47 protein-coding genes and 2 tRNA genes (2 of these 49 cut by a window edge) are annotated in these 57,671 nt (G+C 70.9%); 38 read left to right on the forward strand and 11 right to left on the reverse strand.

Annotated features, from left to right (window positions below; genetic code table 11):
- The 3 genes from AOQ37_RS34490 to galE form a co-directional block, all read left to right on the forward strand.
- A protein-coding gene (locus tag AOQ37_RS34490; protein ID WP_062650481.1) for a glycosyltransferase family 2 protein crosses the window boundary here: on the forward strand, positions 1–1,238 show its 3' portion. The gene continues 472 nt to the left of window position 1, outside the view; the window shows 1,238 of its 1,710 coding nt (coding positions 473–1,710); its start codon lies beyond the left edge, outside the window; it ends in the stop codon at positions 1,236–1,238.
- Between the two features lie 9 nt (positions 1,239–1,247).
- The gene (locus tag AOQ37_RS34495) at positions 1,248–2,531 is read left to right on the forward strand and encodes a nucleotide sugar dehydrogenase (protein ID WP_062650482.1); all 1,284 of its coding nucleotides are present in this window, start codon (positions 1,248–1,250) and stop codon (positions 2,529–2,531) included.
- Positions 2,532–2,603: 72 nt separating this feature from the next.
- Entirely contained in the window at positions 2,604–3,572 is a 969-nt protein-coding gene (gene galE / locus AOQ37_RS34500) for a UDP-glucose 4-epimerase GalE (RefSeq protein WP_062650484.1), read from the forward strand.
- A 263-nt stretch (positions 3,573–3,835) separates the two neighbouring features.
- Here galE and AOQ37_RS34505 read toward each other — a convergent pair whose 3' ends face one another.
- The 5 genes from AOQ37_RS34505 to AOQ37_RS34525 all read right to left on the reverse strand — a co-directional run bounded on the left by AOQ37_RS34505 (position 3,836) and on the right by AOQ37_RS34525 (position 11,220).
- The gene (locus AOQ37_RS34505; protein ID WP_062650486.1) at positions 3,836–5,980 is read right to left on the reverse strand and encodes a glycosyltransferase; all 2,145 of its coding nucleotides are present in this window, start codon (positions 5,978–5,980) and stop codon (positions 3,836–3,838) included.
- Positions 5,977–7,221 (reverse strand): glycosyltransferase, encoded by a 1,245-nt coding sequence (locus tag AOQ37_RS34510; RefSeq protein WP_199825135.1) that lies wholly within the window; start codon positions 7,219–7,221, stop codon positions 5,977–5,979. The genes AOQ37_RS34505 and AOQ37_RS34510 overlap by 4 nt, the downstream gene beginning before the upstream one ends.
- Before the next feature lie 200 nt (positions 7,222–7,421).
- Entirely contained in the window at positions 7,422–8,525 is a 1,104-nt protein-coding gene (gene wecB / locus AOQ37_RS34515; protein ID WP_062650490.1) for a non-hydrolyzing UDP-N-acetylglucosamine 2-epimerase, read from the reverse strand.
- A gap of 253 nt (positions 8,526–8,778) precedes the next feature.
- Entirely contained in the window at positions 8,779–9,381 is a 603-nt protein-coding gene (locus AOQ37_RS34520; protein WP_062650492.1) for an acyltransferase, read from the reverse strand.
- Positions 9,382–9,477: 96 nt separating this feature from the next.
- A complete protein-coding gene (locus AOQ37_RS34525; protein WP_062650494.1) occupies positions 9,478–11,220 on the reverse strand; it encodes a D-glucuronyl C5-epimerase family protein in 1,743 nt (580 codons plus the stop codon).
- A gap of 438 nt (positions 11,221–11,658) precedes the next feature.
- Between AOQ37_RS34525 and rplU the strand changes: the two genes are divergently transcribed.
- The 8 genes from rplU (at position 11,659) to AOQ37_RS34565 (ending at position 20,915) form a co-directional block, all read left to right on the forward strand.
- On the forward strand, positions 11,659–11,979 hold the full coding sequence (gene rplU, locus AOQ37_RS34530) for a 50S ribosomal protein L21 (protein WP_007381993.1): 321 nt from the start codon (positions 11,659–11,661) through the stop codon (positions 11,977–11,979).
- Positions 11,980–11,993: 14 nt separating this feature from the next.
- The gene (rpmA, locus tag AOQ37_RS34535) at positions 11,994–12,248 is read left to right on the forward strand and encodes a 50S ribosomal protein L27 (RefSeq protein ID WP_007381992.1); all 255 of its coding nucleotides are present in this window, start codon (positions 11,994–11,996) and stop codon (positions 12,246–12,248) included.
- A 128-nt stretch (positions 12,249–12,376) separates the two neighbouring features.
- The gene (gene obgE, locus AOQ37_RS34540) at positions 12,377–13,813 is read left to right on the forward strand and encodes a GTPase ObgE (RefSeq protein ID WP_062650496.1); all 1,437 of its coding nucleotides are present in this window, start codon (positions 12,377–12,379) and stop codon (positions 13,811–13,813) included.
- A gap of 31 nt (positions 13,814–13,844) precedes the next feature.
- On the forward strand, positions 13,845–14,309 hold the full coding sequence (locus tag AOQ37_RS34545) for an alkaline phosphatase D family protein (protein ID WP_374701568.1): 465 nt from the start codon (positions 13,845–13,847) through the stop codon (positions 14,307–14,309).
- Positions 14,310–14,311: 2 nt separating this feature from the next.
- Entirely contained in the window at positions 14,312–15,511 is a 1,200-nt protein-coding gene (locus AOQ37_RS34550) for a hypothetical protein (RefSeq protein ID WP_062650500.1), read from the forward strand.
- Positions 15,512–15,759: 248 nt separating this feature from the next.
- Positions 15,760–17,259: a bifunctional cytidylyltransferase/SDR family oxidoreductase gene (locus AOQ37_RS34555; protein ID WP_062650502.1), complete on the forward strand. Its 1,500-nt coding sequence runs from the start codon at positions 15,760–15,762 to the stop codon at positions 17,257–17,259.
- A 157-nt stretch (positions 17,260–17,416) separates the two neighbouring features.
- On the forward strand, positions 17,417–19,516 hold the full coding sequence (locus tag AOQ37_RS34560) for a CDP-glycerol glycerophosphotransferase family protein (RefSeq protein WP_234437104.1): 2,100 nt from the start codon (positions 17,417–17,419) through the stop codon (positions 19,514–19,516).
- Between the two features lie 175 nt (positions 19,517–19,691).
- Positions 19,692–20,915 carry a glycosyltransferase family 2 protein gene (locus AOQ37_RS34565; protein WP_199825129.1) on the forward strand — a complete coding sequence of 408 codons (1,224 nt, stop codon included), beginning with the start codon at positions 19,692–19,694 and terminating at the stop codon, positions 20,913–20,915.
- A 117-nt stretch (positions 20,916–21,032) separates the two neighbouring features.
- Here AOQ37_RS34565 and AOQ37_RS34570 read toward each other — a convergent pair whose 3' ends face one another.
- On the reverse strand, positions 21,033–22,433 hold the full coding sequence (locus AOQ37_RS34570; protein WP_062650507.1) for a polysaccharide pyruvyl transferase family protein: 1,401 nt from the start codon (positions 22,431–22,433) through the stop codon (positions 21,033–21,035).
- 237 nt (positions 22,434–22,670) lie between these two features.
- Between AOQ37_RS34570 and proB the strand changes: the two genes are divergently transcribed.
- From proB to AOQ37_RS34595, 5 genes are all read left to right on the forward strand, one after another.
- Positions 22,671–23,777 carry a glutamate 5-kinase gene (gene proB / locus AOQ37_RS34575; RefSeq protein ID WP_062650509.1) on the forward strand — a complete coding sequence of 369 codons (1,107 nt, stop codon included), beginning with the start codon at positions 22,671–22,673 and terminating at the stop codon, positions 23,775–23,777.
- A 217-nt stretch (positions 23,778–23,994) separates the two neighbouring features.
- Entirely contained in the window at positions 23,995–24,495 is a 501-nt protein-coding gene (locus AOQ37_RS34580; RefSeq protein WP_062650599.1) for a DUF8830 family protein, read from the forward strand.
- Positions 24,496–24,590: 95 nt separating this feature from the next.
- Entirely contained in the window at positions 24,591–25,877 is a 1,287-nt protein-coding gene (locus tag AOQ37_RS34585) for a glutamate-5-semialdehyde dehydrogenase (RefSeq protein ID WP_062650511.1), read from the forward strand.
- A 95-nt stretch (positions 25,878–25,972) separates the two neighbouring features.
- Complete coding sequence (locus tag AOQ37_RS34590; RefSeq protein ID WP_062650512.1) at positions 25,973–26,548, forward strand: SCO2584 family spore wall biosynthesis protein; 576 nt, start codon at positions 25,973–25,975, stop codon at positions 26,546–26,548.
- Positions 26,549–26,614: 66 nt separating this feature from the next.
- Positions 26,615–27,685, forward strand: coding sequence for an SCO2583 family membrane protein (locus AOQ37_RS34595; protein WP_062650514.1), 1,071 nt, complete (start codon positions 26,615–26,617; stop codon positions 27,683–27,685).
- 61 nt (positions 27,686–27,746) lie between these two features.
- Here AOQ37_RS34595 and AOQ37_RS34600 read toward each other — a convergent pair whose 3' ends face one another.
- Positions 27,747–28,916, reverse strand: coding sequence for a M48 family metallopeptidase (locus tag AOQ37_RS34600; RefSeq protein ID WP_062650516.1), 1,170 nt, complete (start codon positions 28,914–28,916; stop codon positions 27,747–27,749).
- Positions 28,917–29,071: 155 nt separating this feature from the next.
- On the opposite strand from AOQ37_RS34600, the gene AOQ37_RS40965 reads away from it, so the two are divergent.
- The 7 genes from AOQ37_RS40965 (at position 29,072) to AOQ37_RS34625 (ending at position 33,503) form a co-directional block, all read left to right on the forward strand.
- The gene (locus tag AOQ37_RS40965) at positions 29,072–29,227 is read left to right on the forward strand and encodes a hypothetical protein (protein ID WP_199825130.1); all 156 of its coding nucleotides are present in this window, start codon (positions 29,072–29,074) and stop codon (positions 29,225–29,227) included.
- A 107-nt stretch (positions 29,228–29,334) separates the two neighbouring features.
- Positions 29,335–29,499 (forward strand): hypothetical protein, encoded by a 165-nt coding sequence (locus AOQ37_RS40970; RefSeq protein ID WP_199825131.1) that lies wholly within the window; start codon positions 29,335–29,337, stop codon positions 29,497–29,499.
- A 97-nt stretch (positions 29,500–29,596) separates the two neighbouring features.
- A complete protein-coding gene (gene nadD, locus AOQ37_RS34605) occupies positions 29,597–30,223 on the forward strand; it encodes a nicotinate-nucleotide adenylyltransferase (RefSeq protein WP_062650518.1) in 627 nt (208 codons plus the stop codon).
- 16 nt (positions 30,224–30,239) lie between these two features.
- Positions 30,240–32,093, forward strand: a complete 1,854-nt coding sequence (locus AOQ37_RS34610; protein ID WP_062650520.1) for an LCP family protein — start codon at positions 30,240–30,242, stop codon at positions 32,091–32,093.
- A gap of 121 nt (positions 32,094–32,214) precedes the next feature.
- Positions 32,215–32,667 carry a ribosome silencing factor gene (gene rsfS / locus AOQ37_RS34615; protein ID WP_062650522.1) on the forward strand — a complete coding sequence of 151 codons (453 nt, stop codon included), beginning with the start codon at positions 32,215–32,217 and terminating at the stop codon, positions 32,665–32,667.
- On the forward strand, positions 32,664–33,338 hold the full coding sequence (locus tag AOQ37_RS34620) for a histidine phosphatase family protein (protein ID WP_062650524.1): 675 nt from the start codon (positions 32,664–32,666) through the stop codon (positions 33,336–33,338). Before rsfS ends, AOQ37_RS34620 begins: the two co-directional genes overlap by 4 nt.
- Positions 33,339–33,430: 92 nt before the next feature.
- Positions 33,431–33,503, forward strand: a tRNA-Ala gene (locus AOQ37_RS34625).
- Positions 33,504–33,593: 90 nt separating this feature from the next.
- Here AOQ37_RS34625 and AOQ37_RS34630 read toward each other — a convergent pair.
- The gene (locus AOQ37_RS34630; protein ID WP_445407667.1) at positions 33,594–34,577 is read right to left on the reverse strand and encodes a helix-turn-helix transcriptional regulator; all 984 of its coding nucleotides are present in this window, start codon (positions 34,575–34,577) and stop codon (positions 33,594–33,596) included.
- Between the two features lie 94 nt (positions 34,578–34,671).
- On the opposite strand from AOQ37_RS34630, the gene AOQ37_RS34635 reads away from it, so the two are divergent.
- The 4 genes from AOQ37_RS34635 to AOQ37_RS34645 all read left to right on the forward strand — a co-directional run bounded on the left by AOQ37_RS34635 (position 34,672) and on the right by AOQ37_RS34645 (position 36,858).
- A complete protein-coding gene (locus AOQ37_RS34635) occupies positions 34,672–36,174 on the forward strand; it encodes an MFS transporter (RefSeq protein ID WP_234437105.1) in 1,503 nt (500 codons plus the stop codon).
- A gap of 69 nt (positions 36,175–36,243) precedes the next feature.
- Positions 36,244–36,417 (forward strand): hypothetical protein, encoded by a 174-nt coding sequence (locus AOQ37_RS40155; RefSeq protein ID WP_107085374.1) that lies wholly within the window; start codon positions 36,244–36,246, stop codon positions 36,415–36,417.
- 3 nt (positions 36,418–36,420) lie between these two features.
- Positions 36,421–36,654, forward strand: a complete 234-nt coding sequence (locus AOQ37_RS34640; RefSeq protein ID WP_003976229.1) for a hypothetical protein — start codon at positions 36,421–36,423, stop codon at positions 36,652–36,654.
- A 131-nt stretch (positions 36,655–36,785) separates the two neighbouring features.
- Positions 36,786–36,858, forward strand: a tRNA-Ala gene (locus AOQ37_RS34645).
- Positions 36,859–37,045: 187 nt separating this feature from the next.
- Here the strand turns inward: AOQ37_RS34645 and AOQ37_RS34650 are convergent.
- Positions 37,046–38,656: an NADH-quinone oxidoreductase subunit NuoF family protein gene (locus AOQ37_RS34650; protein WP_062650525.1), complete on the reverse strand. Its 1,611-nt coding sequence runs from the start codon at positions 38,654–38,656 to the stop codon at positions 37,046–37,048.
- Positions 38,653–39,966, reverse strand: coding sequence for a ferric reductase-like transmembrane domain-containing protein (locus AOQ37_RS34655; protein ID WP_199825132.1), 1,314 nt, complete (start codon positions 39,964–39,966; stop codon positions 38,653–38,655). The genes AOQ37_RS34650 and AOQ37_RS34655 overlap by 4 nt, the downstream gene beginning before the upstream one ends.
- 428 nt (positions 39,967–40,394) lie before the next feature.
- Here AOQ37_RS34655 and leuS point away from each other — a divergent pair, with 428 nt between their 5' ends.
- The 8 genes from leuS (at position 40,395) to AOQ37_RS34695 (ending at position 51,664) form a co-directional block, all read left to right on the forward strand.
- Positions 40,395–43,277, forward strand: a complete 2,883-nt coding sequence (gene leuS / locus AOQ37_RS34660) for a leucine--tRNA ligase (RefSeq protein WP_062650529.1) — start codon at positions 40,395–40,397, stop codon at positions 43,275–43,277.
- A gap of 276 nt (positions 43,278–43,553) precedes the next feature.
- Positions 43,554–44,294, forward strand: a complete 741-nt coding sequence (locus tag AOQ37_RS34665) for a hypothetical protein (protein WP_062650531.1) — start codon at positions 43,554–43,556, stop codon at positions 44,292–44,294.
- Between the two features lie 191 nt (positions 44,295–44,485).
- A complete protein-coding gene (locus tag AOQ37_RS34670) occupies positions 44,486–45,331 on the forward strand; it encodes a DegV family protein (protein ID WP_062650533.1) in 846 nt (281 codons plus the stop codon).
- Positions 45,332–45,438: 107 nt separating this feature from the next.
- Complete coding sequence (locus AOQ37_RS38145; protein WP_107085375.1) at positions 45,439–46,554, forward strand: ComEA family DNA-binding protein; 1,116 nt, start codon at positions 45,439–45,441, stop codon at positions 46,552–46,554.
- A gap of 134 nt (positions 46,555–46,688) precedes the next feature.
- A complete protein-coding gene (locus AOQ37_RS34680) occupies positions 46,689–49,469 on the forward strand; it encodes a ComEC/Rec2 family competence protein (protein WP_062650535.1) in 2,781 nt (926 codons plus the stop codon).
- Between the two features lie 73 nt (positions 49,470–49,542).
- Entirely contained in the window at positions 49,543–49,788 is a 246-nt protein-coding gene (locus AOQ37_RS34685; RefSeq protein WP_062650537.1) for a hypothetical protein, read from the forward strand.
- 354 nt (positions 49,789–50,142) lie between these two features.
- Positions 50,143–51,132, forward strand: a complete 990-nt coding sequence (holA, locus tag AOQ37_RS34690) for a DNA polymerase III subunit delta (protein ID WP_199825133.1) — start codon at positions 50,143–50,145, stop codon at positions 51,130–51,132.
- Positions 51,133–51,268: 136 nt separating this feature from the next.
- Positions 51,269–51,664: a nuclear transport factor 2 family protein gene (locus AOQ37_RS34695; RefSeq protein ID WP_062650607.1), complete on the forward strand. Its 396-nt coding sequence runs from the start codon at positions 51,269–51,271 to the stop codon at positions 51,662–51,664.
- Positions 51,665–52,117: 453 nt separating this feature from the next.
- On the opposite strand, the gene rpsT is transcribed toward AOQ37_RS34695, so the two are convergent.
- Positions 52,118–52,384, reverse strand: coding sequence for a 30S ribosomal protein S20 (gene rpsT / locus AOQ37_RS34700; protein WP_020127768.1), 267 nt, complete (start codon positions 52,382–52,384; stop codon positions 52,118–52,120).
- Between the two features lie 224 nt (positions 52,385–52,608).
- Here rpsT and lepA point away from each other — a divergent pair, with 224 nt between their 5' ends.
- The 3 genes from lepA to AOQ37_RS34715 form a co-directional block, all read left to right on the forward strand.
- Entirely contained in the window at positions 52,609–54,477 is a 1,869-nt protein-coding gene (gene lepA, locus AOQ37_RS34705) for a translation elongation factor 4 (protein ID WP_062650541.1), read from the forward strand.
- 250 nt (positions 54,478–54,727) lie between these two features.
- Positions 54,728–56,602, forward strand: a complete 1,875-nt coding sequence (locus tag AOQ37_RS34710; RefSeq protein ID WP_062650543.1) for an AMP-dependent synthetase/ligase — start codon at positions 54,728–54,730, stop codon at positions 56,600–56,602.
- Positions 56,603–56,827: 225 nt separating this feature from the next.
- A protein-coding gene (locus AOQ37_RS34715; RefSeq protein ID WP_063781217.1) for a SpoIIE family protein phosphatase crosses the window boundary here: on the forward strand, positions 56,828–57,671 show its beginning. 1,337 nt of this gene lie beyond the right edge of the window; the window shows 844 of its 2,181 coding nt (coding positions 1–844); its start codon is at positions 56,828–56,830; its stop codon lies beyond the right edge, outside the window.

Raw genomic sequence — 57,671 nt, forward strand, 5'->3', positions numbered from 1 at the left:
ACACCAAGCTGTTCCGCCGGGAACTGGTCGAGAAGTACAAGCTGCGCTTCCCCGAGCACCTGCCCGTGGGCAGCGACCAGCCGTTCACCATCGAGGCGTGCGTGCGCGCGAAGAAGATCTCGGTGGTGGCCGACTACACCTGCTACTACGCGGTCAAGCGCGGCGACGCCAGCAACATCACCTACCGCGCCGACCATCTGGCGCGGCTGCGGGCCGCCGCCGAGATCATGGACTTCACGGCCGGTCTCGTCGAGGCGGGCCCCGACCGGGACGCGCTGCTGCGCCGGCACTTCACCTGGGAGCTCGCCAAGCTCGTCCAGGACGACTTCCCCGGCCTGGACCGCGAGCTCCAGCGGCAGATCTGCGCGGGCATCGCGCGACTCGCCGACGTCTACTTCACCGACGGCATCCGCGACGCGATGGACGTCAAGCGCCGGGTGCGCATCGCCCTGGCGCGGGCCGGCGCGATCGACGAGCTGGCCGAGGCGATCAGCTCGGAGAAGGAGCACGGGGCGCCGCCGTTCGTCCTCGAGGGCGAGCGTGCCTACGCCCGGTACGCCGGATTCCGCGACCCGCGCATCGGCCTGCCCGACCGGGTCTACGAGCTGGTCGGGGAGTCGGTGCCGGGCCGTCTCGCCCAGGGCACCGAACTGCTGGCCTCCGCCTGGGAGCAGCAGGGCGAGGCGCTCACGTACACGCTGTCCGTGCGGGTGCCGGTGCTCGGCGACGTCGACGGCGCCGTGCTGCGGCTCGCCGACAAGGCCATGCCCAAGTCGGCCGACAAGCCCGGCGCGCGCCGGCTGAAGGCCGACCACGTCCTGCCGGCCGCGGTGGGCGAATTCACGCGGGAGCCCGCCGAGGACGGCGCGGCCACCGTGCTGCACGCCCGGGTCCCGCTGGCCCACCTCACCGCGAAGCGGGGCGTGCGGGTATACCTGGACGTGGCCGGTTCGACGTACGAGATTCCCGTACGGGGCAAGGACCTGCCCATGCCGCTGGCGCGCCAGTGGGGCCGGGAGGGGGACCCCTACCGGGCGTCGGCCGTGGTGAACGACAAGGGCCGGGTCGTGATCGACACGGCCCAGATGTACCCGCCGAAGATCGCGGTGCTCCGCCAGGGGCTGGGGAGATTCGGGCGGAAACTGAAGTCCGGGGCCGGCCGTCTGAAGCGGGCCGTCGGCGCCAAGAAGTCCAAGCCGGGCGGTTCCAAGAAGCCGACCGGTTCCAAAAGGAAGTAGCGCCTCTCCATGAACATCTGTGTAGTAGCACTCGGCAAGATCGGCCTGCCGCTGGCCGTGCAGTTCGCCTCCAAGGGCCACCGGGTCATCGGCGCGGACGTCAACGAGAAGGTCGTCGAGCTGGTCAACGCCGGCGTCGAGCCGTTCCCGGGCGAGCACGACCTCGACGTCAAGCTGAAGCAGGCCGTCGACGCCGGGCTGCTGAGCGCGACCACGGACACCGCGTCCGCCGTCGCCGAGTCCGAGGCCGTGGTCGTCGTCGTCCCGCTGTTCGTGGACGCCGAGGGCACCCCGGACTTCGGCTGGATGGACTCCGCGACGAAGGCGATCGCCCAGGGCCTCAAGCCCGGCACGCTGGTCAGCTACGAGACCACGCTGCCGGTCGGCACCACCCGCACCCGCTGGGCGCCGATGCTGGCCGAGGGCTCGGGGCTGACCGCGGGCGATGACTTCCACCTGGTGTTCTCCCCGGAGCGCGTGCTGACCGGCCGGGTCTTCGCCGACCTGCGCCGCTACCCCAAGCTGGTCGGTGGCATCGACGAGGCGTCGAGCGCCCGCGGTGTGGAGTTCTACGAGCAGGTCCTGGACTTCGACGAGCGCGCCGACCTGCCGCGGCCGAACGGCGTGTGGGACCTGGGCACCGCCGAGGCCTCCGAGCTGGCCAAGCTCGCCGAGACGACCTACCGGGACGTCAACATCGGCCTGGCGAACCAGTTCGCGCGCTTCGCCGACAGCAACGGCATCGACGTCAAGAAGGTCATCGAGGCCTGCAACTCGCAGCCCTACAGCCACATCCACCAGCCGGGCATCGCCGTCGGCGGTCACTGCATCCCGATCTACCCGCGGATGTACCTGTGGAACGACCCGGCGGCGACCGTCGTGCGCTCCGCCCGTGAGGCGAACGCCGCGATGCCCGAGTACGCCGTCGACCTGCTGGCCGCCGCCTACGGCGATCTGACCGGCGTGGGTGTGCTGGTGCTGGGTGCCGCCTATCGCGGTGGCGTGAAGGAGACCGCCTTCTCCGGCGTCTTCCCGACCGTCGAGGCCCTCAAGGCGCGCGGCGCGGTGCCGTTCGTCTCGGACCCGATGTACACGGACGAGGAGCTTCTCGCCCACGGTCTCACCCCGCACACGGGCGAGAAGGTCACCGCGGCGATCCTCCAGGCCGACCACGCGGAGTACCGCACGCTGACCCCGGCCGACCTGCCGGACGTCACCGTCCTGGTCGACGGTCGCCGTACGACGGACCCGGAGGCCTGGAAGGGCGTCCGCCGCGTCGTCATCGGCGGCTGACGCCCGTACGCGAACAACCTCGTGGCCCCGTCCCGTGTCCGGGACGGGGCCCTGGTGCAGGAAGGTTTTCTCATGTCCTGGCTGATCACGGGCGGCGCCGGTTTCATCGGCTCGCACGTCGTGAAGGCGATGACCGACGCCGGTGAGCGGGTCGTCGTCCTCGACGACCTGAGCACGGGCCGGCCCGAGCGGCTCCCGGACGGTGTGGTGCTGGAGGTCGGCACGGTCCTCGACGGCGTCGTCGTCGAGCGGGTGCTGCGCGAGCACGGCGTCACCGGCATCGTGCACATCGCGGGCAAGAAGCAGGTGGGCGAGTCCGTGGACCGGCCGCTGTACTACTACCGCGAGAACGTCGAGGGCATGCGGGTCCTGCTGGACGCGGCCGTCGCCGCGGGCGTCGGCCGGTTCCTGTTCTCCTCGTCCGCCGCCGTGTACGGCATGCCCGACGTCGACCTCGTCACCGAGAAGACGCCGTGCGTGCCGATCAACCCCTACGGCGAGACCAAGCTCGCCGGCGAGTGGCTGGTCGGGGCGGTCGGCGCCCGGCACGGGATGGCCACCGCCTCGCTGCGCTACTTCAACGTGGCGGGCGCGGCCACGCCCGAGCTGGGTGACGACGGCGTCTACAACCTCGTCCCGATGGTCTTCGAGCGGCTCGAGGCGGGCGAGGCGCCGCGGATCTTCGGTGACGACTACCCGACGCCCGACGGGACCTGCGTCCGTGACTACATCCACGTCGAGGACATCGCCGCCGCGCATGTCGCGGCCGCCCGCCGGCTGGCCGCCGACCCCGAGGCCCGGCTGGTGCTCAACATCGGCCGAGGCGAGGGCGTCTCGGTCGCCGAGATGATCGACGTCATCCAGGAGGTCACCGGCCGCGCGGAGATCGCACCCGACGTGTCCGGCCGCCGTGCTGGCGACCCGGCCCGGGTCGTGGCCTCCGCCGACCTGATCCACCAGGAGCTCGGCTGGACCGCGCGGCGCGGCGTGCGGGAGATGGTGGAGTCGGCGTGGGCCGGATGGCGGCTGCGGCACCCGTAGCGCGCGGGGCCGTACGCACGGCCGCACGAACGCCCCGGTGTGTGTCCGGCGGATGACCCGCTGGATGTCGGGCCGACTGCCGGGCCGACTGTCGGGCTGGCTGTCCGGCCGGCTGCCGGGCTGGCTGACCGGCCGACCGACCGGCCGGATGTGAGTGCCGGATGTGATGAGTGAGGGCCCCCGGGATGATCCCGGGGGCCCTCACTCATGTCCGTGTCGCTCGCGCGCCGGCTGGTGCGCCGGCCTTCGCGTCGGCTCGCGGGTCAGCTCTCGTCGAGCAGCAGCTTCTCGAAGTGCTTCTGCACCACGGGCCAGTCCCACACGGCCAGGGCGTGCTCGGTGGCGAGCTTGCCCGCCGCGCGCCAGGACTCCTCGGTGGCCGTGATCTTCAGGATCCGCTCGGCCGCCTCGGCGGGGGAGGCCACCACCCAGCCCTCCGGGTAGAGGGTGCGGGCACTGTTGGGCTTGCCCGCGTAGAACGGCCAGTCGCGGGCGACGGGAACGGCGCCGCTGGCCGCGCCCTCCATCAGACCGACGTGGCAGCCCTCGCGCACGGAGGAGCTGATGATCGTACCGATCTCGACCAGCTTCGACGGGACGTCGTCCGTCGGGCCGAGCCGGACCACCGCGCCGGACTCCTCCAGCGGGGCCAGCAGCTCCTCGAACTCGGCCAGGTAGTCCTTGGTGGCCTGGCTGGTCTTCGGGTCCATGTCGCCGCCGACCAGGAGCAGCCGGTAGCGCTCGTCGTGCCTGCGGACCCGCTCCAGGACGTCCAGGGCCCACTTCGGGTCCTTGGCGACCTGGCTGATGCCGATCAGACCGAGGTTGAAGCGGGCCTCGGCCGGCTTCGCGCGGTTGAAGCCCGAGAGGTCCATGGCGTTGTCGATGAGGTGGAAGCGCGGGGCCTGCTCACCGCGCAGCGTCGGCACGAGCGAGGCCGTCAGGTCCTTCACGTGCGGGGCGACGAAGACCATGTCGTCGATCCGGGAGAAGTCCGTCATGTGCGGCCAGCGGGTGAACGCCTCGTAGCTGTGCAGGCGCACGATGATCCGGGTGTCGCCCGGGTCGATCGTGGTGAGCATGCCGGCCGGACCGGCCGCCCACTCCAGGAACACGGTGTCGGCCCAGTCGAGGTGCGGGCGCATCAGGCGCTCCACCTCTTCCTGGTAGTCGCTCGTGTCCCCGGCCAGCCGGTCCTTGAGCATGCGCGGGGCCGCCCAGGAGATCCGCTTCAGGTGCTTGTTCGCCGCCAGGTCGAGGAAGCGCAGTTCGACACCGGGGTGACCGGCGAAGTGCTCCTTGATCAGGTGCAGGAAGTTGTCGTTGGCGCTCGTCGTCACCAGCAGCCGCAGCGGGCGGTCGGTGGGGGCGGGCGCGGCGGGCACCTTGCGGCCGCGGGGGCGGCTCACCGCCTGGAACGCCTTGGAGCGGTGCAGCGGGGCGACGAATCCCTCGGCGTCCTTCGCCAGCGGCGACGACAGCTGGTCGATGTGCAGCACCCGGTGGAAGTGCAGGAACAGGGCGCGGTTGAGCGCCTCGGCCGCATCGTCGGTCCTGCCCTTGGCGAAGAGCGCGTCGGCGTTCGCGAGCTGGGCCGCGACCGCCTTGCCCAGGAAGCGGGGGCTGATGCCCTTCTTCAGCTCCTGCATGACGCCCTCGTTGTAGAGGTCCGCCCGCAGTTGGAGGTCGGGGATCTTCGAGGCGGCGTCCGCGAGGGTGAGGGCGGCACCGCTGGTACGACCCGCCCACTGCATGCCCTCGGCGACGTACCGCGAGGTCGCGGCGCGCACTCTTATGGGCATGCCGGGCGCGGTCACGGCCGAGCGCCACAGCCGGGCGCCGACACCGGAACGCATCACGGGACGCGGGGTCGCGGTGCGCACCAGCTGCGCGGGCAGCCGGTCCACCGAGCGCTTCACATCACGGGCGACGGAGCTCAGCGGCGGCAGGACGGTGGAGTGCCGGGCCGTGGTGCCGCCCTGCGCCTTCAGTTCCTCCACGGCCTTCAGCGCGGGCGCCAGCCCGAACCTGGCCGCGGCGGTGCGGTTGTACTCGGCGAGCCGCCACACCGTGTACACGGCGGCGACGTCCAGGGCGACGAGCACGTCGGCCTTGCGGCCGTGCGAGCGCAGCCAGGAGTCGCTGCGCACCTGCGTCCAGTTGCGCAGGCCGCGCGGGGCCTTGCCGAGCCGGCGGCGCACCGCCTGGCTGCGGTGCTTCAGGGTGCGCGGCAGCTGGTGCACACCGGCCAGTTCGACCTGGGCGAGCTCCTCCGGGACGCCCTCGGCCTCCAGGTGGAACATGCCCGCCAGGTGCACGCGCGCGCCCTGGGCGTTGAACTTGCGCACCGTGTCGGCCAGTACGCCGAGATTCGGCCGGACGGACGCCACGAGCAGGACTTCGGTCACTTGGCGAGCTCCTCGACAAGGTTCTTGACGGCGACGGACATCAGCGCCTCACGAGTGAACTGGTCGGCGTGGGCCATCGCGTCGGCATGCTCCTCGTCGGTGGTCTCCACCGCCATGTGGGCAGCCTTGATGAAGGACTCGGTCAGGCCCGCCTCGTCGAGGCCGGGGGCGCCGGTCCACAGCGGGTGGCCCCTGAGCACGTTCGAGGCGTCGTGCTCGACGGCGTGCGCCGACACGATCGGCAGGCCGGTCGCCATGTACTCGTACACCTTGCCGGAGGTGACGAAGCGGCCGCCGATGAGGATCAGCACCATGGCGTCCCAGCCGGCGTAGATCGAGGAGACCTCGGCCTTGGCGGCGGGACCGCCGAAGACGACGTTGTCGGCCTCGGCCTCCTTGAACACCTCGGCGTGCCGGTTCGCACCGCGCGTGGCGCCGTTGCCGAGGTGACCGCGCAGCTCGAAGCGCGCGTTCGCCAGCAGCGGCTCCTTGGCGCGGGCCGCGCGCCAGGCGTTCAGCACCGTCTCCAGGTGCGGGACGGTGAAGTTGACCGTGCCGAGGTAGCCGAAGACGAGACCCGCCTCGGCGTCCGGGTTGTGCGCCCGGCCCGGCGAGCTGTCCGCGTCGTAGCCGTTGCGGACGACGTGCACCCGGTCGGCGAAGTCGGGGTAGCGCCGGCGGTAGTGCTCGGCGATGGGGTCGTTGACGACCCACAGCGACACCGCGTGGTCCAGGATCTTCTGCTCCCAGCGGCCCTCGGCGGAGTCGCGGGCGAAGGCCTCGACGCCGTCGATGACGTCGATGGACCAGCCGTCGCGGAAGTCCACCGCGTACGGCACCTTCGCGTCCTCCCACAGCTTCCAGGCCGCGGCGAGGTTGACGTACGGCACGCAGCTGGCCAGCAGCAGGTCCGCCGGGTGCTCCCGGTGGATGCGCAGCACGGCCTGCTCGAGGTCCTCGCGCCACTCGCCGAAGTTCGGCTCCGGGAAGTTCTCGGTCTGGCGCTTGCGGAGCTTGGCGACCCAGCCGTTGGGGTCGAGGGCACGCGCCTCGTCGAAGAGGCGGATGTCCGTCTCGAGATCCTCGCGCGCCAGCGGCAGCTCGACGATCTTCACCCTGGGGTCGACCTGGTCCAGCAGGGAGAGGTCGATGCCCGAGTCGAGTTCCCAGGACTCGCGGGCGATGTTCACGACCGTGACGTCCCAGCCGACCTTCACGAACTGGTTGGCGGTCTCGCGCATCCGGTACGTGGAGCTCTTGGCGGCCGGGGGGAACCCGATGGCGAGATAGATGACGTGCGGTCGCTTGCCTTCCGCAGGCGGCCCGGACGGGGGAGACGATGACATAGCGGTTGACGCTAGCACGCTGACATGCACGGACTGTGGGTCACATGTGGCCGTCCGCGTGCGGACGGCCACGTTCCCCCGTTCCGATCCACATGTCAGGCGGGCCGGCTGCCCCCCTTCCATTCCTCCATGAGACGGACGACGTTGTGCGCCGCGCGGCCGTCGCCGTACGGGAAGCCGGGGTCGTCGGTCGGCACGGCACGGGTCACGGTCTCGGCCCATTCCTGGGGCGACAGCGTGTGCGGGTCGGGTACAAGGACGTTCCAGCCGGTGTCGACGGTTTCCACCCACTCGGTCTCCGGGCGGATCGTCGTGCAGATGCGCTCCAGGAGGAACGCCTCCTTCTGGAGACCGCCGGAGTCCGTCACCACCCCCACGGAGGCCAGCACGGCGGCGACCAGGCTCGCGTACGGCAGCGGGCGGCCGACGTGCAGGTTGCCCTGGGACAGCTCGATGCCGTGCTCGTGGGCGCGGGCGACGAGCCGCGGGTGGGCGGCGAGCGCCACCGGCACCGGCAGCTTGGCGAGCGAGTCGACGATCGCGGCGAGCCGCTCGGGGTCGTCGGTGTTGTCCGGGCGGTGCAGGGTCGCCAGCAGGAAGGGCTGCGCCGGGTCGATGCCCTCGGGCAGCTCCGGCGCCGGGAACTCACCGGCGCGGACCTGGTCGCGGATGCGCAGGCAGATGTCGACCATCACGTCGCCGGCCAGCCGGGCGCGGTCGGCGAGGCCCTCGTTCGCGAGGTGGCGCATGGCCTCCTCGGTCGGCGCGAGGAGCAGGTCGGCGCTGTGGTCGGTGAGGACACGGTTGTGCTCCTCCGGCATCCGCCGGTTGAAGGAGCGCAGGCCCGCCTCCAGGTGCGCCACGGGCAGGTGCATCTTCACGGCCGACAGCGCGCCGGCGATGGTGGAGTTGGTGTCGCCGTAGACGAGCACCCAGTCGGGCTGCTCACGGTCGAGGACCGGGTCGAGCGCGGAGAGGACGGCGCCGGTCTGCACGCCGTGGCTGCCGGAGCCGACCCCGAGGTGGACATCGGGGTCCGGGATGCCGAGTCCGGAGAAGAAGACGTCCGAGAGGTCGGCGTCGTAGTGCTGCCCGGTGTGCACGATGACGTGCTCGTGCTCGGTTTCCGCGAAGGCGGCCGCGATGGGGGCGAGCTTCACCAACTGGGGACGGGCGCCGACGATGCTGATGACTTTCACAAAGCACTCTTCTTCTGGGGGCGGGCATGTGGGGAGGGCGAGCAGAGGAAATGGTAGGCAAAGGGTTGGACGCGCCGGATCCGCTGTGGGTTGCCCTGTCGGGGCAGCGTGTCCGGCCGCGTCCGGTCCCTGTCCGTCCAAGCCGTGGTCAGAACACGGCTTTCGGGTTTCGGTCCGCTCGCATAACGATTTCGTGAACCTTGGGTTTACGGGTACGTAAATCGGGTCAACGCGGACGGGTCGTCGCGGGTCGCTAGGCGGTGCGCTCGACCAGCGTTCCGTCCTTCTCGTCGTAGCGGGAGCCGGTCTCCGGGCACTCCCACACCCCCGGCTCCCCGTCCCGCTCGACCAGCCGGACGCCGGCCCGTCCGACCCAGCCGACCCGGCGGGCCGGGACGCCGACGACCAGCGCGAAGTCCGGCACGTCCTTGGTGACGACGGCGCCGGCGGCGACCATCGCCCAGCGGCCGATGGTCAGCGGCGCGACACACACCGCGCGCGCCCCGATGGAGGCCCCGTCGGCGATGCGCACGCCGACGGCCTCCCAGTCACCGCCGCGCTTCTGCTTGCCCTCCGGGTCCACGGAACGCGGGTTGTGGTCGTTGGTGAGGACGACGGCGGGGCCGATGAAGACGCCGTCGCCGAGCTCGGCCGGCTCGTAGACGAGCGCGTAGTTCTGGAGCTTGCAGTTGTCGCCCATGCGGACACCGGAACCGACGTACGCCCCGCGGCCGACCACGCAGCCCTCGCCGAGCCGCGCGCCCTCCCGGATCTGGGCGAGGTCCCACACACTGCTCCCGGCGCCGATCTCGGCATCCGCGTCGACCTGGGCGCTGGGCTGGACCCTGTAGTTCACTTCTCCGCCTTCCGGTGTCTGGCTACGCCTGGCGAGCATACGGGCAGGGGCCGCGCCTCCGACGAGGACGGCCCCTGCCCGCGCGAGCGCGTTCGCTCAGTGTCCGTCGGTGGTGACCTGGTTGGCCGGGATCCAGTACCCGGCGAGCTCCTCCGAGGTGATCCGCACCATCGACCGCCCGTTCACGATCGCCCTGCGGTCGAACTGGAGGGTCTTCGGCGCGGAGTACTTCAGGGTCCTGAGCGTGCCGGCCACGCCGTTGGTGCCGAAGTCGACGGCCTCGGCGGTGGCGTTCGCGGCGATCGTGAGCGTGCGGGGCACCTTGTAGGTGACGGTGACGTGCTCACCGCGCAGGAACGCCTTCGGGTAGGCCTCCCCGATCCAGTAGCCCTTGTACGCTCCGGCGCTGATCCGGTACCAGACGCCCGCGCCCTGGATGCGTCGGCGCATGTCGATCGGCGCCTGGGTGGCGCGGGCGAAGACGACCTTCTTCGAGCTGAGGATCTTGTCGGCCTTGGCCTTGACCCAGCTGCCGTCGGCCTTGGTGTCCAGCTTGTACAGGGTGTGGGTGCCGGCGGCGATGGCGATCACCGAGCCGGTCTTCACGCCCGGCGGGACGTCCTCGATCAGCATGTCCAGCTGGTGGGCGAAGACCGAGCTGTCGGTCTGCCAGTTGAGCTGCTGCCAGAGCGTGATGTGGTGGTGGTGGTAGGTGTTCGCCGGGATCCGGTGCGTCTGGCAGTAGTAGGAGAACCAGCGCGGGTTGCGCAGCAGCGTGAAGTACCGGGCGATCGTGGTGCAGGCGCCGTCGTACAGCTGGGCGGCGAGCTCGTTCCCGGTCAGCCGGTGGTAGTCCCAGAGGCCGAACATCGCGAAGATCATGCCGTTGTACGTGTAGTCGCCCGTGCCGGCCGCCTTGAACGGGTACTCCTGGATCCAGAGGTAGCCCGCCCTGTCCTTGTTCACCACCCACGGGTTGGCGTTGTCGGCGCGCAGCAGCGAGGCGAAGGCGCCGTCGGCGGCCGTGCGGTACAGGGCCCGCTCGTCCGCGCTGAGCCCGTCCTCCAGGCCGGCGAGCTGGGCGAAGAGGCTGATCGCCTCGCCCTGGGCCATGCCGGAGTACCAGGGTGCCTTGTAGACGACACCGCTGTGCTCGGCGTGGGTGAAGTCGAAGGGGTACGGGAAGTACCAGGCGCCGCGGGTCTCGACGCGCTTGGCGATCAGCCGGTCGGCCTGGGCCTTGGCGCGCTGGAGGAACACCGCCTTGCGGGTCGGGTCGGTCTCGACGCGGTAGCTGGTGATGCAGCCGAGGCCGAACTGGATCTGCCCCACGGGGTGGTCGTACGACTTCCCGTCGGCCGTGTACTTCATGTACACACCGTCGGCGTTCAGGTGGTAGTCGCCCGAGGAGAGGTTGACGTTGGCCCAGGTGGTGGCGCGGTTGCGCCACGGCTTCATGGCCTCCGGCAGATCGGGGACGATCTGGTAGCCGGCCTTCTGGAACTCGAACGGCAGGGTGGTCGGGACGTCCGTCTCGGTCGGCGTGCCACCGGTGTACGGGATGCGCGTGCCGGCGCTCGGCTCGCTGACGCTGCCGCCTTCCAGCGGGTCCGGCAGCGGCGGCACGGGTATGGACTCCGTGCCCGTGCCGGGAGGCAGGCTCAGCGCGATCGACCGCGGCATGTTGGCGAACGGGTCGGTCGGCGTGGGCGACTCGAAGACCCCGGTCGCCATCGCCGTGACGGCTCCGCCACCTACGACCGCCACCCCCGCGGCGCCGCCCCCGGCCAGCCGGATGAACCGTCTCCGGCCGATTTCGGCACGCCTCTTTCCAGCCATAACTCTGGTCCCCCCCAAGGGTGTTGATCGGCCATGATCAACAGATGATCTTGTTTGGCAGTGAATGTGGATCGTATGTGAAACCCGGAGGTTTTCGTGATGGTCGTGAGAAGTTCAGCCGAAGGGGAGTCGAGGTGCGCCGGAGAGGGATCGGGGCATAGCGGTGTGTTGTGGGACCTTCGGCAAAGGGGTGCGAGGGTTCTGTGATGCAACCGTGATCCCTGAGGGGTGTCGATGGCGGGCGCCCGGCCCGGTTTGACCCCTCAAGCCGGGCCCCGTAGCCTTGACCCTCGGCGTGTCGGCTGACACGCCACATCCCCGTAAACCCTCTTCCTCCCGGGTGCCGGTTACCTCGGTGGTCGGGAGAGGCCGTCCGTGTTCGTTCCCGGACGGCTGGACTGCGGGGATGCCGTCCCAGAGCGAGAGAGTGAGATCCGCGTGTACGCCATCGTGCGCAGCGGTGGCCGCCAGCACAAGGTTGCTGTCGGTGACATCGTTGAGGTTGACAAGATTTCCACTGCCAAGGTTGGCGACACGGTCGAGCTCTCGACCCTGCTCGTTGTCGACGGCGACGCTGTGACCAGCGACCCGTGGGTGCTGGCCGGCATCAAGGTCCAGGCCGAGGTCGTGGACCACCACAAGGGTGTGAAGATCGACATCCTTCGCTACAAGAACAAGACCGGCTACCGCCGTCGTCAGGGCCACCGCCAGCAGTACACGGCGATCAAGGTCACTGAGATCCCCGCGGCTGCGAAGTAAGGGACTGAGGAGACATGGCACACAAGAAGGGCGCATCGTCCACCCGGAACGGTCGCGACTCCAATGCCCAGCGGCTCGGCGTGAAGCGCTTCGGCGGTCAGGTCGTCAACGCGGGTGAGATCCTGGTCCGCCAGCGCGGCACCCACTTCCACCCCGGTGCGGGCGTCGGCCGTGGCGGCGACGACACGCTGTTCGCGCTGAACGCCGGTGCGGTGGAGTTCGGTACCCACCGTGGCCGCAAGGTCGTGAACATCGTTCCGGTCGCCTGACCCGTCAGGTAACCGATCGGAAGCTTTCGCGAGGCGGACCTCACTTCCCGTGCGGGAAGGCGGGTCCGCCTTTCGCGTGTTAGGCAGTAAGAAACCCGTACGTTTTTCGCAGTGCTGGAGGCACCCACATGACCACCTTCGTGGACCGCGTCGAACTCCATGTCGCCGCGGGTAACGGAGGCCACGGCTGTGCCTCCGTCCACCGTGAGAAGTTCAAGCCGCTCGGTGGCCCCGACGGGGGCAACGGCGGCCGTGGCGGCGACGTGATCCTGGTCGTCGACCAGTCGGTCACCACGCTCCTCGACTACCACCACAAGCCCCACCGCAACGCCACCAACGGCAAGCCCGGCGAGGGCGGCAACCGCTCGGGCAAGGACGGCCAGGACCTGATCCTGCCGGTCCCGGACGGCACCGTCGTCCAGGACAAGGCCGGCAACGTGCTGGCGGACCTGGTCGGCAACGGCACCTCGTACATCGCCGCCCAGGGCGGCCGCGGCGGCCTCGGCAACGCGGCGCTGTCCTCGGCCCGCCGCAAGGCGCCCGGCTTCGCGCTGCTCGGCGTGCCCGGTGACCTCCAGGACATCGTCCTGGAGCTGAAGACGGTCGCCGACGTGGCTCTCGTCGGCTACCCGAGCGCGGGCAAGTCCTCGCTGATCTCCGTGCTGTCCGCCGCCAAGCCGAAGATCGCGGACTACCCCTTCACGACCCTGGTCCCGAACCTGGGCGTGGTGACGGCCGGCTCCACGGTCTACACGATCGCCGACGTGCCGGGCCTCATCCCGGGCGCCAGCCAGGGCAAGGGCCTGGGGCTGGAGTTCCTGCGCCACGTCGAGCGGTGCAGCGTCCTGGTGCACGTGCTGGACACGGCGACCCTGGAGTCCGAGCGCGACCCGCTCTCCGACCTCGACATCATCGAGGAGGAGCTCAAGCAGTACGGCGGCCTCGGCAACCGGCCGCGGCTCGTGGTCCTGAACAAGATCGACGTACCGGACGGCAAGGACCTCGCCGAGATGGTCCGCCCGGACCTGGAGGCGCGCGGCTACCGCGTCTTCGAGGTGTCCGCGGTCGCCCACCTCGGTCTGAAGGAGCTGTCCTTCGCCCTCGCCGAGATGGTGGGCGCGGCGCGCGCGGCCAAGCCGAAGGAGGAGGCGACCCGGATCGTCATCCGCCCGAAGGCGGTCGACGACACCGGCTTCACCGTCACGCTGGAGGAGGACGGTCTCTTCCGCGTCCGGGGCGAGAAGCCCGAGCGCTGGGTGCGCCAGACCGACTTCAACAACGACGAGGCCGTCGGCTACCTCGCCGACCGGCTCAACCGCCTCGGTGTGGAGGACGCGTTGATGAAGGCGGGCGCCCGCGGCGGCGACGGCGTCGCCATCGGCCCCGAGGACAACGCGGTCGTCTTCGACTGGGAGCCGTCGGTGACGGCCGGCGCCGAGATGCTCGGCCGACGCGGCGAGGACCACCGCTTCGAGGAGCCGCGTCCCGCGACCCAGCGCCGCCGGGACAAGCAGGCCGAACGCGACGAGGCGACCCAGGAGTTCGAGGGCTTCGAGCCCTTCTAGCCCCTCCGGGCCCCGTTCCTCGAGACCCGTGGTGGCCGGCCTTCCGCAGGCCGGCCACCACGGGTCTCTCGTTGTCTCCCCGGCGGAGACCGAACTGCCGGCCGGTCCCGGCAAGCAGGGGTACCACGACGCCCGGGACGGTCACCAGGCCGAACGCAACGCCCTCCTGGAGGAGTTCGCCTCGGTCCGCAACCCGGTGGTGCTCGGCGGCGACCGGCACATGACCACGATCAGCGACCTGAGGAAGGACTTTGCCGACCCCGGCTCCGCCGTCGTCGGCGCCGAGTTCGTCGGCACCTCGATCTCCGGCAACGGCGACCGGGACCAGGCCGCCTTCCACGCCCGGTGGGACCCGATGAGGGCCGGCAACCCGCACGTGAGGCTGATCGTGGGTGTGAGGACCCTGCCGGGAAAGGCGCTGACCGCAGCCCGGGACTCATCCGCGCCTCAGGGTCCTCTCAGCGTCCCCCAAGGAACCTCTCTTACCGTCCCTTGACCATGGAGACGGACTGTACGCATCCCACGGACTGTACGAGTGACGGCGCCTCGACCCCCGCGGGACCCATCCCGCTGCCCACCGGCACCCGGCTGCTGCACATAGGGCCGCACAAGACCGGGACCACCTCGATCCAGGGCGCCCTCTTCGCGGCGAAGGAGAAGCTGCCGGCGTACGGCGTCGCGTACCCGGCGCAGAGCAGACACCCCATGCAGGCCGTGCTCGCGGCCTGCTCCCGCCCCGGGATGATCGGCGACACCACCCCCACCGAACGGCACTGGACGCGGCTCGTGGACCAGGTGCGCGCCGCCGGCCGCCACACCGCCGTGGTCAGCAGCGAGTTCTTCGCCGACGCCCCGGACGACGCGACCGCCGAGCGGATCGTCGGGCAGCTCGGCGGGGAGCCGGTGCACGTGCTGGTCACGCTGCGCCCGCTGGTGAGGGTCCTGCCCTCGCAGTGGCAGCAGTACGTGCAGAACGGCCTGCGCATGGGCTACGAGGACTGGCTGGAGCACATGCTCCGCAAGGCCCCCTACGAGAAGCCCACCCCCAGCTTCTGGCGCCGGCACCGGCACGACCGTCTGGTGGAGCGGTGGGTGCGGGTGGTCGGGTCCGACCGGGTCACCGTCGTCGTGGTGGACGACCGGGACCGGGGTGGGCTGATGCGTACCTTCGAGAGACTGCTCGGGCTCCCTGCGAATCTCCTTCAACCCGTTCCGGACACCGCGAATCGCTCTCTCACCCTCGCCGAGACCGAAATGCTGCGCACCCTCAACAAGGAATTCCGCGGTAATGGCCTCCCCGACGAGCTCTATTCCCAGCTGGTTCGTAACGGCGCGGTCATGCATATGAAGAACACGTGCAGTCCCACGTCACACGACGTGAGGATCCGCACACCCGAGTGGGCGGTCCGGGCGGCCACCGCCATCGGCGCCGGGACGGCCGTGCGGATCGGCGCGGCGGGGGTGCGGGTGATCGGTGACCCGGCCCTGCTGTCCGCCGAGCCGGAGCCCGCCGGCCGGCCGGAGCCGGAGCGGGCCCTGATCGCGCCCGAGGTGGCCGCTCAGGCCCTGTACGGGGCGCTCGCCGCGGTGGCCGCGGGGCCCGGCGGGGCCTTGGCACGCCCGGTGCACCGGACCTCGTCGAAGGAACTCGTACGGGTTCTCGGGCATCGCTGTCTCGAGCGGCTGCGACGGCACTGACGTTCTCCGGCACGTCCTTGTACGTGTCACTCGGTCACTCTCGGCAATGAGATACTCGTTGTGCAGTAACTCACAGGATTTCCAGGGACCATCCATGGGAAGCCGCGAGCGTGTCCGGCCAATCGTCGGCGACGCAAGGTGAATGCCGGGTTGCGTACACATTTGCAGCGAACGGCGCTCACCTTGCATCGCGGTAACCGCAAGTGGGACCATTTCCCCGTTCCCTGTCGCCCCAAGGTAGGTCTTCTGTGTCCCAGCACATAGCCAAGCCCCGAACCACCGCAGTGATCCTGGCCGGTGGCACCGGCCAGCGGGTGGGTCTGTCGATCCCCAAGCAGCTGCTGAAGATCGCCGGCAAGGCAGTCATCGAGCACACCCTGACCACCTTCGAGAAGGCCGACTCGATCGACGAGATCATCGTGCTGATGGCGCCGGGCTATGTGCCGGACATCGAGAAGATCGTGTCCAAGGCCGGTTTCAAGAAGGTCCGGAAGATCATCGAGGGCGGCTCCACCCGGAACGAGACCACCGAGCGCGCCATCGCGGCCCTGGGCGAGGGGCTGGCCGACGGCGAGGACCTCAACGTCCTCTTCCACGACGCCGTGCGTCCCCTGCTCTCGCAGCGGGTCATCGACGACTGCGTCACGGCGCTCGAGCGCTACCAGGCGGTCGACGTCGCCATCCCGTCCGCGGACACCATCATCGTCACGCGCACCCACGGCGACGACGGCGAGTTCATCACCGAGATCCCGGACCGCTCCCGGCTGCGCCGGGGTCAGACCCCGCAGGCGTTCAAGCTGTCCACCATCCGCCGGGCCTACGAGGTGGCGGCGGGCGACCCGAACTTCCAGGCCACCGACGACTGCACCGTCGTGCTGCGCTACCTGCCCGACGTGCCGATCCACGTCGTGGCGGGCGACGAGTACAACATGAAGGTGACCCAGCCGGTCGACGTCTTCATCGCCGACAAGCTCTTCCAGCTGGCCTCCTCGGCCGCCCCCGAGCAGATGGGCGAGGAGGTCTACCGCGAGCTCCTCACCGGCAAGACCGTGGTCGTCTTCGGCGGTTCGTACGGCATCGGCAAGGACATCGCCGAACTCGCCGAGTCCTACGGGGCCACGGTCTACGCGCTGGGCCGCTCCACCACCGGCACGCACGTGGAGAACCCGGAGGAGGTCGACGACGCCCTGTCCAAGGCGTACAGCGAGACCGGGCGCATCGACCACGTCGTCAACACCGCGGGAGTCCTGCGCATCGGCAAGCTGGCCGAGACGGACAACGCGACCATCGAGGAAGCGCTGAAAGTCAACTACCTGGCGCCGGTGCAGATCGCCCGTTCGGCGTACAAGTACCTGGCGGAGACCAAGGGTCAGCTGCTGCTGTACACCTCCAGCAGTTACACCCGGGGACGCGCCGAGTACAGCCTGTACTCCTCGACCAAGGCGGCCATGGTGAATCTCACCCAGGCCCTCTCCGACGAGTGGGCCGGTGACGGTATCCGGGTGAATTGCGTCAACCCGGAGCGCACGGCCACGCCCATGCGCACCAAGGCCTTCGGGCAGGAGCCGTCGGGCAGTCTGCTCTCCTCCGAGGCCGTCGCCCGCACCTCGCTCGACGTGCTGCTCTCCGAGCTCACCGGGCATGTCATCGACGTCCGCCAGCAGGACCCGACGGCGGCCGCGGGCCGGGCGTCGGGCTTCGAGCAGGCCCTGGCCGGAGTGCTCGACCGACAGGATGGCATGGCATAATCCGTCGTAAATAGCCATCGAATTTTCAGGCCTCTGTGGCTCCCTGTTTACGGAGAATTCACAGGGGCCTGAATCCGTAAAACTCCCGAAACCTTCACAAAGGATTTTCCGGACTTTTAGTACCTATGACCGGCCCCCTCCCAGAGCAGGTTTCTCCGTGATATCCACCGCTATTCGCGTAGCCCGGGTGGGCAGCGCGGCCGAATTGGCCGCGGCGGTCCTCATGACGCTGGGCTACCCCGGCCTCATGGCGGCCGCGCTCGTCCCGAGCGCCCCCGCCTTCGCCGCCGCGGCCGCCGTGACCTACCTGGCGGACCTCTACCTCCACCGCAAAGGCAGTCGTCTCATCGCCCTCCTGGGCAAGGTGCGGGCCGGTCTGTCCACCCGGTTCCTGGTCCGCGAGCTGCTGCTGATCCTGCTGCTGGCGAGACTCGACCTCTCGCAGGAGCCGGTCTTCTACGCGGCGATCGCGTGCTTCACGGTGTTCTTCGGTCTCCAGGCCCCGCACGGCGCGCTGGTCACCCTGATCGGCAAGCGCCGTCAGATGCCGGTCGTGACCAGGAACGTCGACCTGGCCTCCAGGCTGCGCATACCGGACGCCCCGCCGCGCCGGCTGCTGAGCCGCGCCACCGTGAAGATGCTCCACCTCGACCTCGCGGCCGTCGTGGGACTCCTCGTCTGCGCGATCACCGACTCCGAGACCGCGGGCTTCGTCGGTATCGGCGTCACCCTGGTCCTGAGCGCGCTGTACGTGCTGGCGCTGGTGCCGTACCTGCGGGCGAAGCGGCTGCCGCCGAAGGCCGACAAGGTCCTCGGCACGGTCAGCGCCTGGCTGCGCGAGTACCGGCCGCAGACGGTGCTGTACTTCTCGGGCTCCGACGACTCCGCCTACCAGGTCAACATGTGGCTGGAGACCATGGAGCAGATGGAGTCGCGGCCCCTGGTCATCCTGCGTGAGCGCACCGTCCTGGAGAAGATGGCGCCCACGTCGGTCCCTGTCGTCTGCGTGCCCGGGGGGGTGCACCTGATGAACATGGACCTGTCCATGGTGCGGGTCGCGTTGTACTGCGCGAACGTCGGCAAGAACATCCACCTGCTGCGGGTGCCGACCATGAAGCACGTCTTCATCGGCCACGGCGACAGCGACAAGCTCGCCAGCGTCAACCCGTTCAGCAAGGTCTACGACGAGGTGTGGACCGCCGGCCGCGCGGGCCGCGACCGCTACGCCATCGCCGACGTCGGTATCCGCGACGAGGACATCGTGGAGGTCGGCCGCCCGCAGCTGGCGCCGATCAGGACGTGGCAGGGCGCGCCCGAGGGGCGCATCCCCACCGTGCTGTACGCGCCCACCTGGGAGGGCTGGGACGACAACCCGGGCAACACCTCGCTCCTGCTGGCCGGCGAGAACATCGTCAAGAAGCTGGTCGCGGCCGAACCCCCGGTCCGCGTCCTGTACAAGCCGCACCCCTTCACCGGCACCCGCAGCGCCAAGGCGGGCGCCGCGCACCGGCGGATCACGGCCCTGATCAAGAAGGCCGCCGCCCAGCGCGCGGGCGACCCCCGCTTCACCGCCGACCCGGCGGCCGAGGCCGAGGCCAAGGCGCAACTGACCCGTCTGAAGGCCCGGCTGGACGGTCTCTCCCTCGCGTTCGACGAGCGCGCCGACGAAGCCGTGACGAGCCGTGACGGCATCGTCGACCTCCGCAAGCACGAGGAGGCCGCCCGGCTGCGCGCCGAGTGGAACGAGGCCTACTGGCGCTCCTTCCCCTCCTTCGAGCACCGGGTGATCACCGGCGCCGAACCCCGTCTGTACGACTGCTTCAACGCCTCCGAGGCGATGGTCTCGGACATCTCCAGCGTGGTCTCCGACTTCATCGCGAGCGGCAAACCGTATGCGGTCGCGGACTCCGCGGAGCTGGGCGCCGAGGAGTTCAGGCGGCAGAACACCGCCGTGCGCGCGGCGGTCATCCTCGGCAACGACGCCGCCGAGCTGGACCAGCTGCTGGACGCCGTCCGCGACCCGGCCGCCGATCCGCTGGCCAAGGACCGCAAGGAACTCAAGGAGTACCTGCTCGGACCGGACGAGCCCACCTCGCTCGAACAGTTCGACTCCGCGATCACCGATCTCGCGCTGAAGGCCGAGGCCCGCAACGTCGGCCAGGAGTCCCACGCGGTCACGATGGACGACGCGGTCGGTGCCGCGCCGGACGACGCGACGGAACTGCCCAAGGATTCCAGGGGTGTCACGGCCGGCTGACGCCCGTGTTTCCTGAGGCCGGGTCCCCGGAGAGTTCTCTCCGGGGACCCGGCCTTTCGTGTGTTCTGTGATGTGGGACACGTGCCGAAACCCAGGCAACCCGCCCCGTTCATCCATCGTCTACCGGGTATCCAAAGTGTTCATGTGAGGTACCGGTGCGTGATGAGAGGGACAAGTGACCGCGCAGCCTGACGTCACGGTGGTCATCGGGGCGTACGAAGCGATGCCGTACCTGGTCGATTGCCTGGCATCGGTCGAGGCGCAGACCCTGGACGCGGCACGCTTCGAGGTCGTCGCCGTGGACGACGGCTCCCGGGACGGCACCGGGGAGTACCTGGAGGAGTTCGCCGCCCGCGTGCCCATGGCCGTCACCGTGGTCCGCCAGGAGAACTCCGGAGGCCCCAGCGGCCCGCGCAACGTCGGCCTCTCCAAGGCCGCCGGGCGCTATGTCTTCTTCCTCGACGCCGACGACCGGCTCGGCGCCGAGGCTCTGGAGCGCATGGTCGCCATGGCCGACCGCAACGGCACGGACGTCGTCCTCGGCCGGGTCGAGGGCATCAACCGCAAGCCGCCGAGGTCGATGTGGGGCGAGACCCTCGACCGCACGGACGTCTACTCCTCCAACATCAAGTTCACCCTCAGCGCCCAGAAGCTGTTCCGCCGGGAGTTCTTGGAGCGCCACGGCATGCGCTTCGACGAGTCACTGTGGACCGGCGAGGACGCCCTGTTCACGATGGAGGCCTATCTGCGGGCCGACGGCGTCTCCGTCCTCGCCGACTACACCTGCTACTACCTGGTGGGCCGTACCGACGGCAAGCACGTGACGAAGAGCGGGAGTTACACCCTGCGCTTCGACTCCGCGCGCGCCCTGATGGGCCTGCTGGAGCGGCTCGTGCCGCCCGGTGCCAAGCGGGACGTGCTCATGGTCCGTCCGTTCCTCGTCACCGTGCTGCCGCAGTTCGGGCCGGTCTTCCTCAGGAACGACGAGGAGATCCGCCGCACCAAGCTGGAGCTGGCCGAGCCGCTGATGGACGCCTACTGGAACGAGGGAGTCGCCCAGCGGCTCCTGGTCCACGAGCGGCTGCGCCTGGAGCTGGTGGCCCGCCGGCGGCCCGAACTCCTCGTGGACGTGCTGGAGTTCATCCAGGCCAAGAGCGAGCCGACGCCGGTCCTGAAGAAGCGCAACACCCAGCTCTACCTGGCCTATCCGCACTACGGCTCGCGCACGGCCGGCCTGCCCGACCGGATCTACCTGGCCGAGCCCCGCGAGGCGAAGAGCTATCCCGGCTGGCGCAAGGACCCGACCGAGACCTTCCTGCGCGGCTTCACCCGCAAGGTCCGCCGCAGGCTCCGCCGGCTGCGGCGCACGATGCGACCGGGCGGCACGGCAGCCGCGTGAACCGGCGTGCGATGCCGCCCGACGACCTGGCGCCGCCCGACCTGGCGCCGCCCGACCCGGTGGCGCCCGACCGTGGTGCCGTTCGGCCGAAGCGCCCTTCGGTCGTGCTCGGCGGGCCTACTTGCCCGGCTTCAGCGCGCGGCGCAGCGGGCCGCCCACCGCACGCTTCGCGCGACGGTAGATCGACGGGGCGGGGATGACCGCGGCGGCCTTGGCCGCGGCCTTCGCGCCGGGCCGGCTCTTCAGCAGGTCCCGCTTCAACTGGGTGTTCTGGGCGTCCAGTTCGGTGATCCGCCGCTGGAGCCAGCCGAACCGGTCGGCCAGCGAGGCGAGATCCGCGTCGTTCCAGGGGCGCACGCCCGCCGGGAAGGACAGCGAGCGCAGCTTCTTCTCGAAGGCCACGCCGCCGTCCCCGTGGGTGAAGGTGTTCGGCAGCCCGTTCTTGTCCAGGAACGCGGTGAACCGGTCGAAGCGCTCCTTGTGGTTGCCGCTGAGCGCCGTGAAGTCGGCCTCCTCGTACAGTGCGGCCGGGTCGAGGTCCGCGGGCACCTCGCTGAGCAGCCGGTGCGGTATCTCGAAGTAGCGGCACAGCTCCAGCGTGCGCGAGTCGAAGGCCAGCACGGTCGCCGGCGTGCCCGCCAGCAGCGCCGCGATATTGCCGTGGATGCGTGAGCCGAACGAGTAGTCGAAGTCCCGCAGGTCGTCGATCCAGGTGATCGGGTCGATGTAGACCCGGGCCTTGTCCTCCCGGTACATCGGGTGGTCGGGGTGGGTCGGCATCTCGGTGATCCGGCCGGCCGGGGAGTCCACGTCCCGCCAGTGCAGCTGCTTGGCGTCGGTGAGGTTCTGGCCTATGTAGCGCAGGTGCGGGTAGCGCTCGTGGGTGCGGGTGATGACCTTGTGCAGACCGCCGCCGCGCACCGCGGTGTGCGAGCCGTTGACGGCGATCCGCGACTCCGGGGTCAGCGCCGCCGACTTCTTCTCGACGGGCAGCCGGTCGCCGTGCATGAACATCGACGGACAGCCGATGACCTCGACGTCCCGGAAGCCCATGTCGTTCAGGTACTGCTCGGTGAACTCGCCCCGCACGCCGATGGACGCGCTGTGCTCCAGCACCGCCGCGCAGAAGGCGCGCACGCTGGGCTCCATGGGCTTCAGCCGAGCCGGGTCGTAGGTCACGCCGGTCTGCGCCCCGACGCCCATCACCACGACGGGGATCTTCAGCTTCGATATGAGCCGGGTCAGCCGCTGGAGCGGCTGCTCGAAGGTCGGCCGGAAGGCGTTGGCCAGCGGGACGACGAAGGCGTCGTACTCCTCGTTGATGCGGGCCGCCGCGCTCACATCCGTGCGCATGCCGTTGGAGAAGACCTCGGAGTCCGGCGTGGTGAGGATCTTGTGCGCGGCATCACTGAAGATCAGGTTGCCGGAGTTGGTGGCGATGACGTCGCGGTGGAGGGCTTCCTCGACGGGGACGACGTCGAAGGGGCTCTTCCCCGATCTCAGGAGTATGCGCTTCACAGGGCGAACTGTAGGTGACACAAACTTCAAAATAAATTTGTGTTCTCTTCAAATCGTATGGGGAACGCGTACAACCTTTTTGCCGTACACGAAGAGTGAGCGAACGGTTACAGCTGCGGGATGTCCGCGCAGTGGAACTCCCGCGCGGCCCTCGCCCCTGTTCGCGTAGATTGCCAGGCGGGCAGCCGTCGACCTACGCAAGGGGCGAAGTACAAGGTGGCAGGGGCAAGGCAGGCCGTGAGCGAGGCCCGCAGGATCGTCGTCAAGGTCGGCTCCTCGTCGCTGACCACCGCCTCCGGCGGGCTCGACGCCGACCGGGTGGACGCGCTCGTCGACGTCCTCGCCAAGAGCCGCAGCGGGGGCGAGAAGGAGATCGTGCTCGTCTCCTCGGGCGCCATCGCCGCCGGCCTCGCCCCGCTGGGCCTGCGCCGCCGCCCCCGCGACCTCGCCCGCCAGCAGGCCGCCGCCAGCGTCGGCCAGGGCCTGCTCGTCGCCCGCTACACCGCCTCCTTCGCCCGCTACGGCGTCCGCGTCGGGCAGGTGCTGCTGACCAGCGACGACATGAGCCGTCGGGCCCACCACCGCAACGCCTCCCGCACCCTCGACCAGCTGCTCTCGATGGGCGCGTTCCCGATCGTCAACGAGAACGACACCGTCGCCACCGACGAGATCCGCTTCGGCGACAACGACCGGCTCGCCGCGCTCGTCGCCCACCTCGTCCACGCCGACCTGCTGATCCTGCTGTCCGACGTCGACGGCGTGTACGACGGCGACCCCGGCAGGCCGGACACCTCACGGATCGCCGAGGTGCACGGCCCCGAGGACCTCGCGCACGTCGAGATCGGCAGCACCGGCAAGGCGGGCGTCGGCACCGGCGGCATGGTCACCAAGGTCGAGGCCGCCCGGATCGCGGCCGCCGCGGGCATCCCCGTGGTGCTCACCAGCGCCGTCCACGCGGCCGACGCCTTCACCGGCGGCGACACCGGCACCTTCTTCCACTCCACCGGCAGGCGCTCCGCCGACCGGCTGCTGTGGCTCCAGCACGCCTCCACCCCGCAGGGCTCGCTCACCCTGGACGACGGCGCCGTGCGCGCGGTCGTCGAGCGGCGCACCTCGCTGCTGCCGGCCGGGATCGCGGCCGTCGAGGGCGAGTTCAGCGCGGGCGACCCCGTCGAACTGCGCGACACCCGCGGGCGAGCGGTGGCCCGCGGTCTCGTCAACTTCGACGCCAAGGAGATCCCCCAGCTGATCGGGCGGTCGACCAGGGAACTGGCGCGGGAACTGGGCGCGGAGTACGAGCGCGAGGTCGTCCACCGGGACGACCTGGTGATCCTGCACCCGTAAACCCGCTCGAACGGTCCGTACCGGTGGGGGACGTTCCGTGAAACCGCCCCGCGGAGCCGTGCGGCCTGCTCAACTTTGTCCCAGGGACAAATTCGTTCCGGGGACAGAGAACGCGGGACACGTTCCGCACGAGCGCTGCGTGAAGGAGGCCGTCGTGAGACGAGTGCGCCCTGGGGTGGCAGCGGCCCGTGGGAGTACCGGCGAAACCGGTTCGACGGTGTCGCGTACGGCCGGTCCGGCTCCGTCCCGCACGGCGGGTCCGGCGCCCGCGCCGGCGCGCGCGCCGGGCGAGGAGCGCGCGCTGACCAGTGTGGCGGCCGGCGAGCGGTACCTGGCCCAGGAGGGCGCCGAGTCGAAGGGTGAGCAGCCCGTGGACCTGCCCCGGCTGTGGCACGTCACCCTCAGCGTCTCCGGCGAGCAGGCCCCGCTGAAAGAGGTCCGGCGGGCCCTCGAGCAGCTCGCGCACGACCATCCCTTCCTCCTGACCAGCAGATACGCGGGCGACCACGCCGAGATCCGGTACTGGGAGGAGGCCCGCGACCTGCACGACGCGGCCGCCGTCGCCCTGCGCCTGTGGGGCGAGCACCGCCAGACCGCCGGACTGCCGCCCTGGGAGATCGTCGGCCTGGAGGTCATCGACCGCCAGACCTACCACCAGCGCATCGCGGAGGGCTACGGACCGGCCCCGGCGACCCCGGTCGGCGTCCACCCGTACTGACGCCCTCGCCGGGCGGCCCCGAGGTGCTCCGGCGGCACATCTCGGGGTGTGGAACGAGCGGTGGACCGGCCCGCGCGGCGCACTACCCTTCCCTTATGACCACGCTCTCGCCGTACGACTCCATGTCCCCGGTCACCCGCGCCGCCTACCGCGCCAAGGCGGCCGCCGCCGACCTCGCGCCGCTGCCCAGGGCCGCCAAGGACGACGCGCTGCTCGCCATCGCGGACGCGCTGGAGGTCCGTACGAGCGACGTCGTCGAGGCCAATGCCAAGGACATCGCCAAGGCCCGGGAGGCGGGCACCAGCGAGGCGATCGTGGACCGGCTGACCCTCACCCCGGAGCGGGTGCGGGCCATCGCCTCGGACGTCCGGGACGTCGTCGCGCTGCCCGACCCGGTCGGCGAGGTGGTCCGCGGCTCCACCCTTCCCAACGGCATCGACCTGCGCCAGGTCCGCGTCCCGCTCGGCGTCGTCGGCATCATCTACGAGGCCCGCCCGAACGTCACCGTGGACGCCGCCGCGCTCTGCCTGAAGGCCGGCAACGCGGTCCTGCTGCGCGGCTCGTCCTCCGCCTACGAGTCGAACAGCGCCCTCGTCCGGGTGATCCGCGACGCCGTCGGCGGCGCCGGGCTGCCCGCCGACGCCGTGCAGCTGGTGCCCGGCGAGGGCCGCGACAGCGTGCGCGAGCTGATGCGGGCCCGCGGCCTGGTCGACGTCCTCATCCCGCGCGGCGGCGCCTCGCTCATCCGGACCGTGGTCACGGAGTCCACCGTCCCGGTCATCGAGACCGGCACCGGCAACTGTCACGTCTATGTCGACGCCCACGCCGACCTCGACATGGCGATCGACATCCTGATCAACTCCAAGGCGCACCGGGTCAGCGTCTGCAACGCCGCCGAGACCCTCCTGGTCCACCAGGACATCGCCCCCGCGTTCCTGCCGCGTGCACTGGACGCCCTCGCGGAGGCGGGCGTGACCGTGCACGCCGACGAGCGGGTGCTCGCCTACGCCGAGGACTCCAAGGCGACCGTGGTCGAGGCCACGCCCGAGGACTGGGAGACGGAGTACCTCTCCTACGACATCGCCGCCGCCGTCGTCGACTCCCTGGACCGGGCCGTCGAGCACATCCGGCTGTGGACCTCCGGCCACACCGAGGCCATCGTCACCACCTCGCAGCAGGCCGCCCGCCGTTTCACCCAGTTGGTCGACTCCACCACCGTGGCGGTGAACGCCTCCACCCGCTTCACCGACGGCGGCCAGTTCGGCTTCGGCGCGGAGATCGGCATCTCCACGCAGAAGCTGCACGCCCGGGGCCCGATGGGCCTCCCGGAGCTGACCAGCACCAAGTACATCGTCACGGGCGACGGACACGTACGGCGCTGAGAACCCCCTCAGGGGCGTCGTGAGAGGTGTCTCATCCGGCGGACGAATCTGACTACCGGCTGCCCAAATCGACCCCCCAGGTCTACTCTGGATCCGTGCCGGAGGACGTGGGGGGCAGGCCGTTTCCTGACGGCTGGGAGCCCGACGACGACCACGACCGCGGGGTGTCGGACGAAGAGTTCGCCTCCGTGGTCTTCGATGACGAGTTCGTCAAGGCGGCCGTGGTGCACGAGCCGACCGCCGTCGAACGCCTCCTGGCCGCCGCCGAGGCGAGAGCCGAGGCCTCGGAGGCCGAGGCCCGCCGCGCCCGCGCCAGCGGCGACCGCTACGACGACGCCTACGGCTCGGACGGACCCGGCGATTTCGGCCATGATCCCGATCTGGACGACGCCGACCTCCCCGAGGCCTGGGAACGCCGCTACGGCGACCCGGGTGCCTACGGCAGGCAGGTCCGCTGGCATCGCCCCGTCGCCTGGATGCTCGCCCTGGTCATGGGCGTCGGCATGGTCGCGCTGGCCTTCGCCGCGGTCTACCGGGGTGCCTCGTCGAGCAGCCGGGACCAGCTGCCCTCGCCCGCCACGACCGGCCTCGAACAGGGCAGCGTGCCACCCCCCTCGGCGTCCGCCGACCACTCCCGGCCACCTGTCTCGGCGGTTCCGCGTACGCCCTGAGCGTCTGTCAGAAGTTGTCGTGCGGCGGGGCGTTTACCTGAGGTCCGCGCGACCTACTCTGAAAGTATGGCCGGGCCTGGAGACCCACCGGAGGGGACACCCGAGGGCACTCCCGGGGGTGGAGAGGACGAGTACCGATCCGTCGTCTTCGACGAATCGTTCGTCCGTGCTGCCCGCATCCAGGAGTACTCCGCGCAGGAGCGCATGGCCGACCACGCGCCCGCCGTCCGCCGTCGCCCGCCCCTGCGCCGGGGTCTGTCGCGGCAGGTGCTGTTCCTGGTCATGCTGATCGCCGTCGCCTTCGGGACCGCCGTCTACATGGGCGTACGCAACCCCTACCAGAGCCCCCTGGCGCGCCGGTCCGTGGAGCCGCTGCGGATGACCGTCATCCCGCTGGCCCCGCAGGGCGTGGTGCCGGGGGCGGCCGACCCGGACACGCTGTACGCGCACAGTCCCGCCGCGCACTTCCGGATCGGCGCCGAGGGCATCCCGCTGCCCGCCTCCCGGCGCACCGCGCACTTCTCCGACAGCCAGGTCGTCACCGCCCTGACCGCGGCCAAGGAGTACATCGTGCACTCCTCCCTCTACCCGGAGGTGCTCACCCGGCAGCAGGTGCGGCCCGTGCGGGCGCTGATCGCCGCCGAGCAGCTCGACCAGTTCGACGAGAGCTTCAGCCACCCCGCCGCCGACGGCAGACACGCCCCGACCGGCTGGCTGGTCCGCTTCGACCCCGCCGAGGCCCAGCTGGCCGACGACAACATCCGCGTCCAGGGCACGCTCCAGGCCGCCGAGACCGACTCCGCCACCCTCGAGGTCACCGCGGACCACACCTTCGTGTACGCGCTGCGACCGGCCGGAGCGGGCGCCGACACCTCGGCCTCCCTCTTCACCGTCCGCCGCGAGCTGCACTTCCGCTTCGACCGCAACGACCTGCGCACCCACCAGGTCCAGCTGATCGTCTCCTACGTCCAGGCCGGCCCGCTGTCCTGTGCCGAGGACTCCACGAACCACCTGCGCCCCCTGCTGGCCGGCCAGTCCGCGAAGACGGGCGGCCCGGCCGGTACGGACCCCTACGCCACGGGCGGCGCGACGGCCCTGTGCGGATCGCTCGCGACGAGCGCGCAGCCGAAGGTGTGAGTCCGCTCCGATCCGCTCGGCACCCCCCGGCGCTCCGGTCCGCTCCGGGCCGTGCCCCGGGTCAGCCGCCGGCGCGCGGCGGCGTGTCCGCGGGCCCGTCCGAGTCGCTGGAGCCGTTGGCGCTGTCCGAGCCGTTCGCGCTGTCCGAGCCGTTCCGCGGCGGCCGGTCGTCCGCCGGAGCCGAGCTCGCGAACCCGCCGAAGCCGCGCCGCACCCGGCCGCCCAGGTCGCCGGCCCCGCCCGCGATGTCGCTGACCAGCTTCATCAGGGGGTCCTTCGAGCTCTTGACGCTCGTCGCGTAGTGGCTCGCCGACTCACGGAAGGAGTCCGTGACCGAGGTGTCCTTGTCCTCGCCGCGCCGCGGGTAGTGACCGTCCATGATCCGCTGGTGGTCGCGGGACTCGGCCCACTTCTTCAGCTCGGCCGCGCGCACGGTGGTGAAGGGGTGCGTGCGCGGCAGCATGTTGAGGATCTTCAGCACGGAGTCGCGCAGGTCGCCACCGGCCTCGTACTCCTCGGCCTGCTTCAGGAACGCGTCCACGTTCATCTCGTGCAGGTGGTTGCCGCCGGCGATCTTCATCAGGCCCCGCATCGAGGCCTTCACGTCCTGGCCGACGAGCAGGCCCGCCCGGTCGGCGGACAGCTCCGACTTGCGGAACCACTCGCGCAGCGCCGTGACGATCGCCATGATCGCGAGGTTGCCCAGCGGGATCCAGGCGACCCGGATCGCCAGGGTCGTCAGGAACAGCAGGATCGTGCGGTACACCGCGTGCCCGGACAGGGCGTGGCCCACCTCGTGGCCGACGACCGCGCGCATCTCCTCCTCGTCGAGCAGCTCGACCAGGCCGGTGGTGACCACGATGATCGGCTCGTCCAGCCCGATGCACATGGCGTTGGGCTGCGGGTCCTGGGTGACGTACATCGGCGGGACCTTCTCCAGGTCCAGGATGTGACAGGCGTCCCGCAGCATGTCGTTGAGGTGCGCGAACTGCTGGTCGGAGACCCGCACCGAGTCGGACAGGAACAGCAGCCTCAGGCTCCGCTCGGGCAGCAGCGCGCTGAGCGCCTTGAACACGGTGTCGAAGCCGCTCAGCTTGCGCAGCGCCACCAGGGCGGAGCGGTCGGCCGGGTGCTCGTACGCACGGGAGGAGATTCCCGGGAAGCGCCTGCGCTGCCTGCTCGGCACGTGCTCGTGCCCGCTGCCGTTCTGCTCGTGGCCGTCGTCGGACATGTCTTCCCCCATGTGCGTCTGTGTGGCCGCTACCTGCTGTGTGGCCTCTGCCTGACCCTTTACGGACCCTTGTGCGGCCCTTTGCGCCCCCGAAGCGGAGCCCAGCCTAGGCGGAGTTACCGTGGACGGGCACTACACCGAAGGAGTCCCGCCCCATGGAGCACCACCCCGCAGCCGCCTGGCTCACCGAGGCCGCCGCCCAGCAGCAGGGGGCGGGGAATCTGCTCCGCGTCGTACTGGTCGTGATGATCCTGGGCTGTGTGCTCACCGCGTGGTTCCTGCTGCGGGGCTACAAGCGGAAAGACGACTGAGCCACCGGGAAGGTTCCCGATGGCGGAGTCGGCGTGATCGCCGCCCGGACGCCCGCTTACGATGGGCCGACATCTTTGTCCCGCCCACCGGATAGGTCTTGCTGAAGATGAGCCTTCACAGCACCGCTGCCCAGCTGGTCACCCTCGCCGCCGAGGGCGAGGAGCACGGTGGCAACCACGAGAGCCTCAGCCCGTACATCACCGGCGGCGCGGCTTTCCTCATCCTGATGCTCCTGCTGTGGATCACCACCCGCTTCAACCGCGACCGCTGAGACACGACGTGTTCACCGACGGGCAGTCCGGCATAGCGGGGCGCTCCGGGCATCCGCGGGCCGGGGCCCCGGGACCGGGCCGGTAGGGTCTGCACGCATGGGAGAGCAGGACATGCCTACCGGCCCGTCTAACCCGGGAAGGCGCCGTCTCGGCGTCATGGGCGGAACGTTCGATCCGATCCACCACGGACACCTCGTGGCGGCCAGTGAGGTCGCCGCGCAGTTCCGCCTGGACGAGGTCGTGTTCGTCCCGACCGGCCAGCCGTGGCAGAAGAGCCACCGCAGTGTCTCCCCGGCCGAGGACCGCTACCTGATGACGGTCATCGCGACCGCCGAGAACCCGCAGTTCTCGGTGAGCCGTATCGACATCGACCGCGGCGGCCCGACCTACACCGTGGACACCCTGCGCGATCTCCGGAGCCTCAACCCCGAGAGCGACCTGTTCTTCATCACCGGCGCCGACGCCCTGGGCCAGATCCTGACCTGGCGGGACAGCGAGGAGCTGTTCTCTCTCTCGCACTTCATCGGCGTCACCCGGCCGGGACACAACCTGACGGACCCCGGCCTGCCCGAAGGCGGTGTCTCGCTCGTCGAGGTGCCCGCGCTCGCCATCTCCTCCACAGACTGCCGTGCGAGAGTCGCCAAGGGCGACCCCGTCTGGTATCTGGTGCCGGACGGAGTCGTGCGCTACATCGACAAGCGCGAGCTGTACCGCGGCGAGTGAGCCGAGAGGGGTACCGGTGAACGACCGATACGACGCGGGGTACGGGGGCGACCAGTACGAGCTCGTCGGCTACGACGAGTTCGGCCAGCCCGTCTACCGGCAGGTCCCGTCGCAGCAGGTGCCGCAGCAGTCCTACGACCCGTACGGGCGGCACCAGGAGCAACAGGGGCAGCAGCAGACGCACCAGCCCCAGGGGCAGCAGGGGTACGGCTACGACCCCTACGCCACGGGCGGGCAGCCGCAGACCCCTGCCTACGACCCGTACGACACCGGGCGGCAGCCGCCCACGCCTGCCTACGACCCGTACGACACCGGCCGGCAGACTCCCGTCGGGTACGACCCCTACGGCACCGCGACGCAGGCCCCGTACGACCCCTACGGGCAGACCGCCACCAGCGGACAGCAGCCCCGGGCCGAACAGCCCCGCGCCGCCGAGCAGACCGCCTATATCCCGCAGCAGGGCCGCCCGGCCGAGACCGGGCCCCGGACGTCCGCCGAAGCCGGCACCGACACCGACGGCCGGTCCGGCGCGGCCCCGGAAGGACGCGACGCGACCGCGGCCGCCGGACGGCCGCAAGGCGACTACGCGACCGAACAGTTCGCGTTCGTGGAGGAGCCCGACGGCGACTCCGAGGACGTCATCGACTGGCTGAACTTCACGGAGAACCGCACCGAGCGCCGTGAGGAGGCCAAGCGCCGCGCCCGCGGCCGTCTCGTCGCCCTCGTCGTGGTCCTGGCGCTGGTCGCCGTCGGCGGAGTGGGCTACCTCTGGTACGCCGGGAAGCTGCCCGGCCTGTCCTCCTCCTCGGACTCCGGCACCGGCACGACGACCGCCACGGCCGCGCAGAAGCGGGACGTGGTCGTCGTCCACCTGCACAACACCACCGGCGGCGGCACCACCACGGTGCTGCTCGTCGACAACACCACCACCAAGCAGGCCGCCACGGTGCTGCTGCCCAACTCCCTCGTCGTCACCGACGAGGACGGCACCACGACGACGCTCGCCAAGTCCGTCGACGACGACGGCTCGGCCGGCACGCGCGACGCCCTGGACACCGTCCTCGGCACCGACATCCAGGGAACCTGGCGGCTGGACACGCCCTACCTCCAGAACCTCGTCGACCTCGTCGGCAACATCGAGGTCGACACCGACGTCACCGTGCCCGACCCGGCCGCCAAGAAGGGCGGGGCGCCCCTCGTCGACAAGGGCGAGGACCGGACGCTCAGCGGCAAGGCGGCGGTCGCCTACGCCACCTACCGCGCCCCCGGCGAGGCGCAGAACGCCCAGCTGGAGCGGTTCGGCCAGGTCATGCAGGGAGTGCTGCGCAAGGTGTCGTCCGACGCGCAGGGCGCCACCGTCACCGTCCAGACCCTGGCGCAGATCCTCGACCCCTCGCTGACCGACAAGGACCTCGGCACCTTCCTGGCCAAGCTCGCGGACCTCGCCAAGGGCGGCGACTACAAGACCGCGCTGCTGCCGGTGCAGACCGACGGCACCCTCAACGCGGAGGCCAGCGCGAGCGTGGTCAAGGACGTCCTCGGCGGTGCCGCGAAGAGCCCCGACAAGGACGCGGCCGTCAGCGTCTCCGTCCAGAACGCCAGCGGCACCAAGGCCGACACCGAGGACGCGCGCGTGGTGCTGCTCAACGGCGGCTTCACCTTCCTGGAGGCCGGCACCCCGTCGAGCACCGAGGCGACCTCCCGGGTGCTCTACGCGGACGCCGCCGGCAAGGAGAACGCCACCGAGGTCGCCAAGACCCTGGGGCTGGACACCGACGCGGTGAAGAAGGGCACGGTCCCCGGGAACGCCGACGTCGCGGTCGTCCTCGGCGAGGACTACCGGCCCTCCTCGACCGGGTCGGCCGGCTGAGACCGGGCGCGGGGGCCGGACGCCGACGGCCTCCGCGCGGGTGATTCCTCCATCACGTGGGGTGCCGTCGGCGGACCGTGAGACCCTTGGGGACAAGTGTCCGCCGACGGAAAGCCACGTAGTGACCGCCACCGACCGCTCCATCGAGCTCATCCAGACCGCCGCCCAGGCGGCTGCCGACAAGCTCGCGCACGACATCATCGCGTACGACGTCAGCGACGTGCTGTCGATCACGGACGCCTTCCTGCTGGCCTCCGCGCCCAACGACCGCCAGGTCAAGTCGATCGTCGACGAGATCGAGGAGCGCCTCCAGAAGGAGCTCGGCACCAAGCCCGTGCGCCGCGAGGGCGACCGTGACGCCCGCTGGATCCTGCTCGACTACGTCGACATCGTCGTCCACGTCCAGCACAGCGAGGAGCGCGTCTTCTACGCCCTCGAGCGCCTGTGGAAGGACTGCCCCGAGCTGGAGCTGCCCGCGGACGCCAAGGCGACCCGCGGCAAGGCCCAGGAGCACGCCAAGCTTCAGGCAGAGGCCGAGGAGGACGACGCCACCGGTTTCGGAGACCTGCGGTGACCGCCTCCGCCGGGTCGGCCGCCGAGCGCCGGCCGACCCGCGGCCGCCGGATCATCCTGTGGCGGCACGGCCAGACCGCCTGGAACGTGGAGCGCCGCTTCCAGGGCACGACGGACGTGGAGCTGACCGAGACCGGCGTGGCCCAGGCCCGTCGGGCCGCCCGGCTGCTCGCTTCCCTCCAGCCCGACGCGATCGTCTCCTCGGACCTGTCGCGGGCCGCGAACACGGCCGCCCAACTCGTCGCCCTCACCGGCCTCGAGGTCACCCACGACGAGGGCCTGCGCGAGACGTACGCGGGCCTGTGGCAGGGGCTGACGCACGACGAGATCATCGCCGCGCACGGCGACGAGTACGCGGCCTGGAAGCGCGGTGAGCCGGTCCGCCGGGGCGGCGGCGAACTGGAGTCGGAGGTCGCCGACCGCGCCGCTCCCGTGGTGCTGCGGCACGCCGAGAAACTGCCCGAGGACGGCACGCTCGTCGTCGTCAGTCACGGCGGCACCATCCGCACCACGATCGGCCGTCTCCTCGGCCTGGACGCCCACCACTGGGAGGCCCTCGGAGGTCTCTCCAACTGCTGCTGGTCCGTCCTCGGCGAGGGCGCGCGGGGCTGGCGGCTGCTCGAGCACAACGCCGGCACCCTGCCCGAGCCGGTGCTCGGCGACGACGACTGACGGCCGCGCGACCGCCGGGAGCCGGATTTCACTTTCCGGCAGGTCGCAGGCTAAAGTTCTTCTTGTTCGCCCGCCGAGCGGGAAGAACGCAAGGGGCTATAGCTCAGTTGGTAGAGCGCCTGCATGGCATGCAGGAGGTCAGGAGTTCAATTCTCCTTAGCTCCACAGATCACCTGGTTTATCGGTCGACACTCTGTTGAGTTGTCAAAGATCGGTAGTGACCGGTCGAGATCTGTTCGCGAAGATCCCGTCCCCTCAGGGGGCGGGATTTTTCGTTGCCCCGTCCCGCAGCAGGGCCGCGCGGCGCTCCGTCTCCTCGTCCTCCGGCGTGTAGACGACGATCCGGCACTCCGGCATCCCGTTGATCGACAGTGACATCGACGTCATCCGCAGCTCGCCCACCGTCTTGTGCCGGAAGACCTTCACGCGGCGGCCGGGCTCCGCCACGTCCCCGGACGCCCACAGCCGCGTGAACAGCGGGCTCGCCCGCGACAGCCGGCGTATGAAGTCCTCCCAGCCGGGCTCACCGGCATGCAGCCCGTACGCCGCCCGCAGGGTCGCCACCATCACCGGCAGCTCCTTGTCCCGGAACAGCAGCGGGCAGTCCTGCTCCCGGACCGTGAACAGCCGCCACAGCGCGTTGTCCGGCCCTGGCGCGCAGGCGTCCACCGGTGTGATGAACAGGTCGCGATAGACGGGGTTGGCGGCCAGGATGTCGTAGCGCGAGTTGTAGACCACCGCCGGTCGGGGCGCCAGGGCGTCGATGATGCCCTGGATCTCCGGGCCCACGCTCTGCACCAGCGCTTCCGGCACGGGCGCCAGGGGCACCTCCGCCAGGTGGTAGAGATGCTCCCGCTCCGGCGGATCGAGCCGCAGGGTGCGCGCCACGGCGTCCAGGACCTGCGCGGAGGCGTTGATCGGCCGGCCCTGCTCCAGCCAGGTGTACCAGGTCACCCCCACGCCGGAGAGCTGCGCGACCTCCTCGCGGCGCAGCCCCGGCGTGCGGCGCCGCAGCCCGGGCGGCATCCCGACGTCACCCGGTGTCACCCGGGCGCGCCTGCTGCGCAGGAACGCGGCCAGCTCGGGTCGGCGCCGATGCGACGCGTCCGGCGCGGGCCCGGGCGGATGCCCCGGCACCGGCCCCGGTCCAGGACCGGATCCCGGCCCCGCCGCCGGCCCCCGCGCCGGGTCCGGCCTTGTCCCTGTGCCTGTTCGCGTCACGGTCTTCACGTCCCCCATGGTCGATCCCCCGCCCGTCCCCTGCCAGGTGCCGTCAGTACCAGCATCAGCGGGCTCTCGGCACCCGTACCGGATCCTCGTCACGCTCGACTGCATGACGACGACACCCCGGACGAGCCCGGTCCCCGCGGCCGTTCCGCCCACTTCAAGTCCTGCCGCCAGTAAAGACCCTGGCACTGACAATCGGCCCCGGCGGCTGCTGGCGGTCGTGCTCGCGGCCCAGTTCATGGCACTGCTCGACGTCTTCATCGTGAACGTCGCGGCCCCCACGATCGGTTCCGACCTGAACGCCTCCGGCGCGGATCTCCAACTGGTCGTCGCCGGATACGCCATCACGTACTCGGTGCTGCTGATCACCGGTGCCCGCCTCGGCGACCGGTTCGGGCACGGCCGCGTCCACCTCGTCGGGCTCGCGCTCTTCACCACCGCCTCGCTGGCCTGCGGGCTGGCTCGGGGCAGTACCGAACTGATCGTGTTCCGGCTGGTGCAGGGTGCCGGCTCGGCGGTGATGATCCCGCAGGTGCTCAGCCTGATCCAGCGCACGTTCACCGGTGAGGCCCGGGTGCGGGCGCTGGGCGCCTACTCGGCGGTCCTCGCCGTCGGCGCGGCGGCCGGGCAGGTGGTGGGCGGTGTCCTGGTCGCCGCCGACCTGCTGGGCACCGGATGGCGCCCGGTCTTCCTCGTGAACGTGCCGGTGGGCCTGGTCCTGCTGGTCGTCGGCCGGCGCGTCCTGCCCCGTGGTGGGGGAGTGGGACGGGCAGCGGCGGGAGCGCGGGCGCGGGAAGGGGCGCGCGCGATGGACTGGCCGGGTCTCGTGCTTCTGGGCGCCGCCGTCTCGCTGATCACGGTGCCGCTCGTGCTCGGACAGGAGAAGGACTGGCCGCTGTGGTCCTGGGTGTCGCTGGCCGTGGGCGTGCTCGTGCTGGCGCTGTTCCGCGGCTACGAGGCCCGGCTGGCCCGGCGGGGCGGGGCTCCGCTGATCGCGCCCCGTGTGTTGCGTCACCCCGGGATGGGTCTCGCCGTCCTGCGCGTCCTGGCCGTCATGGCGGTCAACGGGGGCTTCCTGTTCGTGCTGACCCTGCACGTCCAGGGGGGCCTCGGCTACAGCGCGCTGCGCGCCGGTCTCACCTTCGCGCCGACCGCGGTGGTCTTCGGGGCGGTCGGGCTGACCTGGCGCAGGTGGCCCGCGGCCTGTCAACGGTGGCTGGCCCCGGTCGGGTTCACGCTCACCGCGCTGTCCGTGCTGGGTGTGGGGCTGGCCTTCCGGGGCGGCGGCCACGGCGGCGTCTGGCTGTACGCGGCGTACGCCGGCGTGGGCGTCGGGCTCGCGCTCGCCTTCAGTCCGACGCTCACCGGGGCGCTCGCGGCGGTGCGGCCCGAGGACGCGGCGGACGCCAGCGGGCTGCTCGCCACGGTCACCCAGCTCGGGCAGCTGATCGGTGTCGCGGCCTTCGGCACACTGTTCTTGGACCGGCTTGAGTCACTTGGGGCCCCGGAGGCGTATACCTCTTCGGAAGCGCTTCTCACATGCATGTTCGCGCTCGCTACGACAGCTGTCCTGGGTGCCGTGTCCGGACTGGTACTGAGGCGTCGCTGACCGTATCGGCCAGGCCGTGGCAGAATCAAACGGCCGGAAGGGAGCGCGGCCCGACGGGAGGGAGTAGCGATGCCTGCGAGCATCCTCGGAGAGGTCGGTCACCTCTCCGAAGCGGCGGTGACACCGGACAAGGCCACCCGGCTCAGCTGCCCCTCCTGTGGTTCCGGTCATGTGGCCCAGGTTCTCGGTGACAACGGCGGGATTTCCTACGTGTGCACGGCCTGCGGCCACAGCTGGAGCTGATCGATGGGTGCACACAGGCGGAAGTGCGACTGGTGCGGCAGCGGCACCCCGATCGTCCGTGACATGGAGCCGGTCAACCCCGACTACCAGTACTGGTGCGAGGAATGCGCGCGGGCGCTGATCATAAAAGGCGACCCGATCGAGACGTACCGTGAGCTGGAGGGCGAGCCGATCTACGGGCGGCTCCTCGAGGAGCACTGCACGCTCAAGCGGTTCTATTCGTTCGTCACCGCTTGACCCGCATAACGGTCGAAACCGGACAGGGCGGAAAGGATTTGGTGGTCCACCCCCCGGGCCGGTAATGTTGGCGTCGCCGCCGGGGAAACCGGGCGACACGGTCAGTACGCGGCTTCGCCGCTTGGCCACGAGGGGCTATAGCTCAGTTGGTAGAGCGCCTGCATGGCATGCAGGAGGTCAGGAGTTCAATTCTCCTTAGCTCCACAGCAGATCCCGCCGGATCGAATGCGATCCGGCGGGATCTTTTGCGTCGGATTCCTCTTCGGACATCAGGTCAGGGCGGACGACTCGGGGCCGACGGCTCGGGCCGGCGATCCAGGACCGACGATCAGGGGCCGCCTGTTCTCAGGCGGCCCCTCGTCATCTGCGGCGTCCGGCGTCCGCGTGGTGCTCAGCGGCCGAGGGCGCGGCGACCGCGGCCCTGGGAGAGGACCGGGAGGTTGCGGGCGGGTGCCTGCGCGCGTGTGTCCTCCTCGATGCGCAGGGCCAGTGCCGGGCAGCGGCGCACCGCGCGTAGAGCCTTGGCCTCCGCGTCCTGCGGCACCTTTGCCTGCGCGACCGTCGGGAAGCCGTCGGCGCCGAGCTGGAAGACCTCCGGGAGGATGTCGGCGCACAGGCCGTGGCCGCGGCACAGCGTCCAGTCGACGAAGATCTTCTGGCGGCTGGAGCCGCTCTCCTGGGCCGGGGCGCCGCTCGTGATGGCCAGCGGGGCCATGCCGGCCTCGAAGAGCGGCAGAACGCCCTCCACGGGCCGTCCGCAGCCATTGCCGAGGACGTGCGCGGCCAGGTCGTCGGTGAACGCCTTGATGGTCGACTCCAGGAACATCGCGGAGCCGTCCGGGTGCGAACACGCGCCGCGCCGCTTGACGTTCTTGGCGACCTGCTTGAGCGCCTCCAGGGCGGCCGGGCCGCCGCCGTTGATGATGTCCTCCATGCCGCGCGCGGCGGCCGGCAGTCCGAGGTAGCAGGGACCGCACTGTCCCGCGCTCTCGTCGGCCAGCCACTGGGCCACGCGCAGCGACTCGCCCAGCGGGCAGGTCTCCTGGCTGATCGGCAGGATCGCGCCGGCGCCGAGCGCCCCGCCCACCGCGTCGAGGGAGTTGCGCGAGACGATCGCCTCGTTGACCGTCGCCGCGTCGATCCACTTGCCGTGGTAGCCGCCGGTCAGCACGCCCTGGGGCACCGGCGGGGCGCCGGCGAGCTGAAGGACGTAGCGCAGCGGCACGCCCGTGGGGACCTCGATCACCATCGGGCGGGCGACCGCGCCGGAGACCGTCAGCATGACGGTGCCCGGCTCGTCGTACAGGCCGGTGTTGCCGTAGCGCTCCGGGCCGATGCGGGCGGCGATGGCCAGCTGGGCGAAGGTCTCGGCGTTGGAGAGCAGGGTCGGGGCGCCGCCGACGCCGTTCTGCGAGGCGCTGACCTTGCGGCCGGGCGGGATCGGCGGGCCGCCGTCGATGGAGCGGATCAGTGACGCGGCGGCTCCGGTGACCATGCGGATCGGGTTGCGCTGGACGAAAGCCTTCAGCGCCGATCTGCGGCCGTTGCTGAGGCCGCGCTCGGCGAGCGCGGCCTCCATGGAGCGCTGGGTGGATTCGCGGGTGACCCCCACCACGAGCGTGCGGGCACCCAGCGCCTCCGCGACCAGCAGCGCGCCGTCCAGGATGAGGTGCGGGGCACGGTTGATGAGCACCGTGTCCTTGCGGCAGGCCGGTTCGTCCTCACTGCCGTTGACGACGACGACCGGCCGTACACCGCGCTTGATCGCCGCTTCGGCGACCGAACGCAGCTTTCTGTGGAAGGGGAAGCCCGCGCCGCCGCGGCCCTTCAGGTTGATGTTCTCGGAGAGCTTCGCGAGTGCTTCTCCGCCCAGGGGTTCGAGCGGCCCGTGCACCTTCAGGTGCATGGGCAGATCGAGTCTCTCGACAAGGTCGAAGCCCGACGTGAGCTGCGGAAGCCCGACCACGCGGACTTCTGGGACGTCGGGCAGGGCCTCGTTCACCTATAGCCTCCGGAAGGCGTGTTCCAAGGTTCGCCCGAACCCGGTGCGTCGAACGACGAGCCAGGGGATGGTTCATTGGCGGGACCGCTGTTGTACGTGTCGTTCTGGTTGTACGTCCCGTAAGCGGGATTCGTCTCACCGGTGTCGTACACGTCACGTCCGCCATACCCGGCGGTGCCCGCATTGTCATAGACCGGGATGTTGAATCCCGTGTCCTGGAGCGGGTCGTAGGCCGACGGGGGCGCCTCGCCGACCGGCGGCGGGGACGGGACCGGCCAGCTGCCCGAGGTGCTGCCGCCGGTGTCGACCCGGGGGACGGCCTCGGTGGCCTGGATGTCGAACGGCAGGTTCATCCGGGCCGTCTGGTCGGCCGCGTAGGGCTGCTGGCCGCGCTGCGGTGTGTTGACGGCGCGATAGGCGGCGGCGAAGCCGTTCGCCGGCTCCGGGGTGCCGGGTGCGGGCGTGTCGTACAGCGACGACGACTGCGGGGACATCCGGGTGGAGTTCATCGCGTCGGTCCGCGGCGAGCGCCCGGAGCGGCCCTCGTAGCCCGGCAGCGCGGACGACCCGGTCTCGGACCTGCGCGCGCGTGAGGCGTCCAGGCCGTCCATCGCGGAGCGTTCCTGGGTGCCGAGGAACGCGGCGATCCGGTCGGCGACCTTGCGCTTGAACGGGCGCGGGGCGGAGCGCAGCGCGAGGGCCGCCATGACCCCGGCCAGGCACAGCTCGTACGAGACCATGAAGAACGGCTTGGCGGCGCGCCCCGCGAACAGGCCGTGGATCAGGGCCGCGCACAGTGCCGGGTAGGCCAGCATGTGCATCGCGCGCCAGCGGGCGGCCACCTCGGCGGGCGCGGCGAAGCGGTTGCGCAGCGCGCCGGTGATGCCGACGAAGATCATGAGCAGGGCGGCCAGGGAACCGAGCCCGATGAGCCCCGCGCTGCCCTTGATGCCCAGGCTGAACGGGATCAGTGCCGCGATCAGGACCGTGTGCTGGAGCACCAGCTTGATGGAGATGTGCACGACGAGGAACGCGATGGAGCCCACGGCGGTCACCCGGTGGATGGCCTGCGCGACGATCCGCTGACGCGTGTTGAGGATGAGCCGGTCCTGGGCGACGAGGCCCCAGATGACCGAGCAGGTGAGGCATACCAGTGACAGCACGCCCGCACCGAAGTTGAGGAATGCCTGGAACTGGTCGCCGCCGACCAGCACGACCACGGGTATGAGGACCAGGACGACAGCTGTCGCCACCCCGTAGGCCGACCGGCCGGGCTTGGGAAGCGAGCTGTTACTAGAACGAGGGTTCATGGGGGCAACTCCGAGCAGTTTCGGGAAAGCGGTCCCGCTGCCGAACTCTAAGTGGCTCCATACCGATGGGTACGAGGTTTGAGTTATTGCGCTGTTATCAAACGACAATGTGACTGTTGTGATGTCCCTTAGCTGCTGTTACGCGAAGTAACCATTGACCTTGGTTCAGTTCCGGCCTCGCCATCCTGGTCGCACCAACGTTGTCGCGACCATGCATACGTACGATCGGCGCGGCTTGCTCAAGGCCTGCGGTACCCTAACGCCATGTGTGCTGTACGCCTTCTGCTTAGTGGGCCGCGCTGATCAGTCCCGACCGCCGGTGAACGGACGGTTCGGAATCGGCGCGGCGTCCCCTCCTGTGCGAGGGGATTTTTCGTTTCCTGGACGACAACCCGCTGGCAGAGACGATCGATGGAGCTTTGAGGACCATGAGCGAGACGAACCCCGCTGCCGCCGCCGCACCGGCGGAGGCCGCGCCGCACCGCTACACGGCAGCCATGGCCGCCGAGATCGAGGCGCGCTGGCAGGACTTCTGGGACGCCGAGGGTACGTACGCAGCACCGAACCCGAAGGGTGACCTGGCCGGTGACCCCGAGCTGGTGGCCCGCCCCAAGAAGTTCATCATGGACATGTTCCCGTACCCCTCCGGTGCGGGCCTGCACGTCGGCCACCCCCTCGGCTACATCGCGACCGACGTCTTCGCGCGCTTCCAGCGCATGACGGGTCACAACGTCCTGCACACGCTGGGCTTCGACGCCTTCGGCCTGCCCGCCGAGCAGCACGCCGTGCAGACCGGCGAGCACCCTCGGATCACCACCGAGGCCGCCATCAACAACATGAAGTCCCAGCTGCGCCGACTGGGTCTGGGCCACGACAAGCGCCGGTCGTTCGCCACGATCGACCCGGACTACTACAAGTGGACCCAGTGGATCTTCCTCCAGATCTTCAACTCCTGGTACGACACCGAGGCCGACCGGGCCCGTCCGATCGCCGAACTGGTCGCCCAGTTCGAGTCCGGTGAGCGCGGTGTGCCCGGCGACCGGTCCTGGGGCGAGCTGACCGCCGCCGAGCGCGCCGACGTCCTGAGCGAGTACCGCCTGGCCTACGCCTCCGACGCCCCGGTCAACTGGTGCCCCGGTCTGGGCACCGTGCTGGCCAACGAGGAGGTCACCGCCGACGGCCGTTCCGAGCGCGGCAACTTCCCCGTCTTCAAGGCCAAGCTGCGCCAGTGGAACATGCGCATCACGGCCTACGCGGACCGCCTGCTGGACGACCTGGACGCGCTGGACTGGCCCGAGGCCATCAAGCTCCAGCAGCGCAACTGGATCGGCCGCTCCGAGGGCGCCCGCGTCGACTTCCCCGTGGACGGCGAGCGGATCACGGTCTTCACCACGCGCCCGGACACCCTGTTCGGCGCGACCTACATGGTCCTGGCGCCCGAGCACCCGCTGGTCGACCGGTTCACCCCGGACGCCTGGCCGGAGGGCACCCACGACGTCTGGACCGGTGGTCACGCCACCCCGGCCGCGGCCGTCGCCGCCTACCGGGCGCAGGCCGCGTCGAAGTCCGACGTCGAGCGCCAGGCCGAGGCCAAGGACAAGACCGGCGTCTTCACCGGTGTGTACGCGACGAACCCGGTCAACGGCGAGCGCGTCCCCGTCTTCATCGCCGACTACGTGCTGATGGGCTACGGCACCGGCGCGATCATGGCCGTCCCGGCGGGCGACCAGCGCGACTTCGAGTTCGCGCGCGCCTTCGAGCTGCCGATCCACTGCATCGTCGAGCCGACCGACGGCCGGGGCACCGACACGTCGACCTGGGAGAACGCCTTCGGGTCGTACGACGCGAAGATCATCAACTCGTCCAACGACGACATCTCGCTGGACGGCCTGGGCGTCGTCGACGCCAAGGCGCGCATCACCGAGTGGCTGGCGCGCAAGGGCATCGGCCAGGGCACCGTCAACTTCCGGCTGCGCGACTGGCTGTTCAGCCGGCAGCGCTACTGGGGCGAGCCCTTCCCGATCGTCTACGACGAGGACGGCGTCGCGCACGCGCTGCCCGAGTCGATGCTGCCGCTGGAGCTGCCGGAGGTCGAGGACTACTCGCCGCGCACCTTCGACCCGGACGACGCGAACACGTCCCCGGAGACGCCGCTGTCGCGCAACGAGGACTGGGTGAACGTCACCCTGGACCTGGGCGACGGCAACGGTCCGCGCAAGTACCGCCGCGAGACCAACACCATGCCCAACTGGGCCGGTTCCTGCTGGTACGAGCTGCGCTACCTGGACCCGCACAACAGCGAGAAGCTGGTCGACCCCGAGATCGAGCAGTACTGGATGGGCCCGCGCGAGGGGCAGCCGCACGGCGGTGTCGACCTGTACGTCGGCGGCGCCGAACACGCCGTGCTGCACCTGCTGTACGCGCGCTTCTGGTCCAAGGTCCTGTTCGACCTGGGGCACGTCTCCTCCGCGGAGCCGTTCCACAAGCTGTTCAACCAGGGCATGATCCAGGCCTACGTCTACCGCGACAGCCGCGGCTTCCCGGTGCCGGCCGCCGAGGTGGAGGAGCGCGGCGACGCGTACTTCTACCAGGGCGAGAAGGTCAGCCGCCTGCTGGGCAAGATGGGCAAGTCCCTGAAGAACGCGGTCACTCCGGACGAGATCTGCGCCGAGTACGGCGCCGACACGCTGCGCCTGTACGAGATGGCGATGGGCCCGCTGGACGTGTCCCGGCCGTGGGACACGCGCGCGGTGGTGGGCCAGTACCGGCTGCTCCAGCGGCTGTGGCGCAACGTCGTCGACGAGAGCACCGGCGAACTGAGCGTCGTCGACGCCGAGCCCGACGAGGACACCCTGCGGGCCCTGCACAAGGCGATCGACGGGATCCGCCAGGACCTGGAGGGCCTGCGCTTCAACACGGCCATCGCCAAGATCACCGAGCTGAACAACCACCTGACCAAGGCGGGCGGCGCGGTGTCGCGCTCCGTCGCCGAGGCTCTGGTGCTGCTGGTCGCGCCGCTGGCCCCGCACATCGCCGAGGAGCTGTGGCGCCGGCTGGGCCACACCGACTCGGTCGTCCACCGGGACCTGCCGGTCGCCGACCCCGCGTACGTGGTGGACGAGAGCGTGACCTGCGTCGTGCAGATCAAGGGCAAGGTCAAGGCCCGCCTGGAAGTCTCCCCGGCGATCTCCGACGAGGAGCTGGAGAAGGTGGCGCTGGCCGACGAGGCCGTCGTGAAGGCGCTGGGCGGGGCCGGTATCCGCAAGGTCGTCGTGCGGGCGCCGAAGCTGGTGAACATCGTTCCGGCGTGAGTGTGAGCGCCGGCGTGCGGGAGCTGCGCGGGAGCGGGAGCTGCGCGTAGGTGTGAGCTGCGCGTGGGTGTGAGCTGCGCGTGGGTGTGAGCTGCGCGTGGGTGTGACGGGGCGGGGCCTGGTCCCTTGGGCCGGTGGGTGCGGCTCCGGGTAGTCCCCTACGGGCAGGTTCGGGGTTCTTGTGGAACTCCGAGCCTGCCCGTCTCGTTTACCGTTTGAAGTGCGGCGTGCCCGATGTGGCGCCGGATGTGTCGTGGCAGTCCGGAGGAGGAGCTCGTGGAAGCAGTGATCGCAGTCGTCGCCCTGCTCTTCGTGCTCTTTCTGGCACTGGGCGCCTACGCCACGGTGAAGGTGATCGGCGCCGCCAAGCGGGGCGTCGACCGCACCATCGACCACGCCCGCCGCACGGTCGAGGACCACACCCTGCGCGCCAAGTCCTTCACCCAGTTCGGACCGGCCGGCGAGATCGCGCAGCTCAGGCTCAAGCTGCGCACGTCGATGCGGGCCACCCAGGACGCGCTGCACGCGGGCGCCACCGAAGACGAGTCCCTCAAGGAGTCCCTCGCCCTGTTCCACAGGCTCAGCGCGCACGGACACGAGCTGGACAGCGAACTCAAGCGTCTGGAGTCCGAACCGGACCGGGCCGCACTCGCCGCCCGGCTGCCCTCCCTGCGGGAGCGCACCGAGCGGGTCGCGGGATCGGCCGACTCGCTGCGCTGGGCGGCCCGTGACCGTGCCCGCCGATTCGCGGACGACGACCTCGACTCCCTCAGCGCCCAGATCGACGTCGAGGCCGGTGCGCTGCGGCACTGGACCACATCGGACTCCACCCCGCAGACACCGCCGCCCCCGTGGCCCGAGGCGCCGGTCGCCGACGGCGCGACGGCGGGACAGACCTGGCCGGAGACCCCCGGCGCGAGCACCGGGCAGGATCCGACCCGGCCCGCCATCACCCCGCCGGGACCGCGCCCCGCCTACCCGTGGCAGAAGAAGCCGCGCCCCGAGAGCACCACCTGAGCCACCGAGAGCACTACCCGGAGCGGAACCTGAGCACGGGGTGGAATCCCGCCCTCCGGGGCGGCGGTCCGAGCCTGGTGACGCGGCCTTGGATCACCGGCGGTCGGACGGGTACTTGATTCGGTCAAGGGCGGTCCAGCTGTGAGGGGCCGGGCTGCCGCGCGGGGGCTACGCCAGGTAACCTCCAGGTCATGTCCCGCCATGTCGCGATCGTCACGGATTCAACGGCCTACCTGCCGCAGCGGACGATGGAGCGTCACGGCATCACCTCGGTGCCCCTGACCGTCGTCCTCGGCGACCAGGCTCTTGAAGAGGGCAACGAGATCTCGACCCGTTCGCTCGCCCAGGCCCTGCAGAAGCGACGGTCCGTCACCACCTCGCGTCCCAGCCCCCGGCTCTTCGCCGAGACGTATCGCAGGATCGCCGACTCCGGTGCCACCGGCATCGTCTCCCTCCACCTCTCCGCGGAACTGTCCGGTACCTACGACGCGGCGGTCGTCGCCGCGCGTGAGGCGCCGGTGCCGGTCCGGGTGGTGGACACCGGGATGGTCGCGATGGCGCTCGGCTTCTGCGCGCTCGCGGCGGCGGAGGTCGCGGAGGCCGGCGGCACGGTCGACGAGGCGGTCACCGCGGCGGAGAAACGGGCCGCCGGCACCGCCGCCTACTTCTACGTCGACACCCTGGAGTATCTGCGCCGCGGCGGCCGTATCGGCGCCGCCCAGGCCCTGTTGGGGTCCGCGCTCGCGGTGAAGCCGCTGCTCCAGCTGAACGACGGGTGCATCGACCTTCTGGAGAAGGTGCGGACGGCGTCGAAGGCGATCGCGCGTCTGGAGGAACTCGGGGCCGACCGGGCTGGCAGCGCGCCGGTCGACATCGCCGTGCACCATCTCGCCGCCCCCGACCGGGCGTCCGCCCTCGCCGACCGTCTGCGGGCCCGCGTGCCCGGACTCGCCGACCTGCATGTGAGCGAGGTCGGCGCGGTCATCGGGGCGCACACCGGGCCGGGGCTGCTGGGGGTCGTGGTCTCCCCCCGCTGAGGACTCGGCTCACTCGTGTGAGTGGCGGAGTTGTCCACAACCGGGCCTTCTTCCACGGAAACTGAGCAAGATCATCGCGGTGTGGCGAAGTGTCCGATCCTCGTCGCATGGCACTTCGATCACGTCCACGCAGCCCGAACGCGACCAGCGGCCCCGGCCGGGGCCCCGGCTCCGACGGCCGATCCCATCGTCCTCGTCCTCGTCCGCCTGGCGGCGGCCGGACCGGACATCGGCAGGCCTCGGCGGAGGAGATCCGCCGCCGGGCGAAGGCACTGTTCACGGAACGGCCCCAGGAACAGGGCGAGATGGGGATCGGGCCGCCGGGTGTCCGGAGGAGGTCCGGTACGGGGCAGGCGGGTACGGGGGGCGGCGAGGTTGTGCAGTACGCCGTCGCCGTTGATGGCGAGGCCGATGTCGTCGGCGGCGTCAAGGGCGATGCCGCGGGCGGCGAGAGGCGCGAGGGGAGTGCTGCTCGTGTCGTCGGGCCCTGGCAGGAGCGGGTGGGGCTCGCGCTGCGGGAGCGGATGCCGGTGTGGCTGCTGGCACGCTGTGGGCTGGAACGCAGGAGCGTCCTCGCGCTCTCGGTGCTGCTCGTCGTCGCCGCTGCCTTCGCCGTGCAGCACTTCTGGGTGGGCAGGGCCCAGCCGGTGCGGGCTCCGGAAGTGGTGCGCGCCGCCGCCCCCTACGAGGCCGGGGAGCTGAACTCGGCTGCCGGGCCCGCCCCTTCCGCAGACCCGGCGGGCGCCGGGAGCACGGCCGGGGCCGAGATCGTGGTGGACGTCAGCGGCAAGGTGCGGAACCCCGGCATCCACCGGCTTCCGGCCGGTTCACGGGTCGTGGACGCACTGGGCGCGGCCGGCGGTGTGCGGCCGGGCACCGACACCGACGGTCTCAATCGAGCGCGCTTCCTCATGGACGGGGAGCAGATCGTCGTCGGTGGCCCCGCCCCGCCGGCCGGGGCCGGGGGAACGACGGGTGCGGGGCCGTCCTCGGCGGGTTCCACCGGTGCCGTCATGGGAGCCGGGCCCCCGGTCCCCGTCTCCCTCAACACGGCCACCGTGGAGCAGTTCGACACGCTTCCCGGCGTGGGGCCCGTGCTGGCGCAGCACATCATCGACTACCGGGCCCAGCACGGCGGTTTCCGGTCGGTGGACGAACTGCGCGAGGTCAACGGAATCGGCGAGCGACGCTTCGCCGACCTGCGGAATCTCGTGCGGCCATGAAGCGCGGAGAGGCCGAGGCCGGAGGTGGTCGAGCCGCAGCGGGAGCGGGTCGCGAAGCGGAAGTGGGAGCCGGGGAGGGAGGGGGTCCCGGTGAGGGAGCGGGGCGGGGAGCCGGGGCCGCCGGCCGCCGGGCCGTGCACGTGGCCTCCGGGAAGCGGCTGGGTGACGCCCATCCGCGTCAGGAAGGGCCGGCGGATCTACGGCTCGTCCCACCCGCGCTGGCGGCCTGGGCGACGGCGGCGCTGACGCTGGACGCGTCTTCGGCGGTGGTGGGTGGCGTCGTGGCCGTCTGCCTGCTGACCGCCGGTGTCCTGCTGATCGTGCGGCGGCGGCGTGCGGCGGGAGGCGGTCCGGGAGCCGGGGCTGTCGCCGGTCGAGGTGTGTGGACCCGGGTCACCGTCGCCGCTTCGTTGCTCTGCGTGGGCGCGGCCGCGGCGTCGGCCGGGCTGCACGGGGCCGATCTGCGCCGGGGGCCGGTGCCGGAGCTGGCGCGGGAGTACGCGACCGTCACCGCCGAGATCGAGATCACCTCCGACCCACGACCGGCCCGGCCCCGGATCAGAGGGGACCATGTGACCCCGGACTCCGTCCTGATCAACGCCGAGGTACGCGGCGTCGAGGCGGGCGGTGCCGAGGTACGCGGCGTCGAGGGAACGCCCCGGACGGCCCGGACGGCCGTGACGACGCGGGCGCCGGTGCTGCTGGTGGTGGACGCCAGGTGGCGCCGGGGCGTGGAGCGTACACGGGTGATTCCCGAGGGCGGTCAGGGGCCGGTCCGCGACGCGGCGGGCCACCGAGCGCCGGGTCATCAGATCTCCAGCCGTCAGATCTCCAGCCGTCAGGTGCCCGGCCGTGAGGTGCCCGGCCGTGAGGTGCCAGGCCGTCAGGTGTCGGGTCAGCGGGTGTTCGGGGATGTGCCCGCGGAAGCCGGCGGCCGGGTCGGGGCCGGGGGCGTGCCGGGACACGGGGTGCGGTCCGGGGGTTCGTGGCTGGGGCTGTTGCCGTCCACGCGGGTGCGGGTGACCGGGCGGCTGGTGCCCGCGCTCGCCGGAGCGGACCGGTTCGCGGCCGTGCTGCGGGTGCGGGGCGGCGCGGTGCCGTCGGTGGTGCGGGAGCCCTCGGGCGCGCAGCGACTGGCGGGGCGGTTGCGGGCCGGGCTGCGGGCGGCCACCGACGGACTCCCGGCGGACGCGAGGGCGCTGCTGCCGGGGCTGGTCGTCGGGGACACCTCGCGGATCACGCCCGAACTGGACGAGGCGTTCAAGGCGACGGACCTGGCGCACACGCTCGCCGTCTCCGGGAGCAACCTCACGATCATCCTCGCCCTGCTCCTCGGCCCGCCGGGGTTGGCCCAGCATGTCGAGCGGCGCGGCCTGGCACCTCGCCTCGGCGTCCCGCTCCGGGCGACCGCGCTGCTCGGCGGCGCGCTCACGCTCGGCTTCGTGGTGGTGTGCAGGCCCGACCCGAGCGTGCTGCGCGCGGCGGCCTGCGGAGCGATCGTGCTCCTCGCGCTGGCGACCGGCCGACGGCGGTCCCTGATCCCGGCGCTGGCGACGGCGGTGCTGCTGCTGGTGCTGTACGACCCCTGGCTGGCCCGGAGTTACGGGTTCCTGCTGTCCGTCCTGGCCACCGGCGCCCTGCTGACGCTGGCGCCACGCTGGAGTGCCGCGCTGCGACGGCGCCGGGTGCCCCCGCGGCTGGCGGAGGCGCTGGCGGCGGCGGGAGCCGCGCAGGCGCTGTGCGCGCCGGTCGTGGCGGTGCTGTCGGCCCGGGTGAGTCTGGTGGCGGTGCCCTGCAACCTGCTGGTGGAGTTCGCGGTCGCGCCGGCGACGGTGCTGGGTTTCGCGGTGCTGGTGACCGCTCCCGTGGCGATGCCGGTGGCCGAGGCTCTGGCGTGGTGCGCGCGTTGGCCGGCCGAGTGGATCGCGGGTGTGGCGCGGACGGGGGCGGCGCTGCCCGGCGGCGGAGTGGACTGGCCGGGGAGCTGGGGCGGTGCGCTCCTGCTCGTCGTGGCCACGGGCGGGGTGGTGCTGCTGGGGCGGCGGCTGTCGCGGCATCCGTGGCTGTGCGCGGTCTGCGGGGTGCTGCTTCTGCTCGTGGTGGCGCAACCGCCGCCCCTGACCCGGGTGCTCACGGGCTGGCCGCCCCCGGGCTGGCGGCTCGCGATGTGCGACGTGGGGCAGGGCGACGCGACCGTCCTTGCGGCGGGCGGGGGCGCGGGCGTGGTGGTGGACGCCGGGCCGGATCCGGTGCTGGTCGACCGGTGTCTGCGCAAGCTCGGGATCACCCGGGTGCCGCTCGTCGTGCTGACCCACTTCCACGCCGATCATGTGGCAGGGCTGCCGGGGGTGCTGCGGGGCCGGGAGGTGGGCGCGATCCAGACGACGGGGTTCGAGGAGCCGGTGGACCAGGTGGACTTCGTCCGGCGGGAGGCGGCGGCGAGACATGTGCCGGTGGTGCGGGCCGCGGCGGGGGAGCGGCGGCGGATCGGCGCTCTCGACTGGGAGGTGCTGTGGCCGCCACCGCATCCGGTGCCGCGCCCGGAGGGGCCGAACGACGCTAGCGTGGCGCTGCTCGTGCGGGCGGCCGGGCTGAAGATGCTGCTGCTCGGGGACCTCGAACCACCGGCCCAGCAGGCGTTGTTGCGATCGCCGGCGGCTTCGCTGGTGCGCGGGGTGGACGTGCTCAAGGTGGCCCATCACGGCTCGGCCTACCAGGACCCCGAGCTCATACGCGCCGTGGCGCCACGGCTGGCGTTGATCTCGTGCGGCACGGACAACCCGTACGGGCATCCCGCGCCCAGCACGGTCGCGGCGCTGCGCGCGGGCGGGGCGGCGGTGCTGCGCACGGACCGGGACGGAGCGCTGGCGGTCGCCGACGGGCCGGGCGGGGAGCTGCGGGTGGCCCGGGACTGAGAGCGGGACTGAGAGAGGGCCCTGCCTGACGGCCGGGGATCACCGTCTCCTGGACGTGTCGGAAAATGGTGCGGTGAGTGATGTGAGACATGTGCTGGTGCTGCCCGATCGCGATGCCGCGGAGGAGGTGGCCCAGGCGCTCGGGGAGCGGTTCGGGGTGCGCGAGGAGCCGAGGGTCGTCCGGGACGCGCTGGCGGGAGAGGACGACGCGGAGGACGCGCAGTGGCTCGTGCTGCTGCGGGACGAGGAGGAACGCCTCGACGCGACGGTGCTGGACGAGTTCGCGGGGGAGTGGGAGGGCTGGCGGGAGGAGCCTTGACCGTGACCCGGCAGCCGTGACGGTGCTCCGCCGGTGATCCCGCGGTGATCCGCCGGAGGTTCGTACGGAGGCCGCCGGTGGTCCGGCTGGGATCCGGCGGCGTCCGGTCCGTGGGGCACCGGTGACCTGGCCGTCGTCCGTACGCGGGTCGCCCGCGATCGGTGACCCTCGGCGGTCCGTTCGTGGCCGGCCGGCGGTTGTCCGTGGGTCGCCGTTGGACCGCTGTGACCCGTCGGCGGTCCGTTCGTGGGCGGCCGGTAGTCCGGTGGGGGTTCGCTTCCGGGGCGTCGGCGGCTCGTCGGCGGCTGGTCGGACGGGGATGGGTTGTCGGTGGCTCGTGGGATGCTTTCGGGGATGGCCAGGAAGACTGCGAATGACGATCCTCTCGCCCCGGTGACGCTTGCCGTGGGCCAGGAGGACCTCCTGCTCGACCGTGCCGTACAGGAGGTGGTGGCCGCCGCGAGGGCCGCCGACGCCGACACGGACGTGCGTGACCTGACCCCGGACCAGGTGCAGCCCGGCACGCTCGCCGAGCTGACCAGCCCCTCGCTCTTCGCGGAACGCAAGGTCGTGGTCGTCCGCAACGCGCATGATCTGTCCGCCGACACCGTCAAGGACGTCAAGGCGTATCTGGGGTCGCCCGCCGAGGAGATCACGCTGGTGCTGCTGCACGCCGGCGGAGCCAAGGGCAAGGGGCTGCTGGACGCCGCGCGCAAGGCGGGGGCGCGGGAGGTGGCCTGTCCGAAGATGACCAAGCCGGCGGACCGGCTGGCCTTCGTGCGGCAGGAGTTCCGGGCGACCGGGCGGTCGGCCACGCCCGAGGCGTGCCAGGCGCTGGTCGACGCCATCGGCAGCGATCTGCGGGAGCTGGCCTCGGCCGTGTCCCAGCTGGTCGCCGACGTCGAGGGGACCATCGACGAGGCCGTCGTCGGGCGGTACTACACCGGGAGGGCCGAGGCCTCGAGCTTCACCGTCGCGGACCGGGCGGTGGAGGGGCGGGCGGCAGAGGCGCTGGAGGCGTTGCGCTGGTCGCTCGCGACCGGGGTCGCGCCGGTGCTGATCACCAGCGCGCTGGCCCAGGGGGTCCGGGCCATCGGCAAGCTGTCCTCGGCGCGTGGTGGCCGGCCGGCCGATCTCGCGCGGGAACTGGGCATGCCGCCGTGGAAGATCGACCGGGTGCGCCAGCAGATGCGGGGCTGGACGCCGGACGGTGTGGCCGCCGCGCTGCGGGCCGTCGCCGAGGCGGACGCGGGAGTGAAGGGCGGCGGTGACGACCCGGAGTACGCCCTCGAGAAGGCCGTCGTGGCGATCGTGCGGGCGGCGCGGTCCGGGGGCCGCGGGTAGTCGTTCGGCCCTGGTGTCACCGGCGCCGTTCGGCCCCGGTGGCACCGGCGTGATCCAGTGGCCTTTCCTCGGCCGGGGAGGAGAATCGGGGGTACCGGCCGCACATCGCCAAGGGATGCGAAAGGTGGCGATCGAGATGGCTGAACACCCGCACGCTGCGCTCGTCCGCAAGGGATACGAGGCGTTCACCCGCGGGGACATGGACACCCTGCGCGGGATGATGACGGGGGACTGTACGCACCACGTGCCCGGTTCCCACATGCTGGCCGGGGACTTCAAGGGCCTCGACGCGGTCATGGACATGTACGGCAGGCTGTTCTCGGAGACGGGCGGGTCGTTGCGCGTCGATCTGCACACCGTCCTGGTCGACGGCCGTGGACACGCCGTCTCCCTCCACCGGATCAGCGCCGACCGCAACGGCAAGCACATGGACGAGAGCGGGGGCATTGTCTTCCGCATCGTCGGCGAGAAGATCAGCGATCTCGACGAGTGCGTCGAGGACATCGACGCGAGCAACGACTTCTGGTCGTGACGCCCAGGCCTCCGGGCCTCCGGGCCTCCGGGCTTCCGGGCTTCCGGGCCTCCCGGCAGCCCCGGCCCCGGGAGGCCCCCGGCCTCCCGGCGACTTCCCCCGACCTCCGGCCGACCACCCCCCGTTCTCCCGCCGACCTCCGGCCGACCACCCCCCGTTCTCCCGCCGACCTCCGGCCGACCACCCCCCGTTCTCCCGCCGACCATCGACCCCAACGACCCCAACGACCCCATCGACCCCCACGCCCCGACCCATCGACCGTCGGGACATGCCGAAGGCCCCGGGCCGTGCCCTGGGGAGGGCGAGGCTCGGGGCCTTCGGGTGGAGCTGTTCAAGCTGGTGAGCCCGTACCCGCGTGGCGAACGCAGGCCGCGTACAGGCTCGGGGTGCCGGACGGGAGCGGATGAGAGGGCCCGCTCTGGGTCCCTCCGGCGATCAGATCAGATAAGGGGTTCAGCCCTTGAGGGTCTCGACCTTGGAAGCAAGCGCCGACTTCTTGTTGGCGGCCTGGTTCTTGTGGATGACGCCCTTCGAGACGGCCTTGTCGAGCTGACGCGCGGCAGCGCGCTGGTACTCGGTGGCCTTCTCGACGTCACCCGCGGCAGCAGCCTCACGGGCCTTGCGGATCGCGGTCTTCAGGGAGGACTTGACGGCCTTGTTGCGCAGCCGAGCCTTCTCGTTGGTCTTGATCCGCTTGATCTGGGACTTGATGTTCGCCACGAATGAGCCTTTTCAGGTTCAGGCACGGCGCCGCTCGGGCTCCGTGCCAGTGATTGTGTCTTTCCGAGGTGCCTCGTGCTGAGAGGGCAAGAGACACAGCTGCCCAGACTACCAGTGGCTCCCCGAGTGGCCCAAACCGGCTCCCGGTCGCCACCCGTGGGACCATGGAGCCTACGTATCGATCCGACCCGAGGCACAAGGCGCCTCAAGAGACAGGACCCTGCGTGCCCGCGACCCCTAACAATGTGCCTGAGCCGAGCCGTACCGACCCGGCTCTGATCCGCAATTTCTGCATCATCGCGCACATCGACCACGGCAAGTCCACGCTCGCCGACCGCATGCTCCAGCTGACCGGAGTGGTCGATCAGCGGCAGATGCGTGCCCAGTACCTCGACCGCATGGACATCGAGCGTGAGCGCGGCATCACGATCAAGTCCCAGGCGGTCCGGCTGCCCTGGGCCCCGACCGAGGATCCGGGCAGGACCCACATCCTCAACATGATCGACACCCCCGGGCACGTGGACTTCACGTACGAGGTGTCCCGGTCGCTGGCCGCCTGTGAGGGGACCGTCCTCCTGGTCGACGCCGCCCAGGGCATCGAGGCCCAGACTCTCGCCAACCTCTACCTGGCGATGGAGAACGACCTCAAGATCATCCCCGTACTGAACAAGATCGACCTGCCGGCCGCCCAGCCCGAGAAGTTCTCCGAGGAGCTCGCGAACCTCATCGGCTGCGACCCGGAGGACGTGCTCAAGGTCTCCGCCAAGACCGGTCTGGGCGTCGAGGCGCTGCTGGACCGCGTCGTGGCCGACGTGCCCGCGCCGGTCGGCGTCCAGGACGCCCCCGCGCGCGCCATGATCTTCGACTCGGTGTACGACTCCTACCGCGGTGTCGTGACGTACGTGCGTGTCATCGACGGTCAGCTCAACAAGCGTGAGCGGATCCGCATGATGTCCACCGGTGCGACGCACGAGCTGCTGGAGATCGGCGTCTCGGCCCCGGAGATGAAGTCGGCCGACGGCCTCGGCGTCGGTGAGGTCGGTTATCTGATCACCGGTGTGAAGGACGTCCGCCAGTCCAAGGTCGGTGACACGATCACCACCCTGCACAAGGGGGCCACGGAGGCTCTCGGCGGTTACAAGGACCCGAGGCCGATGGTCTTCTCGGGTCTGTATCCGCTGGACGGCTCCGACTACCCCGAGCTGCGCGACGCCCTCGACAAGCTCCAGCTCAACGATGCCGCGCTCGTCTACGAGCCGGAGACCTCCGCCGCCCTCGGCTTCGGTTTCCGCGTCGGCTTCCTGGGCCTGCTGCACCTCGACGTGATCCGTGAGCGGCTGGAGCGGGAGTTCGGGCTCGACCTCATCGCCACCGCACCGAACGTGGTCTACCGCGTGGTCATGGAGGACCGCTCCGAGCACACGGTCACCAACCCGAGCGAGTTCCCCGAGGGGAAGATCGACGAGGTGTACGAGCCCGTCGTACGCGCCACGATCCTCGCGCCCTCCGAGTTCATCGGCTCGATCATGGAGCTGTGCCAGACCCGGCGCGGCACCCTGCTGGGCATGGACTACCTCTCCGAGGACCGGGTCGAGATCCGCTACACGCTGCCGCTCGCGGAGATCGTCTTCGACTTCTTCGACCAGCTGAAGTCCAAGACCCGCGGCTACGCCTCGCTGGACTACGAGCCCACCGGCGAGCAGGCCTCCAGCCTGGTCAAGGTCGACATCCTGCTGCACGGGGACAAGGTGGACGCGTTCTCGGCCGTCACCCACAAGGACGCGGCCTACGCGTACGGCGTACGGCTGGTCGCCAAGCTGCGCGAGCTCATCCCGCGGCAGGCCTTCGAGGTGCCCATCCAGGCGGCCATCGGCTCCCGGGTCATCGCCCGCGAGACCATCCGCGCCATCCGCAAGGACGTCCTCGCCAAGTGCTACGGCGGTGACATCTCCCGTAAGCGGAAGCTGCTGGAGAAGCAGAAGGAAGGCAAGAAGCGGATGAAGATGGTGGGTTCCGTGGAGGTTCCGCAGGAAGCCTTCATCGCCGTCCTGAGCAGTGACGAGAACGCGGGATCGGGCAAGGGCAAGAAATAGTCACGATCCACGCCGGTTTTCAGGGCCCGTCGCGCGACAGCGCGGCGGGCCCTGTGGCTCTATTCAGGAGAAAGTGACTGCCCGGGGCCCCTTACGTGCTGGCCAGTCGCCCTCTACTCTGATCCCTGCTCGGTAGTTACTCGTGAGTTAAACAACAGCCGCCGTCAACAGCCGCCGCTGTCAACAACCGCCGCGTCGTCGTACGACGCCGCAATGAGCCAGCCGCATCGTCGCGGGCCCGGAGGATGTCGTGAGCGACACACAGACACTGATCGAGAACCGTCCGCCGTCCGTCGCGGGCCTCTTCCTGGAGCGCGTGTCGGCCACGCCCGACGCCGAGGCCTACCGGTACCCGGTGCCGGCCGCGGCCGGGGAGGGCCCCGACGACTGGAAGTCGCTGACCTGGGCGCAGGCCGCCGAACGCGTCTACGCGATCGCGGCCGGCCTGATCGAGCTGGGCGTGCGGGCCGAGGAGCGCGTCGCGCTCGCCGCCTCCACCCGGCTCGAGTGGATCCTCGCCGACCTCGGCATCATGTGCGCCGGGGCCGCCACGACCACGGTGTACCCGCAGACCAACGCCGACGAGTCGGCGTTCATCCTGGCCGACTCCGAGTCCAAGGTGCTGATCGCCGAGGACGCGGCCCAGCTCGCCAAGGCCGTCGAGAAGCGCGCCGAACTGCCCGCCCTCACCCATGTGGTCGTGATCGACCCGGCCGGCGTGGAGACCGCCGACTGGATCCTCACCCTCGACGAGCTGGAGAGGCGCGGCGCGGCCCGGCTGGAGAAGGAAGCCCAGCTGATCAAGGAGCGGGTCGGCGCCATCACGAAGGACCAGCTCGCCACCCTCATCTACACCTCCGGCACCACCGGCCGGCCCAAGGGTGTCCGGCTGCCGCACGACAACTGGTCGTACATGGCGAAGGCGATCGCCGCGACCGGCCTGGTCGGCCCGGACGACGTGCAGTACCTGTGGCTGCCGCTGGCGCACGTCTTCGGCAAGGTCCTCACCTCGGGCCAGATCGAGGTCGGGCACGTCACCGCGGTCGACGGCCGCGTCGACAAGATCATCGAGAACCTGCCGGTCGTCCAGCCGACGTACATGGCCGCCGTGCCGCGCATCTTCGAGAAGGTCTACAACGGGGTCGCCGCCAAGGCCCGCGCGGGCGGCGGGGCCAAGTTCAAGATCTTCCAGTGGGCCGCCGGGGTCTCCCGCGAGTACGCCAAGGCCGCCCAGGACAACTTCCGGCGCACCGGCACCGCCGCCGTCCCCTTCGGACTCGGCGCCAAGCACAAGGTCGCCGACGCGCTCGTCTACGCCAAGATCCGCGAGGCCTTCGGCGGCAACCTGCGCGCGTGTGTCTCCGGGTCGGCGGCGCTCGCCCCGGAGATCGGCTACTTCTTCGCCGGTGCCGGCATCCACATCCTGGAGGGCTACGGCCTGACGGAGTCCTCCGCGGCCTCCTTCGTGAACCCCGGTGAGGCCTACCGCACCGGCACGGTCGGCAAGCCGCTGCCCGGTACGGAGGTGCGGATCGCCGACGACGGCGAGATCCTGCTGCGCGGCCCCGGCATCATGGAGGGCTACCACGGGCTCCCGGAGAAGACCGCCGAGGTCCTGGAGGCCGACGGCTGGTTCCACACGGGTGACATCGGCGAGCTGTCGCCCGACGGGTACCTGCGCATCACGGACCGCAAGAAGGACCTCATCAAAACGTCCGGCGGCAAGTACATCGCGCCCGCCGAGGTCGAGGGACAGTTCAAGGCGGTGTGCCCGTACGTCTCCAACATCCTCGTGCACGGCGCCGACCGTAACTTCTGCACGGCGCTCATCGCCCTCGACGAGGTGTCGCTCCTCGACTGGGCGAAGGACAACGGGCTGGCCGGAAAGTCGTACGCGGAGGTCGTCGCCGCGCCCGTCACCGTGGAGCTGATCGACGGCTACGTCAAGCAGCTCAACGAGGGTCTCCAGCGCTGGCAGACCATCAAGAAGTTCCGCCTGCTGCCCCGGGACCTGGACGTCGAGCACGGCGAGATCACGCCGAGCCTGAAGCTGAAGCGGCCGGTCGTGGAGCGGGAGTACAAGCACCTCATCGAGGAGATGTACGCCGGATCGCGCGAGGCGTAGCACGGGAGCGCGGGGGCGCGACGGCGCGGGACACGGCGCGTCGGCGCGCGAACGGGGCGGAGTCCGAATGCTCGGATTCCGCCCCTCAACCGCGCTTCATCGAGCACACACGGACAACCGCGTAGCACGGTTCTCGCTCAGGACGGCGCACTTCGGTAACCCAGCGCTCATGGCCGGGATCGGTCTGTCACCCTGGGGGCATCCGAACCGCCCGGGGAGCTGCGCATGGGGGCCATTCCGACGCAACGGGAGACCGCGTCCCGTGCCCCGGGCGCGCCCGCGCACCCGAGTACGCACTCGGTCGCGCTCCCGCAGCTGCGCGCGACCCTGAACGGCGGCCCCCTCGCGCCCGGGGCCGCCCGCGAGCTGGTGCGGGCCGCGCTGAAGGAGTGGTCCGGTCTGGGCCTGCTCGGCGCCGAGGAGGCCGACGGCCCCGGCGAGCGCCTCGCCCACGACACCACGCTCGTCGTCAGCGAACTCGTCACGAACGCCGTCGTCCACGCCGGCACGGACGTCGAGCTGTCCTGCCGTCTGGAAGAGGATCCCGAACGCGGCGGACGGCCCGAGCGTGTCGGACGGCCCGACCACATCGGACGGCCCGAGTTCGATGAGCGGGCCGAGCGAGTCGAGCGAGCCGAACGACCTCACCCGTCCGGCCGACCTGACCGACTCGACCGACCCGAACGGACCGACCGCGCCGGGTGTCCGGAGTATCCCGGCGGCTGTCGCGCGGTCGTCGTCGAGGTATCCGACCACCACCCCTCCCGGGCCCCGCGCGACGGCACCGCCGAACCGCCGCCGTACGGGACGGCGGAGTACGGCCGGGGTCTGCGCCTGGTCGCCGCGCTGGCCGACGCCTGGGGGGTGACGTACCGCAGGGGGACGAAGACGGTCTGGGCCCGGCTGCTGCCGACCGCCGCCGAGCCCCAGGACGCGGGCCTCCCCGGCCAGGGCGACCCCCCGCACCCAGGCCACGGGCACGAGGCGTCCGGCCGCTCGGCACACCTCGGCTGCTTCAGCCCCGCCGGGCTCACCGCCCACCCCGAGCACCCGCTCGACGCCGGCCCGG

The sequence above is a fragment of the Streptomyces maremycinicus genome (assembly GCF_001184025.1).
Lineage (GTDB): Bacteria > Actinomycetota > Actinomycetes > Streptomycetales > Streptomycetaceae > Streptomyces > Streptomyces maremycinicus.

Excerpts from the sequence above, each read along its gene's own strand:
- AOQ37_RS34495 (WP_062650482.1), top strand. The coding sequence starts at position 1,248 with ATGAACATCTGTGTAGTAGCACTCGGCAAGATCGGCCTGCCGCTGGCC.
- galE (WP_062650484.1), top strand. The coding sequence starts at position 2,604 with ATGTCCTGGCTGATCACGGGCGGCGCCGGTTTCATCGGCTCGCACGTC.
- AOQ37_RS34510 (WP_199825135.1), bottom strand. The coding sequence starts at position 7,221 with ATGCGCGAGACCGCCAACCAGTTCGTGAAGGTCGGCTGGGACGTCACG.
- AOQ37_RS34525 (WP_062650494.1), bottom strand. The coding sequence starts at position 11,220 with ATGGCTGGAAAGAGGCGTGCCGAAATCGGCCGGAGACGGTTCATCCGG.
- rpmA (WP_007381992.1), top strand. The coding sequence starts at position 11,994 with ATGGCACACAAGAAGGGCGCATCGTCCACCCGGAACGGTCGCGACTCC.
- obgE (WP_062650496.1), top strand. The coding sequence starts at position 12,377 with ATGACCACCTTCGTGGACCGCGTCGAACTCCATGTCGCCGCGGGTAAC.
- AOQ37_RS34550 (WP_062650500.1), top strand. The coding sequence starts at position 14,312 with ATGGAGACGGACTGTACGCATCCCACGGACTGTACGAGTGACGGCGCC.
- AOQ37_RS34585 (WP_062650511.1), top strand. The coding sequence starts at position 24,591 with ATGACCACGCTCTCGCCGTACGACTCCATGTCCCCGGTCACCCGCGCC.
- AOQ37_RS34595 (WP_062650514.1), top strand. The coding sequence starts at position 26,615 with ATGGCCGGGCCTGGAGACCCACCGGAGGGGACACCCGAGGGCACTCCC.
- AOQ37_RS34600 (WP_062650516.1), bottom strand. The coding sequence starts at position 28,916 with ATGTCCGACGACGGCCACGAGCAGAACGGCAGCGGGCACGAGCACGTG.
- AOQ37_RS40965 (WP_199825130.1), top strand. The coding sequence starts at position 29,072 with ATGGAGCACCACCCCGCAGCCGCCTGGCTCACCGAGGCCGCCGCCCAG.
- AOQ37_RS40970 (WP_199825131.1), top strand. The coding sequence starts at position 29,335 with ATGAGCCTTCACAGCACCGCTGCCCAGCTGGTCACCCTCGCCGCCGAG.
- nadD (WP_062650518.1), top strand. The coding sequence starts at position 29,597 with ATGGGAGAGCAGGACATGCCTACCGGCCCGTCTAACCCGGGAAGGCGC.
- AOQ37_RS34630 (WP_445407667.1), bottom strand. The coding sequence starts at position 34,577 with ATGGGGGACGTGAAGACCGTGACGCGAACAGGCACAGGGACAAGGCCG.
- AOQ37_RS34635 (WP_234437105.1), top strand. The coding sequence starts at position 34,672 with ATGACGACGACACCCCGGACGAGCCCGGTCCCCGCGGCCGTTCCGCCC.
- AOQ37_RS40155 (WP_107085374.1), top strand. The coding sequence starts at position 36,244 with ATGCCTGCGAGCATCCTCGGAGAGGTCGGTCACCTCTCCGAAGCGGCG.
- AOQ37_RS34640 (WP_003976229.1), top strand. The coding sequence starts at position 36,421 with ATGGGTGCACACAGGCGGAAGTGCGACTGGTGCGGCAGCGGCACCCCG.
- AOQ37_RS34655 (WP_199825132.1), bottom strand. The coding sequence starts at position 39,966 with ATGAACCCTCGTTCTAGTAACAGCTCGCTTCCCAAGCCCGGCCGGTCG.
- leuS (WP_062650529.1), top strand. The coding sequence starts at position 40,395 with ATGAGCGAGACGAACCCCGCTGCCGCCGCCGCACCGGCGGAGGCCGCG.
- AOQ37_RS34670 (WP_062650533.1), top strand. The coding sequence starts at position 44,486 with ATGTCCCGCCATGTCGCGATCGTCACGGATTCAACGGCCTACCTGCCG.
- AOQ37_RS38145 (WP_107085375.1), top strand. The coding sequence starts at position 45,439 with ATGGCACTTCGATCACGTCCACGCAGCCCGAACGCGACCAGCGGCCCC.
- holA (WP_199825133.1), top strand. The coding sequence starts at position 50,143 with ATGGCCAGGAAGACTGCGAATGACGATCCTCTCGCCCCGGTGACGCTT.
- AOQ37_RS34695 (WP_062650607.1), top strand. The coding sequence starts at position 51,269 with ATGGCTGAACACCCGCACGCTGCGCTCGTCCGCAAGGGATACGAGGCG.